Source organism: Tenacibaculum soleae (genome assembly GCF_001693415.1).
Taxonomy (GTDB): domain Bacteria; phylum Bacteroidota; class Bacteroidia; order Flavobacteriales; family Flavobacteriaceae; genus Polaribacter; species Polaribacter soleae.
On sequence record NZ_MAKX01000001.1, the window covers coordinates 634386 to 692056 of the forward strand.

Here is a 57671-nt window from a genome sequence, read left to right on the forward strand (position 1 = left end):
TGTGCAACTTTAAAACGTGCTTCTTGACCTATATAATGATTTTTGAAGAGTGTTTGAACTTGAGAAAAGTAAATTAACCCCTTGTTAAACTTATCCATATAAACAAAAACATCACCAAGTTTAAGTTTTATAGTAGCTTTTATAAACTTTGAATTGGTAAAGTTTAATGCATTTTTTAAAATAGCAGATGCTTCTTTTGGATTGTTCTTTGTAAAAGTTAAGTAATTGGCATATTCCACCTGTGTAAAAAGAGTTTTAGAATTAATTCCATACTCTTTGAAGATGGAATTAAAACGTTCATCTACATCAGGTTGTTTTATATCAATTGCTATTTTTAAGTTGTTGTTTATGGCATTGAACTTATCTCTTGGATAATTTGTTTTCTCAATAATAAGATCAAAACACTTCTTTGCAGTTTCATAGTCTTTATTCTTTAGAGCTATTTTACCTAAATCATTAATTTTACCTAAATTATCAGGGTTTCTTGCAAGTAGTGCCTTGTTTTGGATAAGGGCTTTGTTGTATTGTTTTTGTTTTACAAATAACCAAGCTAATAAGTCGTTCCAAATATCCTTAGGATTACTGATAGATTTTCGTAATAATGCTTTTTTAAATAAAATATTATTTTCATTTTCGGCATCATCATTAATGTATTTACTAGTATAACGTTTTACATTATTAAGATATTTTTCGTTTTTATCAACTAAATTAATGTATGAAGCAAACATTTTAGGGAAATCGCCTTTTTCACCATGAATTTGTGCTAATTGAAAACCATAATTTGCTTTCGGATTATTAGTCATTATTTTATTATAGGCTTCAATTGCAAAATCTAATTTGTTGTAGTTTTTAAAAAGATTGGCAATAACGTTTCCATATTTTCCTTTCTTATTTAATGATTTTAAAGCTATTTGATAATTTTTAGTAGCTTCAATATCGTTTTGTTGGCGCTCATAATTATACCCTTTTATAACATTAAGGTAGGTTAAATCGGGTTTTTCTTTTATTTTTTTTGATAAAAAATTTTCGGCAATTAAAAACTGTTCAGTTTCTTGATAACAAGTAATAAGTCTTACTAAATAGGTGTTATTATAAGGATTTTTATTGTTTAATTGTTTGTAAAGTTGAATTGCTTTTTCATATTCATTATTTCTATAATAATTTTCAGCAAGTATATATTCATTTCGTTGCGCGTTACAAAACAAGCTAAATATGAGTAAATTAAATAGGATAATGATTTTTTTCATCTATCAAAAATAGGGAAGAAAATTGTTAAAATTGTATTAAAAGAGCTCCTTTTTTAGAAAGTCTTGTAACATTTTGGCACGAACTTTGTCTTACTTATAACAAGACCAAACAATTTATACTATGAGAAACTTAAACATACAATATCAGATAGCTAAGAATAATGCAGATCAGTTTATGAAAAACGGTCAAATAACAAAGTATTTTGAAGCATTATTAGAAATGAATAAATATAAAAGGTTAATGGTGGCTGTTGTTGCCAATTAAATAAAATTAATTCATTTTGAAGGGTGAATTACTAAAAATGCCAAGCTTCTTAATTGAAACTTGGCATTTTTTATTTTTAATATCATTCTGAATTTATTTCAGAATCTTATAAACGATTTCTGTTAATGTAAATCTAAAACAAGTTTAGGTTTAGTACTTTAGTCAATCATATCAAAACCACAATAAGGTATTAATACTTCAGGAATTTTAATTCCATCAGCAGTTTGATAATTTTCTAAAATTCCAGCTAAAACTCTCGGTAACGCTAATGAACTTCCGTTTAGTGTATGTACTAATTGACTTTTACCTTCTTTGTTTTTAAAACGTAATTTTAATCTGTTAGCCTGAAAAGTTTCAAAATTTGAAGCCGAACTAATTTCTAACCAACGCTCTTGCGCTGTTGAGTACAATTCAAAATCAAAAGTTAAGGCTGAGGTAAAACCAGTATCGCCACCACACAAGCGTAAAATACGATATGGTAATTTTAACTCGCGTAAAATATCTTTAATATGCTCAACCATTCCGTTTAAAGCTTGGTATGAATTATCAGGATGCTCTACACGAACAATTTCTACTTTATCAAATTGATGTAATCTGTTTAAGCCACGAACATGTGCACCGTAACTACCTGCTTCACGACGAAAACATGGTGTGTAACCCGTATATTTAATAGGTAAATCAGCTTCTTTTACCAAATCATTTCTATGAATATTGGTAATTGGTACTTCACCTGTTGGAATTAAATATAAATCATCAATGGTAGCATGATACATTTGGCCTTCTTTATCTGGTAATTGCCCAGTTGCAATACCTGAAGCTTCGTTTACCAAATGCGGAACTTGCATTTCTTTATAACCAGCATCTGTATTTTTATCTAAAAAATAGTTGATTAATGCACGTTGTAAACGTGCACCTTTACCTTTATAAACAGGAAAACCTGCTCCTGTAATTTTAGTTCCTAACTCAAAATCTATAATATCGTATTTTTTTGCTAGTTCCCAATGCGGTAGAGCATTGTCATCTAAATCAGGAATAATTCCTTCACTAAAAACTTTCTCATTATCTTCTTCGTTTTTTCCTGCTTTTACTGATGCATGTGGAACATTTGGAATTTGATATAATAAGTCTTGTAATTTAGAAGTTGTAAGATTTAAATCTTCCGTTAATTGCTTAGATTCTTCTTTTAACTGTCCTGTTTTTTCTTTTAAAAGGTTTGCTTTTTGAATTTCACCAGATTTAAAAAGACCGCCAATTTCTTTGGATATTTTATTAGATTCAGCCAATATATTATCTAAAGAAACTTGTGTAGCTCTACGAGTTTCATCAAAAGTCAATACATCATTAATAATTGTTTCGGCATCTGCAAAATTACGTTTTGCTAATCCGTCTAAAACAGTTTGTTTGTTTTCTCTAATAAACTGAACCTGTAACATCTTTTTAAATTTTTAAGAATCGCAAAGATATAAGAAGTAGTAGACTTTGGCAATGTATTATTTAGACTATATTTTTTCAAGTCGCATAAAAAAATCTAACATAGTTATATTAAAGTAATCACATATTTTGTGAAGCGTAAATATAGTTACATTAGTTTTTCCTTGTTCAATTCTTGCTAAATGAATGCCTGTATCAATATAAAAATCATTCAAAGTAATATTATATTCATCACGCAATGTTTTTAAACAAAGCGCTATTTTTTTTTGAGTTATTTCATATTTAGATATAGCCATTTTTTTTTCACGCCAAAATTCTAAAAAACATATTAAAACATAATGACAAGTATGTAATTATGAGTTTGTTAAAGTAATTTACTTTTGGTTTTGTAAGTTACACTTAAAGGCCAATTTAATAATTTTATTATATCTGGGGGGAATAAAAAAAATTTTAATTAGGCTTTGGTGTAACTTTTAAAAAGTTAATAGCGGTTTCTTCATCTTTTTTTAATTGGATAACTAAATCATTTACTGAATTGAATTTTTGCTCATCTCTTAAAAAATATAACAATTCAATGGTAAGCGTTTGATTGTATAAGTTGGCATTGAAATTAAAAAAATGAACTTCAATGGTTTGATGATCTCCGTTAACTGTTGGTCGGTTACCAATATTCATCATGCCGAATATAGTACTGTTATCAATTATAGATTGTACAATATAAACTCCTGTTTTAGGAATTAATTTATAGGTTTCTAAAACATTAATATTTGCGGTTGGAAACCCAATTTGTCCACCCAATTGTTTTCCATTAACTACTTTACCTGTTAATGAAAAATTATATCCTAAATAATTATTTGCCGTTTTTAGTTGTCCGTTAGCAAGGGCTTTTCTAATTTTAGTTGAACTTACCGAAACTTCATCAATATCTTGTGCTGGGATTTCTTCGACTGTGAAATCATATAAATGAGAATATTCGGTTAATTGCTCAATATTACCTTCACGGTTTTTACCAAAATGATGATCATAGCCAATAATTAATTTCGATGTGTTTAGTTGATTAACTAAAATATCACGAACAAAATCTAAGGCGGTAAGCCTTGAAAACTCTTTACTAAAAGGGTGAATAATTAAATAATCTAACCCTAGTTTTTCCAGGTATTGTGCGCGTTCATCAATTGTGTTAATCAGTTTTATAGATAAATCTTTCTGTAAAACCATCCGCGGATGCGGAAAAAAAGTTAATAAAACAGCTTTTTTATTTGTTTTCTTAGCTTCGTCAACTAATTCTTTTATGATTTTTTGATGCCCAATATGCACCCCATCAAAAGTACCAATAGTGACTATTGTTTTTTGGGTTGGAGTAAAATCGAAAATAGAGTGAATAACTTTCAAAGTAGTACAAAATTTAAGCAAAAATACAATTTGTAAAAGACCTTATATATAATTTGTTAAAATAAACTTATAAAATAATGAAAATGATAATAAAAATCAATTAAAATAGGATAGTGATAAAATAAAGGATAAATTTTTACAAATAAAAAAAAATCGTATTTTGCGCTACAGTTAACAAATTTTATACATTATGATGAAAAAACTATTTTTGGTTGCATTAGTACTGTTTGGTACGGCAACTATAGTTGCTCAGACGACCATAACAGGTACGGTAAATGACGCATCTCTTGGAGGACCATTACCAGGAGCAAACATTAAGGTTTTAAGAAAATCTGTAGGAACATCTACTGATTTTAATGGAAAGTTTACCATGACGGTAACTGATACTCCGCCTTTCACAATTGAAGTATCATCTTTAGGATACCAGTCAAAAAACGTTGAAATAACTAAAAATAATCAAGTTGTTGAGGTTAGTTTAACTGAAAATGCAACATCTTTAGACGAAGTTGTAATTTCAGCTTCTAGAACTCCAGAACGTATTATGGAATCTCCAGTTACGGTTGAAAGAATGGATGCTAGAGCAATTAGAAATACATCTTCTCCTTCTTTTTACGATGGTTTAGAAAATTTAAAAGGAGTAGATATTAACTCTAACAGTTTAACATTTAAATCGGTAAATACACGTGGTTTTGCAACGTTTGCAAATGAGCGTTTTATGCAGTTAGTAGATGGTATGGATAATTCATCTCCAGCCTTAAACTTTGCATTAGGTAACCTTTTAGGAATGTCTGAATTAGATGTAAAAACAGTAGAGTTATTACCAGGAGCTTCATCTGCATTATACGGAGCAAATGCATTTAACGGAATTATGTTTATGACTAGTAAAAGTCCTTTTGATGATCAAGGAATCAGCTATGTGTTAAAAACAGGAATGACAAGTCAAGAAGCGGCTGGAAACAATATGTTTTACGATACAAGCATTCGTATGGCACATGCTTTTAGTGATAAATTTGCAGCAAAGGCAACATTATCTTACTTAAAAGGTGAAGAATGGCATGCAACTGATTATAGAGATGAAAAAGATTTAACTTCTCTAAATCACTCAACTAACCCTAACTATAATGGTTTAAACACTTATGGTGACGAGGTTTCTCAAGATATGTATTCTGTAGGAGAATTATTAGTTGGAGCTGGGCGTTTACCTGCAGCTGCACTTGCAGCTTTACCAGCAAAAGGAACACAATCTGTCTCAAGAACAGGATATACAGACGTTGATTTAATGACTAATGAAGCTAAGAGTGTAAAATTTGGTGGTTCATTACATTACAGACCTTGGGGGAATGATCGTTTAGAAATTATTTGGAATTCTAAGTATGGTACCGGTAACACTATTTACCAAGGACAAAACAGATATAATATCCAGAATTTTTACATGGAGCAACATAAATTAGAATTTAAAGGTAAAAGTTTCTTTGTTCGTGGTTACATGACAAAGGAAGATGCTGGAGATTCTTATGATACTCGTTTTGCTGCAATTAATATCAACCGAGCATGGAAAGGAGATACACAATGGTTTGGTGAGTATGTAGGTGCTTATGCACAAGCATTTGGAGGGGCTATACCAAGTGTTCCTGCAGGTAACGGTCCTTTAGCACATTCAATCGCCCGTTCTCAAGCTGATGCAGGAAGATTTGAGCCAGGATCAAGTGCTTATAATTCAGCTTTTGAAAAAGTTAAGCAAGATCCAGATTTAGCAACAGGTTCTAAATTTCAAGATGAGACAAAACTATACCACGTAGATGCAAATTTAAATTTACAAGATTATATTGATTGGGCTGAAGTACAAGTAGGTGGTTCATACAGACAATATGTATTAAATTCAGGCGGAACAATTTTTACAGATTATGATGGTCCTATTGATTATGACGAATATGGTGTATATACACAAATTCAGAAAAAATTAATGGAAGATCGTTTAAAAGTTACAGCTTCTGCTCGTTATGATAAAGCACAAAACTTTAAAGGTAATGTATCACCTCGTTTATCATTGGCTTATGCAGCAGGTGAAGATAAAAACCACAACTTTAGAGCCTCAGTACAAACAGGTTTTAGAAACCCAACAACACAAGATCAATATATTGGTTTAGATGCTGGTAATGGTATATTATTAGGTACAGCTCCTGACAATATTGATAGATATACATCTACTCCATATAATTTAAGTACTGGAGGTACAGCTGTATTAACAGGTAGAATGGCATATGAAAACTCATACACTGAGGCTTCAGCTGGAGCATTTGCAGCAGCAGTAGCTAGTGGTACACCATTACCAACAGCAGTAGCTTTATTAGAAAAATCTGATGTAGATTTTGTAAAACCAGAGCACGTTACTGCGTTTGAAGTAGGTTATAGAGGGGTTGTTAAAGGGATTGCAATTGATTTAAACGTATACTACAACAAGTACAAAGATTTTATTGCTGCTGAAAATGTAGCAGCACCATTATATGGTACAGTTGGAGCTCCAGATTTTATGGCAATTGCAGCTTTAGGAGCTGGTGACTATAAAGGTGTGGCTTTAGATAGTAATTCAGATGAAGATGTGAGTTCTTATGGAGCAACAATTGGTTTAAACACAAAAGTATTAGACGGTTTTAATGTAGGTTTAAACTATACATATTCTAAAATTGATTTAGATGAAGCTGCTGATTTTGAAGCAGGGTTTAATACTCCAGAGCATAAAGTTAAGTTTCAGTTTGGTAAAACTAACATAATTGAAAACTTAGGATTTAATGTAAACGTAAGATGGCAAGATGCTTTCTTATGGGAGTCTTCTTTCTACGATGGTATGGTAGATGCTAGAACTGTTGTTGATGCTCAATTAAATTATAGAATTCCTTCATGGAAAACTACATTTAAAGTGGGGGCTGCTAATATTGGTGGTAAAGAATACTTTAGTGCACCAGGTGTTGGAGCAATAGGTTCTCAGTACTTTGTTTCTTGGACAATCAATAACTAAGAATAACTTTATGTAACGTACTTAATAGCGTTACGGATAAATAAACTAAAAAGGCTTCATTTTTAAATGAAGCCTTTTTTTATTCGTTACTGTTATCAATCCATTCTTTTATTTTTTTATCATTGATAATGTATTTTTTGTACTTATTGTCTCTATACCGATAATAAATAAATATAGGCATTAAAATAAAAGCCATAAACAAAACACCCAAACCCATAATTATTTGTGCTTTAGAGTGATTAGTGTTTAATAAGTAAGCGCCAATAGCCATCCAACATAAAAAGATGGCAAATAATATTTTGATTAAAGTTTTCATTTACTGATGATTTTAATTGCTGTAAAAATAAAAATCCTAAACAGATAGTTTAGGATTTTCTTTTTGAAATTGTAAAAAATAAAAAATTACATTTTTTGTAACCAATTTTTTACAGCTACTTCTTGATTTATAATTTTGTTCAATTCGGATATTTTAACGCGTTTTTGTTCCATCGTATCTCTATGACGAATGGTAACGCAATTATCATTTAACGTATCATGATCAACAGTAATACAAAAAGGTGTACCATTGGCATCCTGACGGCGGTAACGACGACCTACAGCATCTTTTTCATCGTAAGAAACGTTAAAGTCCCATTTTAAATCGTCCATTATTTTACGCGCAATTTCTGGTAAACCATCTTTTTTAACTAATGGCAAGATAGCTGCTTTTACTGGTGCTAAAATAGCAGGTAACTTTAAAACGGTTCTGGTTGTCCCGTTCTCTAAAGTTTCCTCTTGTAATGCGTTTGAAAATACCGCTAAAAACATTCTATCTAATCCGATTGAAGTTTCTACTACATATGGCGTATAACTTTGGTTATCTTCATGGTCAAAATATTGTAATTTTTTTCCTGAAAATTCTTCATGTGCTTTTAAATCGAAGTCTGTACGTGAATGAATTCCTTCTAATTCTTTAAATCCAAAAGGAAATTTAAATTCAATATCAGCAGCATTATCTGCATAGTGTGCTAATTTTTCATGATCATGAAAACGATAATTGTCAGCACCCATACCTAGTGATAAATGCCATTTTAAACGTGTTTCTTTCCATTTATTATACCATTCTTCTTGTGTTCCTGGTTTTACAAAAAATTGCATTTCCATCTGTTCAAATTCACGCATTCTAAAAATAAATTGACGCGCAACAATTTCGTTACGAAAAGCTTTACCGGTTTGTGCAATTCCGAAAGGAATTTTCATTCGACCAGTTTTTTGAACGTTTAAAAAGTTTACAAAAATACCTTGTGCTGTTTCTGGACGTAAATATAAATCCATTGCACTTTCGGCGGATGCACCTAATTTAGTACCAAACATTAAGTTGAATTGTTTAACCTCTGTCCAGTTTTTAGAACCTGTTAACGGATCGGCAATTTCTAATTCTTCAATTAATAATTTTACATCATCTAAATCTTCGTTTTCTAGAGATTTCCCTAAGCGAGATAAAATGGTATTTATTTTTTCTTGATAGCCTAAAACACGACCATTGGTAGTAATAAATTCATCTTTATTAAAAGAGTCTCCAAAGCGTTTTGCAGCTTTTTTAACTTCTTTTTCAATTTTTCCTTCAATTTTAAGACAATAGTCCTCTACTAAAACATCGGCTCTATATCTTTTTTTTGAATCTTTGTTATCAATCAATGGATCATTAAAGGCATCTACGTGGCCTGAAGCCTTCCAAGTGGTTGGATGCATTAATATTGAGGCATCGATACCAACAATGTTTTCATGCATTTGCACCATTGCTTTCCACCAATAATCTCTAATGTTTTTCTTTAACTCTACTCCGTTTTGAGCATAATCGTATACGGCACTTAATCCGTCATATATTTCAGAAGATTGAAATACATAACCGTATTCTTTTGCGTGCGATAATACTTTTTTAAATTGATCTTCTTGTTTTGCCATACTGCAAAAATAAAAGAAGGTTTTAAACTAATACCATTCTAAAAGAAAAAAGTGAAGAATTTGTGTAAATTCTTCACTTTTTCTGTTGTTTTAAGTGTTTTATTTAAGATTAAGTGCTGTAGCTCCTGAGTAAACGCCATCTACAAAAGCACTCACAGTATATTTACCTTTATTAATGTCATCTCTGTTAACTAAAACTAATGAAACAAGGCTCAGCCTATCGTTATTATAATTTACTTCAATAGAGTCGGTGTATTGTACTTTTCCTCCGTCTTTTAATTTGGTAACTCCTTTTGGAGCGATTACTTTTTTATTTTGGTCTATAATTTGAATATAAACAGATTTTTCTCCTGAACTGGCAACTAAGTTTTTTAATAAATCGAAGTTAATTTTAAAAGCATCTGTCTTACTAGACCTTGAAGTGGAGGTTAGTTTTCCACTACTACGTTCTTTCATGGCAACAACTTTAACAGAACTAGTTTTAATAACTCCACCAAGTGCTATTTTGGTTTCCATTTTTCTTTGTTTTTCTTCTAGTTCCTTGTTCTTTTCAGTTAAAGAAGTATTGATTGTTTCTTTTTGTTGTAAAATTTCATTGGTAATAATATTCTCTTGAGCTAATACATGATTGGCTGTGTTAAGTGAATCTACTCGAATAAACAAATTTCTGTTTTCACGCTCTAAAGTGGTAATCTTTTTTCGATATTTTATGATTAAATCATAATTGTCTATTCGTAAATTTTTAATAGAATCGCGAAGATTATTCATTTTAACAAGTTCAACTTTTAGGCGTTTAGAAAGACGTTTTTTACGTACAACTACATCTGTATAGTCTTTTATCATTTCGTCTAGTTCTTTTTCTAAATCAGCTCTTTCTTGCTGAAATATTTCCTGTAAGTCGTTGTATTGACTGGTTTTTTGAAATGAATATAGTGTTAGGAAGAGGGTTATTACAAGTAATAAAACTACAAACGCGTTTTTTCTTTTTTGAGGGGTCATAATTTAAGGGGGGTTAGTTAGCTATATCGTTTTTATGTCATTGTTATTTAAGTTCTATAGATGTACTTTTTGCATAAAAGCCATCAACAAAAACATTAATTTTGTAGAGGCCTTTATTAATTTTATTTCTATTTACATTAATAAATGATACTATCGAAAGCTGTTTATTATGATATTTAGCAGCTAATATATCGTTGCAAAGTATTTTATCTTTGTTTTTTAAGGTTACTTCTTTTGCAGGAAAAAGTACGTTTTTATTATTTATTATTTGAATGTAAATAGGTTTAGGCCCTGGGCTAATAATATTATTTTCTAACAGATTAAATTCTATTTTAAAAGCATCTGTTTTGTTAGATCTAGAGGTAGAAGTATGTTTGCCACTCCTTCTTTTTTTCATCGCTACTACCTTTATTGATGAAATTTCAATAATTTCTGCAATTGCAATTTTTTGTTTCAACTCTTTTTTTTGCTGATCTAAGGAATTGTTTTTATGTTTTAATTTAATATTTTGCTTTTCTTTTGTAATTAAAACTTCAGTTACACTATCATTTTTTGTTAATAATTGATTATTTATTAAGTTTAAAGAATCTATATGGTTAAAAAGAGCTTTATTTTGAGTAACTAATTCTGAAATTCGTCTACGATAAAAACGAAACGATCTATAATCACTAGTTCTTAAGCTATTAATGGTGTCTTTAAGTTTTATAATATCATAAAGCTTATTGCTTAGGTTTAAAGAAATATTATTATTGTTTGAAACAGCCGTTTCATAATCCTTTATAACACTATTTAACTCTGTTTCTAACTCTTTTTTTTCTATTTTAAAAGCATCCTTTAAATCAGCATATTCACTAGCATTTTGATACGATAATAGCCCAATGGTAATAATCAACACAAGTAAAAAGGCTATAAAACCAGTATTCTTTATTTTTGTAGTACTCATTGGGGGTTACAAGGAATATTTTGATGTATTTGGCACTAATATACTATTTTTTACACAGTTATAAATAAATGCTGGTGGAAAATTAAGTGGCTCAAAACTTAGTTTAATATTTTTACCAAAAACTTTTTGTAGTTTCTGATAATAAGTTAGGCTGTATTGGTATTGAATAAATAAGCCATTATTATTTAAAGCCTGATGACTTTTAAGTAGAATATTATGTGATATTTTTTTAGGAAGAATAGTTAAGGGTAAACTAGAAATTATATAATCAACATTTGTAAAACCAAGTTTTTTTATTTCGGGAATTATTTTTTCGGCAGAAGCTTTTAAAATAATTAATTGTGGATGCTTTATTTTGTTCAATTCGTTGTAAAATACGGTATTAATTTCAAAACATATTAATACGGTATTTGGTTGTATTTTATTTAAAATAGCATGGGTTATCGCACCATTTCCAGGGCCTAGTTCAACAATAACTTTTGCTTTTTTAAAAGTGATATCTTTAAGCATTTTATTAGCTAAATACTTAGAGCTAGGTACAATTGTACCAGATGTTTTGTAGTTTTTTATAGCTTCTTTAAAAAAATTAAATCTTTTACTCAAAATGTAGTTTTATTATGTTTTTTGTATATTTCTGTGAAAAATTTGCTTGTAAATATGCAATATTTAAAAGACATATTCTATTTATTTTATCCTAATTTATGTGTTAATTGTTGTGTAACATTATTACAAAACGAACAATATTTATGCACATTATGTAATAATCAATTACCTATTATAAATGACAATGAATATGTAAATAATACGTTATTGACGCCTTTTTATGGTAAGGTATCGGTTAAACATGTACGCTCCTTTATATATTATCACAAAAAAGGTATTAGTCAAAAAATTATTCATGAAATAAAATATAAAAGCCAGCCTGAACTAGGAATATTTATTGCCAATTGGTTTGGCGAATGTTTAAAGAAGTCAGGTGTTTTTAGTGAAATAGATTATATTGTTCCAGTGCCATTGCACAAAAAAAAGAGGCAAAAAAGAGGGTACAATCAGCTTACAATGTTCGGACAAAGATTAAGCGAAATTTTAAATATTGAATATAAGCCAGCAGTTTTAGTAAAAACATCAATTACAAAAACACAAACATTTAAGCATCGTTTTGAACGTTTTTTAGATGTAAAAACAACGTTTGAGCTAATTGATGTTGAAATATTTAAAAACAAACATATTTTGTTAATTGATGATGTAATTACCACTGGAGCAACTTTAGTAGCTTGTAGTAAAGAATTATTAAAAGTAAAAAATATTACGATAAGCATTGCTACGATGGCATATACTAAAAAAGGATAATTTTTGTTGCTGTTATTTTAGTACTTTTGATGTTGAAATTAAACAATCAATTTGTGAAAAATAAGGTGTTATTTTTAGTCGTTTTAGTATCAATTGTAATTATAAGTTGTGCTCGTAGAGGTAGGCCAGATGGAGGTCCGAAAGATGAAGACGCGCCAATTATGGTTACAGCCAACCCACCCTATGAATCGATTCATTTTAATAAAAAAGAGATTAAAATTGAATTTGATGAATTCATTGTACTAAAAAATATTTCTAAGCAATTAGTAATTTCACCACCCTTGAAATACCCGCCAATAATAACCCCTCAAGGTACACCAAGTAAATATATTAATATTGAAATTTTAGATACTTTAAGAACCAATACGACCTATACTTTTAATTTTGGAAACGCAGTTCAAGATAATAATGAAAAAAATACATTAGAGAGTTTTAAGTACGTTTTTTCTACCGGAAATTATATTGATTCTTTAAAAATAAAAGGAGCGGTAACAACAGCTTTTACCAAAGAAAAATTAAAAAACATTAGTGTTTTATTATACCGATTAGATAGTAGTTATACTGATTCGGTTATTTACAAACAAAAACCTAATTATGTTACTAATACCTTAGACTCTACTAATTTTGAGTTTACCAATTTAAAAGACGGAAAGTATTTATTGCTAGGGTTAAAAGAGGCTTCAAGTGATTATCTTTTTAATAGTAAAACTGATGAAATAGGTTTTTACACAGATACTATTTCTTTACCAAAAGATACCCTAATAACTAAGCCAATTCGTATTTTTAAAGAAAAACAGCCGTTTAAATTTAAAAGAGGAAAAGAAATTGTAAAAGGTAAAATTCAGTTTGGTTATGAAGGTGAAAAGGGTAATATGAACATTAAGTTGTTGTCTAAAGTTCCTGATACTTTTAAATCGTTTTTTCAATATGAAAAAGACAAAGATACTCTTAATTACTGGCATACTCCTTTAAAAAGGGATTCGTTAAACTTTATGGTAACCAACAAAAACTTTATTGATACTATAAAAGTTCGTTTGCGTAAAAAGAAAATAGACTCGTTAACAATGTCTTCAAGTATTAGTAAAACACTACATTTAAACGATACCTTATTTTTAGAAAGTAATAATCCCATTGTTAGAATTGATACATCTAAATTTTCGATTGTAGATAAAGATACCGTAAATGTTAATTTTGAAGTAAAAAAACAAGCAATTAACAAATTGGCTATTCTATTTGAAAAAACACCAAAAATGACTTATAAATTTGATGTTTTACCAAAAGGAATCATCGATTTATATGAAACACCAAACGATTCGTTAAACTATAATTTTAAAACGCTTACCACTGAAGATTATGGAAGTATAATTTTAGATCTTAATAAAGAAACAAATCATCCTGTTGTAATTCAACTTTTACATAAAGATAAAGTGTTGAAAACAAGATATATTTCATCTTCTGAAAAAATTGAGTTTAATTTATTAGAACCAAAAGAATATACTGTTAGAGCAATTATTGATGAAAATAACAATCGTGTTTGGGATACAGGAAATTTCTTGTTAAGAAAACAACCAGAACAGGTTATATACTTTGATAAAGTTTTTAAGTTAAGAGCCAATTGGATTCAGAATGAAACTTTTGTTATTAAATAAATTAGTAAGATTGATAATGATTTATTTTTTCTATTTTTATAGAAAAAGCTATGTCAAGACTTTTATCTAATTTACCGATTGAAAATTTAACTCATGAAAATGACTATATTGGTATTATAGAAAAGGGGAATTTAATAAAATCTTTTTTCCTTGCAAACAAGCAAGAATTTTCTGAAATAAAGTTTTTTTCAATATATGGAGATTGGGGAAGTGGTAAGAGTACTTTAATGAAGTACGTTGAAAAAGAATTAAGAAGTTCTTTTAATCCCTTTTTCTTTGAGGCTTGGCAGTTTGAAAGTGATGCTAATTTAGCGAGTTCCCTTTTAGAGTTTTTGGCTAAAAAATCAAATACTAAAGTTGATAATTTTCTTAAAAATGGAAGTAAATTATTAGAAGGTTTCGCAAAATCAGTAACTTTTAAAACACCAATAGCTAATTTTAATATGCCAACGATGATTGATCATCTTGATGAGCAAACTTTTTTTGAGTTAAAAGAGCAGTTTAGTCGTGATTTTATTAATTGGGAGACTCAAATTACTAAAGGAGAAAAAGCACCAAAATATAATATTGTTTTTATTGATGATTTAGATAGATGTGAACCCGAAAACGTTTTGAATTTATTATCAGCAATTAAATTATTTTTCACTTTTGGTAAAAAAACAATTTTTTTGTGTGGTATTGACAAAAAAGCAGTTATAGAAGCAGTAAAAACAAAATACGGAGAAGTTGTTAAGGCAAATGAATATTTAGAAAAAGTTTTTGATATTTCTTTTTCAATGCCACAAAGCGTCGATGTTTCAAAGCTTGTTAACCAGTATTTTGATGATTCTGAAATTGTAAAAGAAGATAAATTAGGTGATTTAATAAATAATTTTTTTAAGGACATCCACTTTCAGAATCCAAGAAGAATAAAGAAAATTCTTAATAAGTATTTGATTATAAGAAGATTAAAAGAAAATGATGTTTCAGGGGATTTAATGTTGCCAAATATTATACACAATAATTCGGGGACTCTTTTTGAAACTTATTTAACTTTATACTTGCTGATTCTGAATGAGTTTGAGCCTAAAAATTTTAAATTATTATTTAATTTTAGTACTAAAAGAGTAAAATATAATGAATCTTTGAGGGTGAATTATACAGATTTTAGGAAGTTTACAGAAGCTTCTTCTAATTTTTTTTCTAGTTTAGAAGAAAATGTTGTTGATTTAAAAATTAGTGATTTAAGTAGTCGTAAATATATAGAAGTTGCAGTTGCTTTTGCACCTATTGAAGTTGAAAACCTTAAAATGTTTGCTTTTGGAAGTTATAAAGAATATTTAAATTACTTTAATGTTTTAAATAAAAGTTACGAGTATTATTTCACATTATTGATTTTAAAAAATGAAAACATATTAAACGATAATTCAGAATCAGAATATAATTTATTAGAATATAAAAAAATGATTACTAATTTAATCTAGTAAATTAGTAATTTTTACTCCTCATAACTGGTAGCACTTGGGCAAAATAACAAATCGGTTGGGTTATCAATATCGTATAAATATTGATAGCTTCTGGTTTCTTTTTCGCAAAAAGGTGCTATTAATTTTAACATAGTTTCAAATCCACTTAAGGTAAGAATACAAAAAAATGTTTCGTTATCTTTTGTTAAAATGCCTTCATCAGATTTAAACAAACCGAATATTAAATTACAATTACGGGGTTCAATAAAATCTACTTCAGATAAATCTAACTTCTGTCTTTTTTCAATAATGGTTTCTTTAAGTAAATTTCTAAACTTAATAGCCTCTGCTTTATTAAAATTGTAGAGTCTTACAAGATTTTCATCATGCCCATTTATATTTGCTATATAATCCAGTTCCATTTTTTCTTATTAATGTGCTTCTAACCAGTTTTGCCCAATTCCCATTTCTACATCTAACGGAACAGCCATTTTAAAAGCATTTTCCATTTCCTCTTTAATAATCGGCTTAATTATTTCTAACTCGTCTTTATGAGCGTCAAAAACCAATTCATCATGCACTTGTAATAGCATTTTCGATGTAAAGTTTTCTTTTTCAAATCGATTATAAATGTTAATCATAGCCAACTTTATAATATCGGCAGCACTTCCTTGTATTGGTGCGTTTACAGCATTACGCTCAGCAGCTCCGCGAACGATAGCGTTTCTTGAGTTGATGTTTTTTAAATACCTACGACGGTTTAAAATCGTTTCTACATAACCATTATCACGTGCAAAATCAACTTGGTTAGCCATGTATTTTTTAAGTTTCGGATAGGTTTCGTAATACGTATCAATTAATGCTTTTGCTTCTTTACGAGATAAATCGGTTTGATTGCTTAAACCGAAGGCTGAAACTCCATATACAATTCCGAAATTTACTGTTTTTGCGTTGCTACGTTGCTCGCGAGTAACTTCATTTAACGGAACATTAAAAACTTTTGCAGCCGTTGAAGCGTGAATATCTTCTCCATTTTTAAAGGCTTCAATCATCGTTTCTTCTTCGCTTAAAGCTGCAATAATTCGTAATTCTATTTGCGAATAATCGGCAGCAAGTAATACATGGTTTTCATCTCTCGGAACAAAAGCTTTTCTAACCTCTTGTCCGCGTTTTGTACGAATAGGAATATTCTGTAAGTTCGGGTTATTAGAACTCAATCTACCTGTAGCAGCAACAGCTTGTGCATAAGATGTATGAATACGCCCCGTTTTAGTGTTTACTTCGTTTGGCAAAGCATCAACATAGGTACTTTGTAGTTTTTTATACTGGCGATATTCTTGAATATCGCGAATAATTTGATGGTCTTTTGCTAAAAACGACAATACATCTTCAGCGGTTGAGTATTGTCCTGTTTTTGTTTTCTTTGGTTTGTCAACCAATTGCATATTTTCAAATAATACAATACCTAACTGTTTTGGTGAAGCAATATTAAACTCTTCGCCAGCTTGTTCGTAAATACTTTTTTCTAAGCGGGCAATATCATTTGCTAAATCTACAGAAAGCTCTTTTAAAAACGGCACATTTAAATTGATTCCTTCAATTTCCATTGCGGTTAAAACCGAAACTAAAGGTGTTTCTATATCGTTAAATAATTTGGTAACATTTCCGCTTTCTAACTCTTTTGTAAAATGTTCTTTTAATTGCAACGTAATATCAGCATCTTCAACAGCATATTCAGTTTGTTTTGTAATTTCAACTTGTCGCATAGAAAGTTGATTTTTACCTTTTTTACCAATTAAATCAATAATTGGCATTGGTTGGTAATTTAAATACGTTTCTGCCAAAACATCCATTCCGTGGCGCATATCTGGGTTAATCAAATAATGCGCAATCATGGTATCAAACAACCTTCCTTTTACGGGCATGTTATAATTTGATAAAACTTTGATATCGTATTTTAAATTATGGCCAATTTTTTCAATTTCAGAAGCTTCAAAAAACGGACGAAATTCTTCTAAAATAGTTTTGGTTTCCTCTTGGTTTTCAGGAAAAGAAACATAGTACCCTTTGCCAGTTTCCCATGAAAAAGAAATTCCGATTAATTCAACTTCTAAGGCTTTTAAACCTGTAGTTTCGGTATCAAAACAAATGGATTTTTGTTGTAATAACTTTGCTAATAATAACTTTCTTGATAGCGGTGTATTTATGTGTTGATAAAAATGAGAAGTGTTTTGTAAGTTTTTATAACCAGAAATACTTTCATCTTCAGTTACATTTCCTGCACCAGGTGTAGCAAATAAATCAAATTGTCCAGCGGTATTTTTATCAGCTGCCTTTTTTGATTTAGCTGTTGTTTTTTCCTCTTTTTTAACTTCGGATGCGTTTTCAGAAACGCCAAAAGTTTTTAGAAAATTATCAGTTAAACGACGAAATTCTAAATCAGTAAAAATCTCTTTGGTCGCTTCAATATTTGGTTGGCACATTTCAAAATCTTCTTGATGAAACTCTACCGGAACATCTAACATAATGGTTGCTAGTTCTTTTGATAAAAGTCCAAGTTCGGCATTTGCTTCTACCTTTTCTTTCATTTTACCTTTTAAATCAGCTGTATTTGCCAATAAATTTTCCATAGAACCATATTGGGCTAAGAATTTCTTGGCCGTTTTTTCACCAACACCAGGTAATCCAGGGATATTATCAACAGAATCTCCCATCATCCCTAAAAAATCGATGACTTGTTCGGGTCTTTCTACACCAAATTTTTCTTGTACTTCGGGTATTCCCCAAGTTTCATATCCACCGCCAAAACGTGGGCGATACATAAAAATATTTTCAGAAACTAGTTGGGCAAAATCCTTATCTGGCGTTACCATATAAGTTTGGTAGCCTTCTTTTTCGGCTTTTTTAGCTAAGGTTCCTATAATATCATCTGCCTCAAATCCTTCTTTTACAATAGCAGGAATGTTCATCGCCTTTAATATTTCTTCGATATACGGAACGGCAATTTTTATAGCTTCAGGCGTTTCTTGCCTGTTGGCTTTGTATTCAGGAAAAGCATCCACTCTGGCGACCGATCCGCCACGATCAAAACACACTGCTAAATGATCAGGACGCTCACGTTTTATAACATCTAACAGCGAATTTGTAAAACCTAAAATTGCTGAAACATCCATTCCTTTTGAGTTAATTCGTGGATTTTTTATAAAAGCGTAATATCCTCTGAATATTAATGCGAAAGCGTCGAGTAAAAAAAGTCGTTTTTGATCTGCCATTTTTATATGTTAAACCCATTAAAATAGGTTGATTATCAGTAATTATTTGTCGAAAATTAATCGGTAAAAGAATCGAAGTTATCTTCGATGGTAAAACTACAAAACTTTAACAAGATGTTAAAAATTGATTTTTAATAATCAACCTATCTTTGTGCGACTTTTAAAAACTGTATATGTCTCGTTTATTGGTAACCATCGTTGTTTTTTTATTATTTATTATAGTGTTTGAAAGTTATGCTTTTCAGGCAATAAAAACAATTACTAAAAATAAGTTTTTCCGTTATGGATGGTTGTTCTTAGGCTTCTTAGCGTACGCTAATTTTTTTTATACAATGGTTTTTTATGATAGAAATTCAGGGCAAACGCCACAATTTCAATGGGCAGTAGCAATGCTTTTGGTAGCATTAATACCTAAATTAATTATTTTATTAGTTATGTTTGGCGAAGATGTTGTTAGGTTTATTCAAAAAGGAATTTCTTTTTTATCAACAAATGAAACAAAGCCCTTGGTAGGAAGAAGGTCTTTTGTAGCAAAAATAGCTTTAGGTATTGCTGCAATTCCGTTTGCAAGTATTTTATATGGTATTTTTAAAGGAAAGTATAATTATAAGGTGCTTAAATATCAATTATCATTTAAAGATTTGCCTGATGCTTTTGATGGATTTACGATTACGCAAGTAACCGACATACACTCTGGTAGTTTTACCAATAAAGAGGAAATAAGCTATGGTGTTGATTTGATTAATGAGCAAAAATCTGATTTACTTTTGTTTACAGGCGATATTGTAAATAATTTTGCCCATGAAATGGATGATTGGATTACTGTTTTTAAAAAATTAGATGCTCCGGTTGGTAAATATTCGATATTAGGAAATCATGATTATGGTGATTATTCAAAATGGAAAAGTGAAGAAGATAAAGCTGCAAATTTTAAAGCAATAAAAGAAATTCATCCAAAAATTGGTTTTGAGTTATTGTGTAATGAAAACCGATATATTGAAAAGGATGGTCAAAAAATAGCTTTAGTTGGGGTAGAAAATTGGGGAAAAGGTTTTAACAAAGCTGGTGATCTTAACAAAGCGTCTGAAGGAATTGAAAAAGATGATTTTAAAATTTTAATGAGCCATGATCCAAGTCATTGGGAGTATAAAGTAAAAAAAGATGATTTTAATTACCAGTTAACGTTAAGTGGGCATACGCACGGGTTGCAATTTGGTATTGAAATACCAGGGTGGTTTAAGTGGAGTCCGTCACAATATGTTTATAAGCAATGGGCTGGTTTATATGAAGAGTTTGGTCGTTACATTAATGTAAATAGAGGTTTTGGATATCATGCGTTTCCTGGTAGGGTAGGTATTTGGCCTGAAATTACGGTAATTGAATTGAAAAAAGCTTGATTTTCAGGGTTTTTAACAAATGTTAATATCTAATTGAAAAAAAAATAGTAATTTTGAAAGATTTTATTTATAAAAATATAAAATACCATGACAAAATTTGGTGAAATTATAAGTGTTAACAAGCCTGTTTTAATTGATTTTTACGCAGATTGGAGTGAGTTAGAGCCTAGTTTAGATACACTTCGTGATGTTGCTGCAGCTTTAGGCGATAAAGCAAAAGTAATTAAGATTGATATTAGACAAAACGAAATTTTAGCTGAAGCTTTACGGGTTAAAGGTAACCCTACTTTTATGATTTATAAAGAGGGGCGAATGAAATGGCGACAAACAGGTGAACAAGATGCAAATACTTTAATTGGTTTGGTACAGCAGTACGTTTAAAACCATTTTTAATATAATTACCATAAAACAGGTGTTATTTCACTTGTCTTTTTAAAGTTTAAGTGTTAAAGCTAAACTTACTACGTTAAAAGCGCAGCTACGATATAGTAACTGCGCTTTTTTTATATAATAATATTCTTAAAATATTAAGGTTTAATAGTGTCTAATTCTTGAGGAAATTGCTCCTGTTCCTCTTCGTCAGACATTAGGTGTTTAAATAAACGTGCGTGGTTTAAATAATCCTGAAATGCTTTTTTACCATATTCAGTGTCGTTGTCATAACGTGAAATTTGCTGAATTAGATTTTGATACATATATAAAGTTGTCTCTAAATTGTCAAGAATCAAATCAACATCTTCATCTTTAAAAGTGCTGTAATACTTTAATTTTTGCTGAAAAACAGTAATCAAAGTTTCTACAGTTTCATGAGCTTTGTCAATATCGCCTATGCGATAGTATAGTTCTGGATATCCTAAAGAAATACTATAATGACCAAAATCGTTAATTGGCATTTTGTATAACGATAAATCTAACACATCTTTTGCGTTTACAGAATCTCCTTCTTTTAAAAACTCTTCAGATAAACGCATTAAATTATTACGGATAGATATTGCATTACGTTTGCTTTGTTCATCTAAATAAATTTTACCATTGTTTATGGTTTTCCAATCCCACTTTTTAACGTTATCGTACATTTTTTTAGTGTCGATACGTCCCATATTAAACATTGTTTTTCCTTTGTTAGGTGTTTTTATAGGAACAAATTTATACGACATTCCGTCTAACTGAATATAATCTTTTAACCAAATATATTCTTCATCGGCATTGGCACCACCTGTAAAATAAATAGGGCGTTTCCAATCAAAATTATTTAAAATATCAAGCATTAAAATTCTGTTTTTTGCTAAGGCTTGGGCATCAACAGTAATATCTATATAATCTAGAATTTTATCAGCATCTTTTTGTGCTACTAAGCCTGTTTTTAAAACATTAGCTTTATTTACCGGAATTCGAATTTTATTTGTTGGATAAAATTTTTCTCTTACATCGTTTTCCTCATCAATATAATAGGTGGCATCATTGTCGCTTTCAATCCATCTCATAAAATTTTTGATAGAGATAATAGAGTCTTTAAACCTTGGATGTGGAATGTGGTAGGCAACATCTAAGGTTCCGTACTTGTATTGATCGTGCGTTAATTGCGACGGAATAGGATCTGCTTCATAGGTTTTCTTTTTCATTTGATCGATGTACCAATCGGTTTGAAAAAGACTTGTGTTTACAATCTTAATATCTCTTCGTACACCTTCAACTTGTTGCATATACCATAAAGGGAATGTATCATTATCACCAATGGTAAAAATTATCGCATTTGGGTCGCAACTTTCTAAATAGGTTTGTGCGTTTAACTGAGCAATATAGCGATCGCCTCTGTCATGATCATCCCAGTTTTGAGCTCCCATTAGCACAGGAACTGCTAATAATGAAATAGTAGAAACGGCAATGGCAACAGTTTTTTTATTGGCGTAATTTTTCAAATAATCATATAATGCTAACACTCCGAAACCTATCCAAATAGCAAAAACATAAAACGAACCTACCACGGCATAATCACGCTCACGAGGCTCAAAAGGTTTTGGGTTGGTGTAAAATATAATTGCAAAACCAGTAAAGGCAAAAAATAAAGCAAGTGTATATAAATTATTTTTGTCTTTTTTATATTGATAAAACAACCCAATTAGTCCTAAAATTAAAGGTAAAAAGAAATATTTGTTTCGTCCTTTATTGTTTTTTATGTCGTCAGGTAAGTTTTGTTGCGAACCTAAGCGAGCTTCATCAATAAAATCGATTCCACTTAACCAGTTTCCGTTTTCAATATCTAAATGTCCTTGTGCATCGTTTTGTCTACCAACAAAATTCCACATAAAATAACGTCCGTACATGTATCCAAATTGATAATCAATCATAAATTTCATGTTCTCTATAAATGTAGGGCGTCTTTTACTTCGTGCAGGAATTCCGGCAATTCGTTTGTAATGTTGCTCAGAAGCAGGGTTTACCATTCGAGGGATAAAACCTTTGTGTTTGCTTGAGTAATTAGGTAATACGTTTTTGTATTTGTTTACAATAACATATTTACCGTTTTTCTTTTCATATTTTGGTTTGTCATCTTTGTAAGGCTGATTTGCATCTTGCTCTCTATCGTAAGTAACTGAGTAATACTTATCATAAAACACGTTAGCATCACCATACTGTTCACGATTATAATAAGCTAATAACTCACGCGCACTCGATGGATTGTTTTCGTTAATAATCGTATCGGCATTTGCACGAATTGGTAGCATTAGCCAAGATGAAAAACCAATCATAATAAATAAAACCGACAATACTAAGGTGTTTGCCGTTACCAAGTTTTTTTTGCGTGTATAGTTTAATCCGAAGTAAAATAATCCGATTAAAACTAAGCCAGCAATTATGGTTCCTGAGTTATATGGTAATCCTATTTGATTGATAAAAAATAATTCTGATACACTAAAAAACTTTAATGTAAACGGGAATAAAAATTTAAAAACAAAAGCCAAAACAAATATTGAAATAAGTGTTGCAATGGCAGTTGATTTTAAATTGATGTTTTTATATGTTTTAAAGAAATATAATAAAACAATTGATGGAATTACTAAAAGAGATAAAATGTGCACTCCGAAAGATAATCCTACTACAAAACTAATTACTACCAGCCACTTATTACCTCTTGGGGTGTTAATTTCGCTTTCCCACCTTAAGCCTAACCAAAATAATAGAGCCATTAAAAAAGATGACATTGCATAAACCTCTCCCTCTACGGCGCTAAACCAAAAACTATCAGAAAATGTGTATGCTAAAGCACCAACCAATCCACTACCTAAAACGGCAATCGCTTCGTTTTTACTGAATTTACCATTTTTAAATGCCATTTTTTTGGCTAAATTGGTAATAGTCCAAAACATAAAAAGAATGGTAAAAGCACTGGCTAAGCCCGACATAAAGTTTACCATTTTAGCCCATTGACTAGGGTCGTTACTAAACATTGCAAAGAATGCGCCAAGCATTTGAAATAACGGAGCTCCAGGTGGATGCCCAACTTCTAAATTTACTGCGGTAGAAATGTATTCTCCACAATCCCACGAACTAACGGTAGGTTCTAAAGTTAATGTATATGTAATTAATGCCACGGCAAATGAAAACCATCCTAAAATGATATTCCACTTTTTGTAGTTAAATTCGTTCATAGTTTTTTGTATAATAAAGTACGAAAGTATTAATAACTGTTGATTTTTTACTGAAAACAAAAATATAATTTTGAAGTAGTTAACTAACTCTTTGTGTATATAAAGTTGTGTTAAATGAAAAAAAACACAAAAAATTTGTCAAAATATAATTTTGTTCTATATTTGCACCCGAAATAAGTTATTGGCCTATGGTGTAATTGGTAACACACCGGTTTTTGGTACCGACATTCAAGGTTCGAGTCCTTGTAGGCCAACTTAATCCTTACGAAATCCGTAAGGATTTTTTATAAAAACAGATGAATGTTTTTTAATTTTAAAACATTGTTTTTATATTTGCAATAACTTATTGGCCTATGGTGTAATTGGTAACACACCGGTTTTTGGTACCGACATTCAAGGTTCGAGTCCTTGTAGGCCAACTTAAAAAGCTTCATAATCGTAAAGATTTTGAAGCTTTTTTATTTAATATTACATTTAATTTCTTAAAAAAAGAGGTATATGCTTTTATTATTATGTCTGGCATCAAAACATATCTAGTAGTTGAAGTAGATTTTTTTACTACATGAAAAATATTTATTGTTTAATTACGGTGTATATACTACAATAAGTACATCAAAACTACTACAAACCAATTTAACACTTTTATTGAGTATATATTTGTACCGAAGTTATTAAATACCCATTATTAAATAACTTCATTTAATTAATTCCCCAATTAATTAAATCCCCTTTTTTATTGATTAATCCCCCGTTAGTTAATAATGTATAATTTAAAAACTACCAAGAACATATTTCCCTTATGTGCTGGTAGTTTTTTGTATGGTTAGATTATGTATAATGATAATAAGATAAAGCATATTTTTTAATCAACGATACCTTATGTATCATATTAAACGGACAGTATTCTAGTGTAAACTAGCCATTATTGATAGACTATTATACTACAAATAGTTTTTTTGTAAAAAGGAAGCTGTATTAGATACATCAAAACTACTACAACCCAATTTTACGCTTTTATTAAGTATATATTTGTGCCGAAGTTATTAAATACCCTCATTTAATTAATCCCCCAATTAATTAAACTCCCTATTTATTGATTAGTCCCCCGTTAGTTAATAATATATAATTTAAAGACTACCAAGAACATATTTCCATTATATGTTTATGGTAGTTTTTTGTTTTTTTTATTGAAAATAAAGTAAAAATAAGTACGCTTTTAAAGTTTATTTAATCTTTCTTTTAAGATTTCGATTACTTTTTTACTATTTCCGATAAAGATTTTATCTTCAACAATAAAAACTGGACGTTTTAAAAAGGTATACTCTTCTAAAATAAATTGTCGATAATCGGTTTCACTTAATGTTTGGTTTTTTAAATCGCGCTCTTTGTATAATTTGGCTCTCTTGTTAAATAAACTTTCGTAACTATCGGTTAATTTTCGCATTTCTTCTAATTGAGTAACAGTTACCGGAGTTGATTTTATTTCTTGTTTTTCAAATCCGTCAATATTTACTTCTTTCAATATACGTCGGCAGGTATCACAAGTTTGTAAAAAATATACTTTCTTCATAGTTTAATAATTATCTTTGGTCAATGCTAAAATAAGTAGAATAATGAACAAGCAATTTGAAATTTTAAAAAAATCGAGAGCATTAGTTCTTAAAAAAGTCGATAATTTATCAATAGAGCAATTACATACAATACCTGAAGGTTTTAAAAATAATATTGCATGGAATGTTGCTCATTTGGTAGTTACACAACAATTATTGAATTATAAATTATCAGGATTAAATTGTTTAGCTTCTGATGAGTTAATAGAAACCCATAAAAAAGGAACTTTACCAACAAAAACATTTACAGAGGAAGAGTTTGAAGAAGTAAAAGAACTATTAATAGGCTTGCCAGATACATTACAAGAAGATTATGAGGCTGGTATTTTTACCGAATTTAATGCATATGAAACAAGTCTTGGTTTTACGTTAGATTCTATTGAAACAGCAATTTCTTTTAATAATTTACATGAAGGAATTCATTTAGGAACTATAATGGCATTAACAAAATTGGTGTAATTACTATTTAATAAAACGAAAACTTTATTCCAATTATTGGAATAAAGTTTTTTTTAAAAAAATATACCAATAAGTATATTTTAGATATATTTGTTATATAATTTATTTTTGTGTCTAAATCAGAAAAAACAAAGGCTTTTATAATAGAAACAGTTGCTCCTATTTTTAATAAAAATGGGTATGCTGCTACGAGTTTATCAATAATAACAAAAGAAACTGGTTTAACAAAAGGTGCTGTTTATGGTCATTTTGAAAATAAAGAGAATTTAGCATCAGAAGCTTTTAAGTTTTCGGTAAGGAGAGTTTTAAAAGATTTAAATAAAGAGGTTAATAAAGGAGAAACTCCTTTAGCTATGTTATTAAACGTAGCTTCTTTTTATAAAAAATATTATCATTATAATAAACAATTTGGTGGTTGCCCTATTTTAAATATTGGGATAGATTCTGACAATCAAGATAATAATATATCTAAATTGGTTCAGTCGTACAATTATAAAATTTTAGATCGCTTCGCACACTTAATTGATATGGGTAAGGCTTCTAATGAAATAAAAGATTCAATTGATAGCATGTTGTACGCTAAACGTTTTTTTTACATGATAGAAGGTGCTGTGTATATGTCATACGTAATGAAAGATGATAGCTATCTTATTGATTTATCTGAAACAATCAGTCAAATTATAAAAGAACAATTAAAACGCTAACTATTTTTTTAATCAAAAATATACCAATCGGTATATTTTAATAAATATGAAATGTAATGGATTTACCAAAAATTTTAGAGAGTAAAACAAAAATAAGATTTCAAGATTGTGACCCTTTTAATCATTTAAATAATGCCGCTTATTTTGATTATCTTATCAATGCCAGAGAAGATCAGTTAATTGATAATTATGATTTAGATATTTATAAACACGGAAAAAAAACTGGCAAGAGTTGGGTGGTTGCAACACACCAAGTTGCTTATTTAAAGCCTGCAACTTTAATGGAAACAGTAATAATAGATTCTCAATTAATTAATTACGGTAGTAAAAATTTAATAGTTGAAATACGAATGTGGGATGAATCAAAAACAATACTTAAAGCAGTATTGTGGAGCTCATTTGTGTATTTTAATCTAGTAAAATTATGCTCTGAGAATCATACAGAAGATTTACTTGAATTATTTGAAAGTGTAGTTTTACCCCTTAAAGAAAAAAGCTTTGAAGAAAGAGTTGGGAACTTATGGTTTCAGAAAGTTTAAAGATAAAAAATCCGAAATTAAAAATTTCGGATTTTTATTTTTCATAAGACTGAGATGTAAAAAGTAACAGCGTTACTATTTAGCTTCTGCATATCTCTTTTCAACCTCGTTCCAGTTGATTACTTTAAAGAAAGCATCAATATAATCAGGACGACGGTTTTGGTAGTTTAAATAATAAGCATGTTCCCAAACATCTAATCCTAAAATTGGAGTTCCGCCACAAGTTACACCTGGCATTAATGGGTTATCTTGGTTTGGAGTAGAGCAAACCTCTACTTTACCACCAGGGTGTACACATAACCATGCCCATCCTGATCCGAATTGAGTAGCTGCGGCTTTAGAAAAAGCATCGATAAAAGCTTCTTTAGATCCAAATTCGGCTTCAATAGCATCTTTTAAATCTCCAGATAAATACCCTCTGTCTTCTGGGTTCATAACTGTCCAGAATAAAGAGTGATTGTAAAATCCACCTCCGTTATTACGAACAGCTCCGTTGCTCATATCTAAATTAGCAAGAATATCTTCGATAGATTTTCCTTCTAAATCTGTTCCTGCAACAGCAGCATTTAATTTAGTAGTATATCCGTTGTGGTGTTTACTATGGTGAATTTCCATAGTTCTTGCATCTATATTTGGTTCTAATGCATCATAAGCATATCCTAATTCTGGTAAGTTAAAAGCCATAATTGTATGTTTTTTAATAAGTTAATTATTCGTTTATGTAAGTGTAAATTTAATTCAAAAAAATAAGGCAAACAACTGTTTGCCTTATCGATAATTTATTTTGGTATAAATAAATGTTATGATATTAATAATTTTCGTCTTCAGGATACTTAGCCATAAAAGCTTCAGCTTTTTCAACCATCTTTTCACTACCGCAGAAAAAAGGTACTCTTTGGTGTAGTTCGGTAGGTGTTAAATCTAAAATTCTTTTATAACCATCAGTTGCTTTTCCTCCAGCTTGTTCGGCAATAAAAGCCATTGGGTTGCATTCGTATAATAAACGTAACTTTCCTTTAGGACCAATAGTACTTGTTGGGTACATGTAAATTCCGCCTTTAAACATATTTCTATGAAAGTCAGAAACTAACGAGCCGATATAGCGAGAAGTATAAGGTCTGTTTTCTTTTTCTTCTTGACAATATTTTAAATATTCTTTTACCCCTTGCGGAAAGTGGACGTAGTTCCCTTCGTTTATCGAATAAATATTTCCTTTTTCAGGAAATTTAATATTAGGGTGTGATAAGTAAAAAGTTCCGATTGCTGGGTTTAATGTAAATCCGTTTACTCCATTACCTGTTGTAAATACTAACATGGTTGAGGTACCATAGGCTACATAGCCTGCAGCAACCTGTTCGCTTCCTTTTTGTAAAAAATCTTCTTTAGTAACTGGAGTTCCGTCAGGAGAAATTCTACGATAAATAGAAAAAATAGTTCCTACTGAAATGTTTACATCAATGTTTGATGAACCATCTAAAGGATCCATTAGTAAAATATATTTATTATCGTTGGCCTTATTTTTTCCTTCAACAACCACAAAATCATCCTCTTCTTCACTAGCAATACCACAAACAATTTCTCTATTTATTAAGGTTTGCTTAAATAAATCGTTTGCTAAAACATCTAGTTTTTGTTGTGTTTCTCCTTGTACATTAACATCACCTGAAGCACCTGTAATATCAACTAAACCAGCTTTTCTTATTTCATGATTTACAACTTTAGCCGCTAAACGAATAGAATTTATTAAACGAGATAATTCACCCGACGAGTATTTAAAATCTTTTTGATTACCAATAATAAACTCTCCAAGAGTCATGTGCTTGTTGTTCATATTCGTTTTTGTGTTGTTTGTACAAAGATGCCAACTTTTTTACGTTTCTACAACGATTTCGTAGTTTAAAATTTTGAACAAAAAAATGCGATGTGTTTTAAATTTTAATTTACTTTATAGAAATTTATTAAAAATTATCTTTACACAAAATTTTATATAAATGAGTTTTATAATTAGACCTGGAGATAAAAAAGACGCCCAATCAATATTAAATTTAATAATTGAATTGGCTGTTTTTGAGAAAGAACCAAATGCTGTAAAAATAACAGTTGATGATTTAATAAATGATGGGTTTTCTGATGCACCTAAGTTTAAAACTTTTGTAGCTGAGGAAATTGACGGAACAATTATAGGAATGACCCTTTTTTATGAGCGTTATTCTACCTGGAAAGGTAAGGCAATTCATTTAGAGGATTTAATGGTTACTGAAGCAAAAAGAGGTATTGGTGCTGGAAAAAAATTATATGCTTCGGTAATGAAATATGCACACGAAAACAATTTTAAAAGAGTTGCTTGGGAAGTGTTAGATTGGAATATCAATGCAGTAGATTTTTATAAAAAAACTGGAGCTACAGTTTATGATGAATGGAGAGTTTGTCATATGAATGAAGAAAGCTTAACACAATTTTGTAATGAGAATATTTAAGTTTGGAGGCGCATCGGTAAAAGATGCAGCAAGTGTAAAAAACGTAGCAAAAGTGTTACAACATGAAGGGACGGATAATACATTGGTAGTAATTTCGGCAATGGGAAAAATGACCAATGCTTTTGAAAACATTGTAGACGCTTATTTTTATAAAAAAGATACTTTAAAAGAAGCAATAAGTCTTGTTGAAAATTTTCACAACAAAATGCTTCAAGATTTATTTGATGATACTCACGAGATATATCAAAAAGTAACTAATTTGTTAGGTAAGTTGAGTGGTTTTATGGCTCGAAACAAATCAGAAGAATACAATTATGTATATGATCAAATGGTTGGTTTCGGAGAACTTTTATCAACTACAATTGTTAGTGCATATTTAGCAAAAATAGGAGTAGCAAACCAATGGTTAGATGTAAGAGATTATATTAAAACAGATGTTAGTTATAGAGACGCGAAGATTAATTGGGAGTTAACCGAGCAAATAATTAAAGAGAGCATTGTTACTACTCAATTAAATATTACACAAGGTTTTTTAGGAGGCGCTGGTATAGAAAGTACAACTTTAGGAAGGGAAGGGTCTGATTATACAGCAGGAGTTTTTGCCTATTGTTTAAATGCAGATAGTGTTACTATTTGGAAAGATGTTGATGGTGTTTTAAATGCAGATCCACGTGTGTTTTCTGAAACCGAATTGTTAAACGAAATATCATATACAGAAGCTATAGAGATGGCTTTTTACGGAGCATCAGTAATACATCCTAAAACAATACAGCCTTTAGAGCAAAAAAACATTCCTTTATTTGTTCGTTCTTTTGAAGATTTATCAAACAAAGGAACCTGCGTAGGAAGAGGAAAAAAAATAACACCAGAGGTGCCGTGTTTTATCGTGAAGAAAAATCAAATATTGGTTTCAATTTCGGCAAAAGATTTTTCTTTTATGGTAGAGAGTAATATTAGCGATGTTTTTAAAAAATTAGATGAGCATAAGTTGAAAGTTAATTTAATTCAAAACTCTGCCATTAGTTTTTCGGTATGTATTGATGATAAATACAATAATTTTGATGCTTTTTATGACGCCTTAAAAACAAAGTTTACAATTAAGTCATACAAAGCTGTAACGCTTTATACCATTCGTCATTTTGATACGAAAGCAATCGAAGAAATTCGAAAAAAAGGAAAGTCAATTATTCGTCAAATAAACACTGAAACAGCTCAGTTGGTTATACAATAAATATGTACAATTGGTAATTTTCTGTTATATTTGCATTTGTGCCAAATTTAAATAAATGGGAATAGTTACATCAAAAGAAATTGCTAAAGTTATTGGAGTAGAAAAGTTCGGTGCTTTCGGAACTTTTACTGGTTGGATGTTGATGAAAATCTTACGCATTTCTGCGATTAACAAAATTTATAATAATAATAAAAACAAGTCTGATTTAGATTTTTTAAACGGCGTTTTAGATGATTGTAAAATTGAGTTTGAAATACCAGAAGAAGATTTAAAAAGAATACCAAAAGATGGTCCTTTTATTACTATTTCTAATCATCCGTTAGGAGGTATAGATGGTGTTTTATTATTAAAATTATTAATTGAAAAAAGAGCAGATTATAAAATAATAGCTAATTTTTTACTACATAGAGTTGAGCCTTTAAAACCTTATGTAATGCCTGTAAATCCTTTTGAAACAAGAAAGGATGCTAAATCGAGTGTTGCTGGTATTAAAAGTGCGTTAATGCATTTACGAGAAGGAAAACCATTAGGGATTTTTCCTGCAGGAGAAGTATCTACCTATCGAGATGGTAAGTTAATGGTTGATAAACCATGGGAAGAAGGAGCTGTACGTTTAATTAAAAAAGCAAAAGTACCTGTAATACCTATTTATTTTCATGCTAAAAATAGTCAGTTGTTTTATTTACTGTCTAAAATTAGTGGCACTCTACGTACTGCCAAACTTCCATCAGAAGTCATCTCTCAAAAAAATCGTGTTATAAAAGTAAGAATAGGAAAACCTATTTCGATAAAAGATCAAGAACAATATAAAGATGTTCCTTCTTTTTATGAGTTTATAAGAAAGAAAACATATATGTTGGCAAACCCTTTTGAGAAAACACCTCAAAAGATTTTATCAACTCAAAATTTAAAAATTTCTAAAAAAGCAAAAAAAATTACCCTTCAAAAAAGTCCTGATTTATTTATTAAAGAAGTTAATGACTTAAGAAATAAAGGAAGTAGGTTGTTAGAAAGTAAAAACTATGAAGTGTTTTTTGCAAATGCAAAAGAAATACCTAATATTTTACATGAAATTGGCCGTTTAAGAGAAATTACTTTTAGAGAGGTTGGTGAAGGAACGAATAAAGCGATTGATTTAGATAAATTTGACAAGTATTATCACCATTTATTTTTGTGGGATAATGTTAAAAATGAATTGGTTGGTGCTTATAGAATGGGGCTAGGAAAAGACATCTATAAAAAACATGGAATTAATGGATTTTATATCCATACCCTGTTTCGAATAGAGCCAGAGCTTTATACAATGATGCAAAATACCATTGAATTGGGGAGAGCATTTATAGCTAAAAGTTATCAGCAAAAACCAATGCCTTTATTTTTACTTTGGAAAGGAATTGTACATACTACATTACGCTATCCAGAATACAAATATTTAATGGGTGGAGTAAGTATTAGTAACCAATTTTCAGAATTTTCAAAATCGTTGATGATTGAGTTTATGAAATCTCATTATTATGATCCGTATGTAGCGCAGTATATTCATCCGAAGAAAGAATTTAAAGTAAGCCTTAAAGATGCCGACAAAGATTTTGTATTTGATGCTACCGAGGCAGATATGCAAAAGTTTGATAAAATTATTGACGAAATTGAACCAGGAGCATTGCGTATGCCTGTTTTAATTAAAAAATATGTTAAGCAAAATGCACGCTTGGTTGCTTTTAATGTTGACCCGAAGTTTAACAACGCAATAGATGGATTAATGTATATTAAGGTAGCAGAAATACCTGAGAGTACGGTAAAACCAGTAATGGAAGAGTTTCAGGCAGAATTAGAAAGACGTGCTACTGAAAATATGAATAAATAACAAATAAGCTATTAAATTTTGATTACAAGTAAATTTAACAACTTGTTGTTGTATAAGATTTGCATTATTTTAAATTTAGATTATCAGCTATTTTTTATTAAAAACATTATCATCTTGAAAATTAATTTAGAATTATAAATAAAGAGTAAAATAATAACGTTAATAAACAAAAAAGCATCGTAGGTTACTACGATGCTTTTTTGTTTTATATAGTGTAAATGGCTACTTAAATAACCTAAAAATATCATTTCCGTTGGCAAATAATAGTAAAACTATTAGTATGATAAACCCTGTTAGTTGTGCATATTCTAAAAATTTGTCTCCTGGTTTTTTACCAGTAATCATTTCCCATAAGGTAAATACTACGTGTCCACCATCTAAAGCAGGTATTGGTAATAAATTCATAAAACCTAACATGATTGATAAGAAAGCAGTAATGTTCCAAAAAGTTTGCCAGCTAAATTCTGAAGGGAAAATACTCCCTATAGAAATAAACCCTCCTAAACCTTTGTAAGCACCTGTACTTGGATTAAAAATCTTTTTCATTTGCTTAATGTAGTTTGTTAACGTAGTCCATGCTTTTGTAGTACCAGCAGGAATTGCTTCTCCAAAAGAATACGATTTTTCTGCCAAATTATAATAACCTAACTTTTCTAAATCGGTTAAAGAAACAGCGCCCCAAACAACCCCTAAATTACCATGTTCTGAAACTTTAACAGGAACATTTAAAACATCAGCACCTCTTTTTAAAGAAACCGTAATATCTTGTCCTTTTAGGTTGTGCAAAATAGGTTTCGCCTGATCGTAATATGAAATTTGTTGCCCGTTTATAGCAGTAATAATATCTTTAGCAACAATATTTGCTCCAGCATTTAATGAATCTTTTTGTAAGCCAGCAATTATAAAAGGGTACCTAGCAGTAATAAAAGCACCAGCATTTTTACCACGATCTACTAATTTTGAAATAAAATCGGTAGGAATTACTTTTTCAACAACAGTTCCATTTCTTTCAATAGTATAATTATTACCGTTGATAAACTCTAAAGGCAGTTCTCTAAATTTCTGAATCTTTTGACCGTCTATTGTAAGAATTTTATCTCCTGTTTGTAAACCTAAATCTTTACCTAATTGATCTTGTACCCAAACCCCATCTTTTAAGTTTTCATTCGGTAAAAATTTTTCACCGTAGGTATACATTAAACAAATGTATATAACAATACCTAAAACAAAATTTACAATAACACCACCTAGCATAATTATTAAACGCTGCCACGCTGGTTTAGAACGAAATTCCCATGGTTGTGGTGGTAATGCCATTTGTTCGGTATCCATACTTTCATCAATCATTCCTGATATTTTTACATATCCACCTAACGGAATCCATCCAATACCATAAACAGTATCGCCTATTTTTTTCTTAAATAAAGAAAATTTATAATCAAAAAATAAGTAGAACTTCTCTACCTTGGTTTTAAATAATTTTGCAGGAATAAAATGACCTAATTCGTGTAAAACAATTAAAAGCGATAAGCTTAAAATAAATTGTGATGCTTTTATTAAAATTTCCATAAAGGTGTATATCTAAATTTAAAAATCGAACAAATGTACGTTTTTCAGTAGAGCTGTAAAAGTTTGTGAGGTAGATGCGTATTGGTTTTAACAAACATTTTTAATGTTGGTAGACGTAAACCTTGTTTTTAGCCTTATTTTTGCATGAAAAAGATAAAAATGGATTTAAAATTCTTTAAAAAATCGAAAAGCACCTTACTTTTTATTGTAGTTTTTTGTGCAATAGGTATTCCTGTTTTTTATCATTTAGTAAAAGTAGAAGAAAAATTACCTATTTATAATCCTACAGATATCAACCCTAGATTGGTAGATATTTCGGTAAGAAATAAATCGAGAAATCATAAAATTGGGGCTTTTAAATTGATCAATCAAAACGGAAAAACAATTACAAATGCCGATTATAAAGATAAAATTTATATAGCTGATTTCTTTTTTACACGTTGTCAAACAATTTGTATTGTAATGGCGTATAACATGAACGAATTACAAGAGCATTATAAAGATGATGATGATATTATGTTTTTATCGCATTCAGTAACGCCTGTGATGGATAGTGTGCCTCAATTAAGAAAATATGCTGATGCTAAAGGTGTTATTGATGGTAAATGGAATGTTACTACAGGAGATAAAAAGCACATTTATAATTTAGCTCGTAAACATTATTTTGCTGTTTTAGATGAAGGTGATGGAGGAGATAATGATTGGGTTCATACTGAAAATTTTGTTTTAATTGATAAAAAAGGGCAAATTAGAGGTTCTTATGACGGAACAAAAAAGGAGAATATGCAAAAGATTATTGATGATATTACAATATTGAAAAAAGAATATTTAAAGTAATTTTCGTCGTCGCAATGAAATAAAAAAAAGACCATTAGAAATTAATCTAATGGTCTTTTTTTTATGGTATATAATTTTATGCTTTTATTTTATTTAAAATTAATAAGTCAATATCTTCATTCATCAATTTTAATTCATCAAGAGATTTGTTAAGCTCTTTTAAAATTAGATGTTTGGTGTCTTCGAATGATGATTTCATAGTTAAAAACATCGATTTGTAGTAATGAATACCTTCATTTAAATTTTTTGAAAAACTAACCAAGTATTTTTCTTGCTTTTTATTCATTTCAGATGTTGTTTCATCTATTTTGCTTTTTAAATAATTTAAGTATAAACCTAACTCTTTAACAAATACATTTGGTCTATCTATTCTTTCGATTACATTGTTTTTTCCATAGATGTGTCCTACCATTTCAGACAAAGAAGTTTCTTTTGAGTAGTAAGCCATATTGGGCCCAGGGCAAATAGAAACCCCCTCGCCTTCAACTTTTGTATCCATATCATTTACGACTAAAGCAGCAGTACCTAAGCCAACACAAATACAAGATTTATCAACAATATTAGCATATTCTTTTTTGTATTCAATGTCTGAAAGCGAAGCTTTCTTATCTTCTAATTGTTTAATTTTTAAATGTTGATATTGTCTAGAAGCTGTACATATTGTTTTCTCAGAAAATTCACCATCTAGGGCTAGAAATTTTTTAGGACAAGAACTTCCAGGTCTTCCCTTGGCTATAAAGGCCTTCTTTTGGATATCTTTTGTGTTACCTTTTAAGTTGTTAAAAGGTACACCTAACGGAGAAATATTACTTAAAAATAAATCTTTTTCTTTTGCCTTTTGTAATTGTTTTAACGTGTTGTTGTCAACAGTTGTTGCTTCAGGAACTAATAAGAATGGGCTTCCCCAACCAACAGAATCTAAACCATAATTGTTGATTAAAAACTCTTGTTCTTCAGCAGTTCCAACACCTCCTTGTGCGGTAACTTTTATGGCTAATGTTTTTGTAGGAATGCTTTTACCTTTTGCCTCTAAAGCGTTTACTAAAAGATCGTATACCGAATTTATTAATTCGTTTCTATTTTTTTTAAACTCCTCTAAAATAGGTCCCATTAAAAAACCTTCAGTTGCAAAAGCATGTCCACCACAGTTTAAGCCAGATTCAATTCTGTATTCAGAAACCCAAATACCTTTTTTAGCTAAAAATTTACCTTGAATTAAAGCAGAACGATAATCACTAACTTTAATCACTACTTTTTTCTTAATCACTCCATTTAAATCTGGGAAGAAATCATCAAATTTTTCTAAGTACGTAAATAAACGAGGATTCATACCTGCAGAAAATACCATTGATGAATTTAAGCTACTGTTTGCAAAGCCTCTTAAAGCAGCATGCGCATCGTTAAATTCAATTGGTAACATTTCTTTTTTGTTAGTAGGATTGTAGTTAACCTTATCTAACTTAGTCATGATATTAACATTAATATCGCCTAATGATAAATTATCACTTAACCACTTTTTAATTTCAGAAACATCGGTTATTTTATCAGTCAACTTTATAAAGTCTTGCTTTAAAGTTGAAGAATCTGGTAACATGCTAAAGTATTTTTTAAGCTCATTACTTTTTTCTATTGAAGCATTTTTGATGTTTTCTAGTTTTTTCTCTGCAACATCTTTTATTAGGTTTAAGTAAGAAGTAATTCTTTTAGCTCTAGAATCCTCTTCTTTAGCACCTATCTCTGTGTAGGGTAACTTGAATTTACTCGAATACATTTTGCGCATTTTTTCAAGTAATATATCATCACTTATAAAAATAACGGAGTCAATTCCGTACTGTGCAACTTTTATTGGTGTATCAATAGTAAACCCAATTCCCATTACCGGAATGTGAAATGAATGTCCTTTTTTCATTGTATATCTAAATTAAGAGGTAAAAATAATTAGATATAAATTTCGAAAAGCTAACTTAAATCATGTTTTAATCTAAAATAATATTTTCTGTTAAGTTGATTTAGGTGCTAAGGTGTTGGTTTTAAGAAGTAAAAAACACGTAGTAATTTACTTTCTTTCCCCTTCCTCATCAAAGTTTTTACTGATTTCTTGTTCTGTTTTAATAACAGAAACAGCTAAAGATAATAGCATAATTGCCATTGGTTGCCAACTTAAGTTTTTAGCAATATATGCTAGAAATAAAGTTGCAACAAACGAAATAGATGAATATTTTAAAAACTGTTTGGTGAAAAAGTTGTTCGCAAATTTCCAAATAGTTTCATTCTTTATTGTTTTGTTTGTACGGTAACCATAAATGAAATTTATTTTTTTTGGAGGGAAAAAATAAAAGATAAGACTAAATAAAAAAAGAAATCCGTTTACAGAAAGTACGTAATAGTATGGGTTCATTGTTTAGTTTTTAATTGAAGAAATAATACCTTTTAAAAGCGTGTTCATATCTGCGTTTTTGGTAAGTCCGGTACGAACTACCACTAAATTTTCATTTGGCAATATAAATACATTTTGCCCTTTATAGCCATTAAATGAATACATGTTTTTAGGTACATCAGGATATCTATTTCCTGCATTTAACCATATTTGAGCGCCGTACCAACCATCAGAACCTGGAGTTGGTGTTGTGGCATATTTTACCCAATCTTTATCAAAAAGATGCTCACCGTTCCACTCACCATTATGTAAGTACAGTAATCCTAATTTAGCCCAATCTCTTGCGGTAGCCCATCCGTATGATGAACCTACATAATTTCCATCCATATCAGTTTCAATAAGCATAGAGTTCATTCCTATTTTATCGATTAAGGCACTGTACCAGAAATCTAAATATTCTTGATGTGTATTAAATTGTTTACGTATAAGGCCCGAAATTAAATTGGTGGTTCCAGAAGAGTAGTTCCAAGTTTCGTTTGATTTTCCTATTAAAGGTTTGTTAACTTGAGTCTGTGTCATGTTTCTTTCAAGAAAAAGCATTTTGGTAACATCTGAAATGGTGTTGTAATCTTCTAACCATTCTAAGCCCGAATTCATTTGTAATAAATTATGAAGCGTAATGTTTTTTCGCTCATCATCTTTCCATTCATCAAATAAATTATCAGTTGTTACGTGCATTTTACCTTTGCATTGTAAAATACCAACAATGGTACTTGCAATACTTTTAGTCATAGACCAACCTAGTTGCTTTGAGTTTTTATCAAATCCTTCGCTATATTTTTCGGCAATAATTTGATCTTTATATATCACTAAAACCGATCTAGTTTTATTAACATCGTTAAAAATAGTGTTAATCGTTTCGTTTAGTTTTTTGTAATCAATATTTGCAAAAATAGTATCTTTTTGTTCTGCATTCCCGTATGGGAAAGGGGTAGTATTATCTGGTTTTGTACGTTTAGGAACCAAAGGTTTTTTATGAAAATCAAAATCATCATTAACTAAAACAGCTCCTAAACCTTCTCTGTAAACAGCTTTTCTTTTTAATAAACCGAATACTGAACCTGTTGCCGATTTTTCTTCCTCATTAATTTTGTCAGAAGTTAAGTTTATAGGCGAAAAATTATTGTCTTTTTTATCGGTAAAAGTTAAAGTTCTATCTGCAAGAAAAACTGATGAAGCTGTGTTTTTGGCAGAATAACCAGCGAGAATATTTAATTTCGAGTAGTTAAAGTAAAAAACAACAGCAAATAATATAATAATGAATAGGAGAATTCTTTTAAAAATTTTCATAAGAACAGTTTTAAGCAAATGTAAGAATTTAATTGATTGCTGTTTGTATTTAAAAAGCAAGCATTACCTTTGTTTAAAATTTGGTTTTTATGTTTGATATAGAAAAAATTAGAGCTGATTTTCCTATTCTTAATAGAAAAGTACACGGAAAAAATTTAGTGTATTTTGATAATGGAGCAACTTCGCAAACACCGCAAGTGGTGATTGACACAATTGTTGATTATTATGCTAATTATAACGCTAATATTCATAGAGGTGTACACACATTAAGTCAAGAAGCAACTGATAAGTATGAAGAAGCAAGGCTTAAAGTTCAAAAACACTTTAATGCCCAACATTCGTATGAGATTATTTTAACAGCAGGAACCACACACAGTATTAATATTGTTGCGTCAGGATTTGCAGCGATTTTAAAAGCAGGTGATGAGGTTATTGTTTCTTCTTTAGAGCATCATTCAAATATTGTTCCTTGGCAAATGCTTTGCGAAAAAACAGGAGCTATTTTAAAAGTAATTCCGATGGATGAAGATGGAGGCTTACGAATGGATGTGTATCATGAATTATTAAATGCAAAAACAAAACTAGTTTTTTGTAACCACGTATCAAACGCTTTAGGAACCATAAACCCGATAAAAGAAATTATTCACGCAGCACATAAATTTGGAGCTTATGTTTTAATTGATGGAGCACAAGCTGTACCACATTTAAAACCTGATGTTCAAGAATTAGACGCTGATTTTTATGTAGCTTCAGCGCACAAAATGTGTGGACCTACAGGTGTTGGTTTGTTATATGGAAAAGAAGAGTTGTTAAAATTATTACCACCGTATCAAGGTGGAGGTGAAATGATTGAAACCGTAACTTTTGAAAAAACAACCTATGCAGGGTTGCCTCATAAATTTGAAGCAGGAACCCCAAATATTTGTGGCGGAATTGCTTTTGGAGCAGCAATAGATTATATGAATACTATCGGTTTTGAAAGTATAGCAAAACAAGAAAACGAATTATTAGCATACGGAACACAGGAGTTAGAAAAAATAGAGGGATTAAGAATTTACGGAACAACCAATAAAGCATCTGTAATTTCTTTTAATATAGACGGAATTCATCCATACGATATTGGTTCTATCTTAGATAAACTAGGAGTAGCAGTTCGTACTGGTCATCATTGTGCACAACCTATTATGAATTTTTACTGTATTCCGGGTACTGTAAGAGCATCTTTTGCTTTTTATAATACCAAAGAAGAAATAGATGTTTTGGCAGCCGCTGTAAAAAAAGCAAAAATGATGTTGAGTTAAAAATAAAAAAGCATACAAACAAATGCCTTCTATTTTGTCAAATAGAAGGTTTTTTGCTTATTAAATGAAGCTTTTCTTAAGAAACTTTTTTACTTTTATCAAATGAATAACTTAAAAAATAGCACTTTTAAACTATTGTTAGTCGCAATGCTACTTTCGTTAAAAAGTTATGGTCAAATTAGTGAAAATAAAAAGATGAAATTAAACAAAATTGTTATTGCGCACCGTGGAGCATCAGGCTATTTACCAGAACATTCTATGGAGGCTAAAGCGATGGCTTATGCTATGAATCCTAATTTTATTGAGCAAGATTTGGTATTAAGTAAAGATAATGTGCCTATTGTTATTCATGATATTTATTTAGACGATGTTACCAATGTTGCTGAGGTATTTTCAGATAGGAAAAGAGTCGATAATCGTTATTATGTAATTGATTTTACATTTGAAGAGTTACAAAAGTTACAGGTAACTGAACGATTTGATACTAAAACAAGAGAACAGTTTTATCCCAAAAGATTTCCGAAAGGAAATGGGAATTTTAAATTACATTCTTTTCAACAAGAAATTGAATTGATACAAGGATTAAATTATAGTACCAAAAAAAATATAGGAATTTATCCAGAAATTAAAAATCCGGAGTTTCATCATAAAAACGGAAAAGATATTGCTAAAATCACCTTAGATATTCTTTCAAATTATGGTTATAAAACAAAAAGCGACAACTGTATTTTTCAATGTTTTGATGCAAAAGAGTTAGAAAGAGTTAGAGTTGAATTGCAATCAGATTTGTTTTTAGTGCAATTGATGGAGTTTCCTGAAGAAACGAAAGAACTAAAGCACTTTGCAACCTATGCAGATGGAATTGGGCCTTGGTACAAGCAAATTTTAAATGAAAAAATAAATGGTAAGTTTACATTTACAACGTTAGTTAGTGATGCTCATAAATTAGGATTAAAAGTGCATCCGTATACTTTTAGAGCAGATCAATTAGATGAATTTTCTTCATTTAATGAAATGATGGAAGTGTTATTTTTTGAAGCAAATATTGATGGAGGTTTTACAGATTTTCCTGATAAAATGGTGCAGTTTTTAGCTAAGAAGTAACCTCAATTAATTTTGTTCGGTAAGCTGATAGTAGTTTTGATTTAGAAATAAAGCCTAAATATTTACCATTTTTTATAACAGGTAAATTCCAGGCGGCACTTTCCTTAAATTTTTGCATTACTTTTTCAACAGAATCATCGTGTTGTATAATTGATGGAGCACTCCTCATAAAGGTTTCAACAGTTACTTTATCGTACATGTCACTATCAAACATAATAGGTCTAATATCATCTAATAAAACAATTCCTAAAAACTGTTTGTTTTTTTCAATTACCGGAAAAATATTTCTATTAGAATTAGAAACAGCTTTTTTTAGCATATCACCTAAAAACATTTCGGGGTGTACCGCTTTAAAGTTTGTTTCTATTAGTTTGTTAATGGTCATCATCATTAACACGTTTTTATCTTTATCATGCGTAATGAGCTCACCTCTTTTTGCTAATTCTACTGTGTAAATTGAGTTTGATATAAAGTATTTTGTAACAGCAAACGAAATTGCAGCTACTAACATTAACGGAACAAATAAATCATAACCGCCAGTAATTTCAGCAATTAAGAAAATAGCAGTTAAAGGAGCATGTAATACTCCTGCCATTAATCCCGTCATTCCTATTAAAGTAAAGTTAGATTCTGATACGCTACCGCCTAATTGATTAATTATTTTCGCTGATACGTTTCCTAAAGCGCTTCCCATAACTAAGGTGGGAATAAAGATTCCTCCAACGCCACCAGCAGCAAAGGTAGTTGTCATGGCAATAGCTTTAAATACTGTGATTAGTAATAGAAACATAATAACAATCCAAACATTTTCGAAATCTACATTGTAAGGAATGTCTTTTAAAGCAGCTAAGGTGTTTCCTTCTAATAAATTATTAATTAATCCGTAACCCTCACCATATAAGGGTGGAATTAAAAATAACATTAATCCAATTGCGACTCCACCAAAAATTAATTTATGAACCGATTTTTTAATACGTTTAAAAAAATTAGTAATTCGAAAATATATTTTTGAAAAATAGACAGATACTAAACCCGTAAAAAAACCTAATAAAACATAATAAAAAATATCCTTTATTTTAAAAGCATCTACTAATTCAAAACCTAGTAGCGCATCTTTTTCAAAAAAGAAATAAGAAGTAATTACAGCTGCAACAGAAGCTAGTAATAAAGGAACTAATGAAGCAAAGGCTAAATCTAGACTAAATATTTCTATAGCGAAAATAATAGCAGCAACGGGTGCTTTAAACATTGATGACATAGCTCCAGCAGTTGCACAACCAATTAAAAGCATTCTTGTTTTTCGGTTCATGTGAAATAGTTGCGATACTCTTGAGCCTAAAGCAGCTCCTGTACTTATTGCAGGGCCAAGTAAACCAACAGAACCTCCAAAACCAACTGTAATTGGTGCGGTAATTATTGAAGCATAAATTTTATATTTTTCTATAATTCCACTTCGTTTAGAGATAGCATGGAGTGTGGTAGAAATACCATGGCCAATTTCTTTTTTTAGAAATTTCTTTTTAATATAATAGACTAAAATTAATCCAATAATTGGGAAGATAAAATAGAGGTAATAATGAATGTCTTTAATAAATTTTCCTTCTAAAATAGTTTGAAAAAAGGAAGTCATGTTCTTTAAAAAGAGTGTTCCAATACCTGCTAAAAAACCAATTAAAACACTTAAAACGTATACAAACTGACGTTCAGAAATATGTTTATATCTCCAAATTAGTATTTTTTTAAATATGTTTTTAGGTTTAGGCATTCTTTAAATATAAGAAAAACACCTATTTCTAAATAGAGAAAAGGTGTTTAATGTTTGGTAATTGGTTAATTATTTCTCTTGATTACTAATATCTTTAACTAAACTTATAGCAAAATAAATAACTATAAAACTACCAAGAACAATACAAATCCACATAAATAATGTAGTTTCCCAAAAAGGTTTTTCTTCTTCCTTCTCTTTTTTCTTTTCAATCTTAGTAAAGTTTAAAATAGTAGCTTCTTCAACAGCAACTGTTTTATTTGATATAAAATTACCTAAATCGTAAGAAGGTTTAGAAAGTGTATTGTTAATTAGTACTTCATAATCTTGTTTTTGCTTTAAGCTGGTAATAAGATATATTGGCTTTTGTAATAGTTGTATATTTTCTATTGTTAAAGAAGGATTATCTTGATTATCAATTTCTATGATGAATTCTTTTTCATTTAAATTATCAAAAACAAAGGTGTTGTTGCTTTTTGAGTTTAACTGAAATTGAGAAATAACATGATTGTAAGTTTTTACACGCTTCTTTACTTTTCGAGTTTTCTTTACAATTAACTTTGCATTACGTAGAAAAAAAGCATCTGTAATTTTAAAAGAAATACTATTAATACGATGCTTGTTTGTAGCTGTAAACTTAAGTTGTGTAACTTTCTTTTCTTTTATACTAACGATTTCTTGCTTATAGTTTGATATTTTACTGAGGTTTTGAGTATAAAATTTACTCTCATAAATACCAGCATTTAAAATGTTGATAGGTAATGATTCTTTATCATTAAAATCAATACGTAAAAAAGTGTAAGTGTTTAGAGGAAAATGAATTGTTTTTTCTAAAAACACCTTTCCTGTTGCCGTTTTTTGAGGCTTATTTATATATGACAAACTTTTGTTAGAAACCAAGCCAAACCATTCCTTTCCGTCATCACTACCATAAACAGTATACCTTTTTGTGATTTTTGTATTTGCTATTTGTAGTGTAATATAATCTTGTATTTTTCTCGTTTTATTTTCGAGAAGAATAGAAGTGATAGAGTCTTTTAATACTTTTTTAGAAGCAATTTTAATTGGTTTAAAAGTAGAAAACTTCTTGTCGTTATTATAAATTAAAACATAAGGAACTTCATTTTTTTGAACATCCTTAATTCTTAAAAAGTTAAAGTTTTCGTTACATGATGAACGTACTTCTTGCGGAACTATTATTTTATGCAATCCATCTTCTTCAATTACGCTAAGTGTACCTTTATAGTTTTGACTAAAACTAGTTAAAACTATAAAGAAGGCTATTAAAAAGTTATATTTATTCATCATTATTTTCTTTTTCGGATACTTCATCAACTACTAATTTTTTAATTTTTTGATACACAAAGGAAATAACTAAAATTAAGACCCCAAGTAATATAAAGGCAACAATTTTTCCTGTTTCTGAAACATTTTTAATATCGTAAACAAACAATTTTACAATGGTTAAACCAAGTAACGAAAGTGCTATTACTCGTAATACCTTCCACTGTCTTTTTATTCCAATAATTAAAAAAATAAAAGAAAATATTCCCCAAAGTATCGGGTAACCTATTTTAATAATTTGTGCTTTGGTTTCTTTTATTTCGTTTTTTATGAATTTTTTCTTTGTGTAGAAATTGTTTTCTGTTTCTGGGAATTTTTCAGCCAATTCTGTTACATCAACAGTGTTTGAAATATATAAACCATGAATCATTATTTCATTACTTAATGTGTACACAATTGCAAAAACAAATAACCACGGTAGCCACTTGCTTTTTGTTGGGCTTATATTAAATACTGCTTTTGTTTTTTTAAATAATTGATACCCAAAATACACTAAACACCCTAAAATAATATAGTGGAAATAAAAAGCATATTTAGTGCTTGTGTTTCTAGCAAAATTTTCAATCATTTCATTCGCAGGATATTTGTAAAATGAAAGAATGTATAACAGTATAGAAATACTAGCGATTGATAATGTTAGTTTTAAAATACTTTTCTTTTTAAAGAATAATGCTAGGTAGAGTATAAAAGCAGCAAAAATAAAGTGATAGGTTACCGAAAAAGAGCGTATAGAAAATTTATTCTCTAAGAATTGCCCTGCTTGATAATTAGTTTCTAAAATTCCTGTAAAATACGTTATAATAATTGCAATTATTAAAAGAGCTGCTTTGTAAAACGTAAGGTTTAGTTTAAACGATTTTGTAGCAATACTCTTTTCTTTATTTAATAGCCAATAGGTTAAGAAAAGAGAGATACTTACTACAAAGCCTGCAATAAATAATGGGTTAAAAATTACAGTCAGTTCTTTCGAATAGCTGTATTTTTCCCAATCTAGTAGTAAACTAATAAGCGTTAATACTTGTACAATGATGGCACCAACTTTAAAAGAATTTATCTTTGATTTTTGTGATAGCCAGAATAATAATACAACTTCTGCTGCCCAAAATAATGTTATATGATTTCCTTCAAATTGGATAGGAATGGTAAGGGTAACAAAGGTAAGAGCCAAACCAATTAAAAGGTAGATCGCATTTTTATCTAAACCGAATTTTTTATATAAAATTGTAGCATATCCTAAGTTATAAATCGCTAATAATAAAGTAAATAATCCGGTAAGGTTTGAATTTAAATCTTCAAGAATAATGATTCCGATTCCGAAAAAAATAAAGGTGTTTGCAATTAAAATAAGGTATTCTATTACCGAGAAAACACCTTTGTTTTTAAGATTGTTTAAAACGACGATAATGCTAAAAATAAAATAAAATAGCGTTGCAAATACTAAGGCTCCTGTATGTGAAAATGAAGGCTCACCTATTTTTATGGCACACCAACTTGTAAATAAAAGGGTTGTAAAAATAAAGGCTAAAATGGTGGATACTTTCCACTTTTTAAAATACGAAATTCCTAAAATACCAATATTTAAAATAGCAATGTAAGTAAATAAAACAATGTAACTTCCTTCGCCAGTACTTAGCATAAAAGGCGCTGCAAAACCACCAATTAACGATAAAACGGCTAATTCTTGACGATTGTAAGAAACCGATACCAAAGTGCTAAAAGCCGTAATTAGTGACATAATTACAAAGGCAATAGTTTGACTAAAAAGCTGGTATTCGTGAAATGCAATGTAAATAGTAAAATAAAAGATACTAATAGCACCCGCAACTAAAACTGAGCTAAAAGAAGCATAGTTTTTCTTTAATTTATGAGCAATGGCCATCACAAGTGAACCACATAAAATACCAATACCCACTCTTGCAGGTTCGTTTATCCAATCTTTATCAATCGCATATTTAACAAAGAAACTAATACCTAATACTAAAATTAAAATTCCGAGTTTATTAATTAAGTTTTCACCTATAAACTTTTCTAAATCAGGATTTTTCTCTTTAAACTTTTTGATCCAAGATTTTTTTGGCGCTGTTTTAACTTTTTGTTTTACAACTTGTTTTTGAGTTTTCGTTAGCGCTGGTTTTTGTGGAATACCAACAGCTGGTTGTATTGTTTTTTGGATGTTTTTTTCGGGAACAATAGAAGTATGTTTTACTTCCTTAGTCGGTTCTTGTTTTACAGGTTCTTTGGCTACAACAACAGTTTCTTTTGTTTCGGAAGCTGTTCTTTTTGAGAGTACTTCATTTTGTAAAAAACGAAGTCTTTTTTTTAAATCTTCAATAGTTAAGTTCTGCTCTTTAAACTTGTTGTTTATATTTCTGTTAAGAAAATAGAAACACAAAATGAGTGTTATAAATAAAAAACCTTCCATAGAATTTCTTTTTGAATTTTTATATCAAATGTAAACTTTTAAAATGATACTGATAATTGTGTCTTCTTTAAAAGAAAAAAACCTCAATCTAACATAGATTGAGGTTTTTTTTATCATGAAAAGCTAAAATAGATTTAGCTTGATGTTTTAGTTTTAAAACAAGTATTTTAGTTGTCTTCTTGCAGGTCTAACTGAATACTTAAGTCTTTTAATTGCTGATTATCGATAGTTGCCGGAGCATCAATCATTACATCACGGCCTGAATTGTTTTTAGGGAACGCAATAAAATCACGAATGGTTTCTTGCCCACCTAAAATAGCAACCAATCTATCTAAACCAAACGCTAAACCTCCATGTGGTGGTGCTCCGTATTCAAAAGCGTCCATTAAGAAACCAAATTGTTCTTTAGCTTCTTCTTCAGTAAAGCCTAAATGTTTAAACATAATGGCTTGTGTTTCTTTATCGTGAATACGAATAGAACCTCCACCAATTTCGTTACCGTTTAATACTAAATCATATGCATTTGCTTTTACAGCCCCTGGATTGGTATCTAACAACTCTAATTGCCCTGGTTTTGGTGATGTAAACGGGTGGTGCATTGCGTGGTAATGACCTGTTTCTTCGTCTAATTCTAACAACGGAAAGTCAATTACCCAAAGAGGAGCAAATACCTTAGGATCTCTTAAACCTAAACGCTCTGCCATTTCCATACGTAAAGCAGATAGCTGTCCACGTACTTTAGTGGTATTTCCTGATAAAATACAGATTAAATCACCAGCTTTAGCGCCAGTTTTTTCAGCCCATTTTGCTAAATCTTCTTGGTCATAAAATTTATCTACAGACGATTTAAAAGTACCATCTTCATTACATTTTACATATACCATTCCTAAAGCTCCAACTTGCGGACGGCGTACCCAATCAATTAACTTATCTATTTCTTTTCTTGTATATGATGCAGCACCAGGAACCGCGATTCCTACTACTAATTCTGCATCGTTAAATACCTTAAATTCTTTTTGTTGTGCAACGTCGTTTAACTCGCCAAACTCCATTCCGAAACGGATATCTGGTTTGTCATTTCCATATAAACGCATGGCGTCATCAAACAACATTCTAGGAAACTTATCTACTTCAACACCATTGATTTCTTTTAGTAAATGACGTGTTAATCCTTCAAAAATATTTAAAATATCTTCTTGCTCAACAAATGCCATTTCACAGTCAATTTGTGTGAATTCTGGTTGACGATCGGCACGTAAATCTTCATCTCTAAAACACTTTACAATCTGAAAGTATTTATCCATTCCACCAACCATTAATAGTTGTTTGAATGTTTGAGGCGATTGTGGTAATGCGTAAAACTGACCTGCATTCATACGCGAAGGCACTAAAAAGTCTCTTGCGCCTTCAGGAGTTGACTTGATTAAATATGGTGTTTCAACATCAATAAACCCTTTGTCAGATAAATACTTACGTACTTCCATTGATACTTTAGAACGGAAGATTAAGCTATCTTTTACAGGATTACGACGAATATCTAAATAACGATATTTCATTCTGATATCTTCACCACCATCCGTTTCATCTTCAATGGTAAAAGGTGGTAATTTAGCTTCGTTTAATATTTCTAAACTGGTAACTAATAATTCTACTTCACCGGTAGGAATGTTTTTGTTTTTAGATTCGCGTTCAATAACGGTACCTGTAACCTGAACAACAAACTCACGTCCTAACGTTTTGGCTTTTTCCATTAAATCTTTAGAGGTACGTTCTTCGTCAAAAATTAGCTGTGTAATTCCGTAACGATCGCGTAAATCTACCCAAATCATAAAACCTTTATCACGTGATTTTTGAACCCAACCAGAAAGGGTTACTTCAGTATTAATGTGCGAAGCTCTTAATTCGCCACAAGTATGCGTTCTGTACATTTATTGAAATTTAGATTTGCAAATTTAACGATAATTGTTAGTATGTAAAAAATTACTATTATTTAGTTTTTTAAGTTTTTCTATTGTTTTTTTGTGATAGATTACTGGGTATAAAAGATCGCATTGAGTCCGTCAATCTGAATTTGTTTTAGATCCTTATACTGATTTTTGCGAAGTGTTGCGATGCTGAAAAAATTCAGCATGACGATAGAAGTATGGTTTGTAACTAATACTACATAAACAGACTTGGTTTTGATTGCAGCATTTGAATTACTTTGTATAAAAGTGATTGGTTTTGTAATTATTATAATAAAAAGATACGAAAATGACTATTAAAGAATTTGTAACCAAGTTAAAAGAAAACCCTAAACAGCTTATTTTTTCAGAAACGATGAGTGTTATTGAAAATAACTATGTTTTTACGCCAACAGCTTTTAAAAATGGTGATTTGCAAAATAGTGATGCTGAAAATTTGGGCTCGTGTAAAGTGTTTTCTTTTGCTGTAAAACAACAGCTAACGAAGGAAGAAACCTTGGCTTGTTTTGGGCAATATTATTTTATTGATGTTTTAGAAAACCCGAATGGAACCGATCATCAAAATATTAGAAATTTTATGAATACTGGCTTTGAAGGATTGGTTTTTGAAGATGAAACGTTGGTGGAGAAAGTATAGTCTCATAACATGATTTTCTTTTTTTGTTTAAAACAATAACAAACCTGTCAACCTGAATTTATTTCAGATTTTCACCTTGATTCGTAAAAGTGATGCGATGCTGAAATAAATTCAGCATGACGTTTTTTAGTTGTTGATTTAGTTGATAGTAATTGAAATAAGAATAAATTACCAAATTCAATAAATAAGCCTAGCCCCGATTGTAGCGTTTGTTTGAGCTCTTTTTTACTGTCAGTTTGAGTGAATTTTGAAGTATGAAAAATTTGTATCGAAAACGGCAGTGAAAAAAGCGAGTGCGGAAAGCGGGAAATAGCTTCAAAAAGATAAAAAACACCTATCATAAATTACAATAGGTGTTTTGTTTTATGTTGAAAAAAGTATACTTAGTTAAAAGCGCCTGATTTTAATTTTTGGAAATATAAACTAGCTGCTTTTTTAACTTTTGGCGCTAGAATTAGGGTAGAAAGTACGGTTGGTATTGCCATTAAAGCATAGGCACTATCCATTAAATTGATAACAAAATCTAACTTAATAATAGAAGCAATTACAATTACTAAAATGTAAAAGTGGTTGTAATATTTTCCTGTTTTGGCGCTGGTTAAAAAGCTTAAACAGCTATAACCGTAAAAAGAATAGGTAAATAGTGTTGAAAAAGCGAATATTAACACGCAAATAGTTAAAATTATACTTCCGGTATGGTAAGGTAAAACAGCATCAAAGGCTGCTAAGGTCATTGAAATACCATTACCGTCAAAATTTTGCCAAACGCCAGAGGCTAAAATTGCTAAGGCGGTTAGTGTACAAACTAATAAGGTGTCAATTGCAGGGCCTAGCATGGCTACTAAACCTTCTCTAATTGGTTCTTTGGTTTTTGCGGTTCCGTGCATCATCGGTGCGGTTCCTAAACCTGCTTCGTTAGAAAAAGCAGCACGTTTTACTCCGGTAATTATTAGAGCTCCTAAGGCGCCACCTAAAACTGATTTTCCAGAAAAAGCATCGGTAAATATTAGTGAAAATATGCCAGGAACTTTATCAAATTTTAAAAGTAAAATAGCGATTACAGTAAGTAAATAAACAACAACCATTATGGGAACTAATTTACCGGCTACTTTTCCTATTCGTTGAATTCCGCCAAAAATTACCATTGACACTATTATGGCAATTGTTAATCCGATTAGTAATTTAGCGGTAAATTCATTGGATTGATTTACTTTAAAAACATCAATAATTGTTTGGGTTAATTGATTTGCTTGAAAGGCAGGTAATGTTCCTGCTAAACCAGCTGTTGCAAAAAATATGGCTAAAGGTTTCCATTTTTTACCTAACCCCTCGGTAATTACATACATTGGTCCTCCTTTTGCATTTCCATCTTCATCTTTACCGCGATACATGATGGCTAAACTACAGGTAAAAAATTTGGTTGCCATCCCTACAAAGGCGCTTACCCACATCCAAAAAATAGCTCCAGGACCACCGGTAGCAATAGCAATGGCAACACCACTAATATTTCCCATTCCTACTGTTGCGGCTATGGCAGATGACAAAGCTTCGTAATGCGATAAATCTCCAGGAGAATCGTGTTTGTCGTATCTACCTCTTAAAATGGCAATGGCATGTCCCATATATCTAAAAGGAACCAAACCTGAATAAACAAATAAACATAATCCGCCACCGATTAGTAATATTAATAAGGGTATTCCCCAAATCCATGATGAAAAATCAGCAACTAAACTTTGAATATCTGTAAACATAAAATATTTTTATTTTAGCGAAAATAGTTAAAGCTTCCTCAAAAAAAGAACGATAGCGGTTAATTAACAACTATCGTTCTTTTTGTATGATTTTTAAAAATAGCTTTTTAATGCCATTTTTATGTTTTAAAATTTATTTACAAACAACTCCTTTTCTATTTAAAACATCAATATCTCTAAAAAAGTCTTTTTGTATTGTGCCTTCTTGAAAGATAAAAGTTTTGTCGTGTAATTGATTGTTCTCAAAAAAAGTAACTTGAAAACGATTGTCTAAAGCAAATAATTCGGGTTGCATTATTTCGAATTTGGAAGCTGAATTTGCTGGAAGAATATCTATTTTTCTGCGAAACAATGAGGTTGTTTTAGTGTCTGAAAATCCTTGAGAAACAATAACTACCATTTCTAAATCAACTTCTTTTTTATTGATGATGTATACACACCATTCATCGGTGTTGTCGTTTTGATTTTTTTCTAAAGTGATGGCAATTTCTACATTTTCAACTTTAGGTACGTGAATGTCTTTTCTCATTCTAATTAGTTTAAAAGGAAAGACGAAAGTTTTGAGCTTTCGTCTTTATATAATTTTATTAAATTACCGATTTAAATTGCTCTAAAAAACGTTTGTCGTTTTCGTAAAACATTCTAATATCAGGAATTTGATATAATAACATGGCAATACGCTCTATTCCCATTCCAAAGGCATATCCAGAATATTTTGTTGGATCAATATTGGCGTTTTTTAATACATTAGGATCTACCATACCACAGCCCATAATTTCTAACCAACCTGTCCCTTTGGTAATTCTGTAATCTGTTTCGGTTTCTAATCCCCAGTAAATATCAACTTCGGCACTTGGCTCTGTAAATGGAAAATAAGAAGGACGTAAACGAATCTTAGATTTACCAAACATCTCTTTAGTAAAATATAAAAGCGTTTGTTTTAAATCTGCAAATGATACATCGGTATCAATATATAAACCTTCTACTTGATGAAAAATACAGTGTGCACGTGCAGAAATATCTTCATTTCTAAAAACACGTCCTGGCGAAATTGTACGAATTGGAGGTTCGTTATTTTCCATATAACGAACTTGTACCGATGAGGTATGTGTTCTTAATAAAGTATCAGGATTCTTATCAATAAAAAAAGTATCCTGCATATCACGTGCTGGGTGATATTCTGGTAAGTTTAATGCAGTAAAGTTATGCCAATCATCTTCAATTTCTGGCCCTTCAGAAACAGTAAATCCGATTCGGTTAAAAACCTCAATGATTTGGTTTTTAACTAAAGATATTGGATGACGAGAGCCTAATTTAATTGGTTCAGAAGGACGTGTTAAATCGCCATAAATACCGTTTTCTTCAACAGCACTTTCTAAAACATCATTTAATTCGATTACTTTTGTTTCGGCAGATTTTTTTAAGTTGTTTAAAGCTTGTCCAAAATCTTTACGCATTGCTGCGTCTACATTTTTAAACTCGGCAAATAAATCTTTTAATAATCCTTTACTACCTAAGTATTTTATTCTGAAAGCTTCCACTTCTTCTTTTGAAGTTGCTTGAAAAGCTTTTACATCACCAATCAATTCTTTTACTTTATCTAACATCTTATTTTTCGGAATAATTAGGATGCAAATTTATGATTTTTAAATGAAAAATATGTTGGTTTTATAAAGAGTTATCGACTATAAGGCTTAAATAAGCGAAAACGTTTTAGAAATTTAAAAAAATAGTGAAATAATTGTTTTTTTTAAATTTAACAAATTGTAAATTAATTATATTTGCGGTACAAAATTGTTTAAATCATAATACAACATAATTAAAATTATGGAATCTAAAATAAATGCATTTATGGATTACGTGAAAGAACGTAATTCTAATGAACCAGAATTTTTACAAGCTGTACACGAAGTGGCAGAAACTGTAATTCCATTTATTGAAAATAACCCAAAATATCAAGGTAAAAAATTACTTGAAAGAATGGTTGAACCAGAAAGAACTTTAATGTTTAGAGTTCCTTGGGTTGATGATAACGGCGAAACACAAGTAAATAGAGGTTATAGAGTTGAGTTTAACTCGGCTATTGGACCTTATAAAGGTGGTTTACGTTTTCATCCTTCTGTAAACTTATCAATTTTAAAATTTTTAGGATTCGAACAAGTGTTTAAAAACTCTTTAACAACTTTACCAATGGGTGGAGGAAAAGGAGGTTCTGATTTTAATCCAAAAGGAAAATCTGATCGTGAAGTGATGGCTTTCTGTCAAGCTTTTATGTCTGAGTTATTCCGTCATATTGGTGCAAATACTGATGTTCCTGCAGGTGATATTGGTGTTGGAGGAAGAGAAATCGGATTTATGTTCGGTCAGTATAAAAAATTACGTAACGAGTTTGTTGGTGTTTTAACAGGAAAAGGTGCCTCTTGGGGTGGTTCTTTAATACGACCAGAAGCAACAGGTTATGGTGATGTGTATTTTGCACAAAACATGTTAAAAACTAAAGGAGACTCTTTGGAAGGGAAAATTGTTGCGGTTTCAGGATCTGGAAACGTAGCGCAATATGCAACTGAAAAAGTAACCGAATTAGGCGGTAAAGTTGTTACCATGTCTGATTCATCAGGATATATTTATGATGCAGACGGAATTGATGCTGAGAAATTAGCATACGTTATGGAGATTAAAAATGTTCGTAGAGGACGAATCCATGAATATGTAGAGAAATATCCAAACGCACAATTCTTTAAAGGCGAGCGTCCTTGGGGAACAAAATGTGATGTAGCTTTACCATGTGCAACTCAAAATGAGTTAAATGGAGAGGAAGCTAAAACATTATTAGCTAACGGATGTATTTGTGTTGCTGAGGGTGCAAACATGCCATCTACACCAGAGGCTGTTGAAGCATTTTTAGAAGCGAAAATTTTATTTGCTCCAGGAAAAGCATCAAATGCTGGTGGAGTAGCTACTTCTGGTTTAGAAATGAGCCAAAACTCATTACGTTATAACTGGACTAGAGAAGAAGTTGATGCAAAATTAAACCAAATTATGAACGATATTCATGCATCTTGTGTTGAATACGGAACTGATGAAAATGGTTTTGTTGATTATGTAAAAGGAGCAAATGTTGCTGGTTTTGTAAAAGTTGCTGACGCAATGTTAGATCAAGGAGTTGTATAAAACTTAAATAAGTTAAATAAAAAAAACTCATAGGCTACTAACCTATGAGTTTTTTTATTTATAAAACTAATTTTATTTAGATCCGTTTTTTATTACTAATGGCATTTTGTAAAATGTATTTTTACCATTGAAATTTTTATTTATTGTTTTGTAGTTTAATTTGTTTTTTATGTAGTAACGAATCTTCGGAGTATTACAATCAACGTTTAAAATAACAATTTCACCATTTTTGTTTATCAGAAAATCTACAGTAGTTTTAACTTTTTCATCAACCAAAAAATTAGGATTCCCTAAAAGTTGTACTATTTTAGTTCTTATTTCTTGTTTTACAGGATTTTCATTTGTTGAAAATACAGAAGTGCTTACAAAGGCAACAAATACTAATACGAATAACTTTTTCATTTTTTTAAATTTAGAGTTTATATAAAGATTTTAGATTTATTTTTTTACATTGTAAATATACTGTATGACAGTTGTTTATGTTCGTATTTTAGTGTTATGATAATCTTTTCTTTTGGTAAAAAATAATAATTATTATTGTTGGTTTACAAAGAGTTAACATTAATCAAAAAGAAATAAATCATATTTTATTTTGAATAATTTTGAATAATTTTTAATTATTTTGTTATTTTTTTAATCTTTTATTTTTTTGAAATTGTTTTTTTTAACTAATCATTAATTTTTATAGTTAGTTTTATGTTATAGCTTTTGATATTTCGTATTTTCGAGTGATTAATTTTATTGCAATAATTGATGAATAGAAGAAAAAATACAATTAGTATTGCTTTTTATAATGTTGAAAATCTGTTTGATACGAAAAATAATTCCAAAACTGCTGATGATGATTTTACTCCCTTAAGTAAACGTAAATGGGATTACAAGAAATATAAACATAAAATTAAAAAAGTAACATCAGTTATTAGCCAGATAGGAATGAATCAATCTGCTTTTCCTCCTGTTTTAATTGGATTAGCAGAGGTTGAAAATGCAAAAGTAGTTAAGGATTTAACAAAGCATAAGAACTTATCAAAATATGATTATAAATATGTGCATTATGATTCGCCAGATGAAAGAGGAATTGATGTAGCATTGCTTTATAATGAAGCTTTCTTTAATGTAATAACTTCTGATACATATTCGTTACATTTAAAAGATAAAGAAGGTGCTATTGATTATACACGTGATTTATTGGTAGTAAAAGGTAATTTTAATGGAGAATTAATATATGTTTTGGTTAATCATTGGCCTTCAAGAAGAGATGGAGATGTAGAAACTAAAGAAAAACGTATCAAAGCAGCCATACATGTACACGAAGTTTTAGATGTTATAAAAAAGAAAGATAGTAATGCTAAATTTATTATTATGGGCGATTTTAATGATGATCCCACGAGTGAAAGTATTACTGATTATCTAGTAAGTGATGATTTATATAACCCAATGAAAGTGTTATTCAAAAAAGGAGAAGGAAGTTTAACTTTCTATAAAGAATGGCATTTGTTTGATCAAATAATTTTTTCAAAAGATTTTTTTGATGTCAAAAAGAGTTGTCATAGTTTTATAAAAGCCGGTATTTTTAAGAAAGATTGGATGCGTTTTTACAAAGGAAAATTTAAAAACAGTCCGTTTAGAACCTACATTGGTCCATGGTATCAAGGAGGTTTTTCAGATCATTTTCCTGTATATCTTACTTTTAAAAAAGAATAAAATAAAAAAGCCAAGAAATATTTCTTGGCTTTTTTTATAGATTACTAGTTTGTTTATTCAACAGTAACAGATTTTGCTAAATTTCTCGGTTGATCTACATTTTTATCTAACATTACCGCAATATGATACGATAACAATTGAAAAGGGATTGTAGTTAATAGCGGTGTAAAAGCTTCTTCAGTATCAGGAATCTCGATTACATGATCTGCAATTTCTTTTACAGTAGTATCTCCTTCTGTAACGATAGCAATAATTTTACCGCTCCTAGATTTTATTTCTTGAATATTACTAACCACTTTTTCATAATGACCTTTACTAGTTGCTATGACAAAAATGGGCATATTTTCATCAATTAAAGCAATAGGGCCATGTTTCATTTCGGCTGCAGGATATCCTTCAGCATGTATGTATGAAATTTCTTTTAGTTTTAAAGCACCTTCTAAAGCAACAGGAAAGTTAAATCCTCTACCTAAATACAAACAATTTTTTGCGTCTTTATAAACATTTGCAATATCTTTAATTTGTGCATCCGTTTTAAGTAATTGTTCTACTTGAGCAGGAATTTGTTGCATTGTTTGTAAGTACTTATTTACTGCAGATGTAGCTAATGTTCCTTTAGCTTGTGCCAGCTTTAAAGCAATTAATGTAAGTACAGTTATTTGCGTTGTAAATGCTTTTGTAGATGCAACCCCAATTTCAGGTCCCGCATGAGTGTAAGCACCTGCGTGCGTTTCTCTAGCGATAGATGATCCTACAACGTTACAAATACCAAAAACAAAGGCACCTTTCGATTTTGCTAATTTAATAGCAGCTAAGGTGTCAGCAGTTTCACCAGATTGAGAAATAGCAATTACGACATCGTTTTCGTTAATAATCGGATTTCTGTATCTAAACTCAGAAGCATACTCTACTTCTACAGGAATACGTGCCATATCTTCAAAAAGATATTCTCCTATTAAGCCAGAGTGCCATGAGGTACCACAGGCAACAATTATTATTCTGTTAGCACTTGTAAATTTAGAAATATTGTCATCAACACCAGCCATTTTAATAATACCTTGGTCAGGTAGCATTCGTCCTCTGTAAGTGTCTATAATAGCTTTTGGTTGCTCGTAAATTTCTTTTAACATGAAATGTTCATAACCACCTTTTTCAATTTGCTCTAGGCTCAGTTGAAGTTCTTGGATATTAGCATCAATTTCTTTATCGTTATCAATTTTATGAACTTTAATGCCTTTGTTTTTTTTGATGATAGCTAATTCACCATCCTCTAAATAAATAGCATCTTTTGTGTATTCAATAAAAGGAGAGGCATCTGAAGCTACAAAAAATTCTTCATTATTTTTACCTACACCTATGGCAATAGGGCTTCCTAAACGTGCAACAATTAATTCGTTTGGTTTTGTTTTGTCAAAAACGGCAATAGCATAAGCACCAATAACATTTGTTAATGCTAATTGAACAGCTTTACCTAATTTACATCCTTCAGTT

Annotated in this window: 47 protein-coding genes and 2 tRNA genes (2 of these 49 cut by a window edge); 21 read left to right on the plus strand and 28 right to left on the minus strand. The window is 30.1% G+C overall.

Going from position 1 to position 57671, the window contains the following annotated elements; all coding sequences use genetic code 11:
* Positions 1-1247: the 5' portion of a tetratricopeptide repeat protein gene (locus BA195_RS02860; RefSeq protein WP_068702243.1), read on the minus strand. Its footprint begins 532 nt before the window's first position; 1247 of the gene's 1779 nt are visible here — the first part of the coding sequence; it begins with the start codon at positions 1245-1247; its stop codon lies off the left edge, out of view.
* 121 nt (positions 1248-1368) lie between these two features.
* On the opposite strand from BA195_RS02860, the gene BA195_RS14325 reads away from it, so the two are divergent.
* Positions 1369-1512 carry a hypothetical protein gene (locus tag BA195_RS14325; RefSeq protein ID WP_176714945.1) on the plus strand — a complete coding sequence of 48 codons (144 nt, stop codon included), beginning with the start codon at positions 1369-1371 and terminating at the stop codon, positions 1510-1512.
* 158 nt (positions 1513-1670) lie between these two features.
* Here the strand turns inward: BA195_RS14325 and serS are convergent, their stop codons facing one another.
* From serS to BA195_RS02875, 3 genes are all read right to left on the minus strand, one after another.
* Complete coding sequence (gene serS, locus BA195_RS02865) at positions 1671-2945, minus strand: serine--tRNA ligase (RefSeq protein ID WP_068702245.1); 1275 nt, start codon at positions 2943-2945, stop codon at positions 1671-1673.
* Positions 2946-3011: 66 nt separating this feature from the next.
* Positions 3012-3239, minus strand: a complete 228-nt coding sequence (locus BA195_RS02870) for a helix-turn-helix domain-containing protein (protein ID WP_068702247.1) — start codon at positions 3237-3239, stop codon at positions 3012-3014.
* A 154-nt stretch (positions 3240-3393) separates the two neighbouring features.
* Complete coding sequence (locus BA195_RS02875) at positions 3394-4335, minus strand: bifunctional riboflavin kinase/FAD synthetase (RefSeq protein WP_068702249.1); 942 nt, start codon at positions 4333-4335, stop codon at positions 3394-3396.
* 190 nt (positions 4336-4525) lie between these two features.
* Here BA195_RS02875 and BA195_RS02880 point away from each other — a divergent pair, with 190 nt between their 5' ends.
* Entirely contained in the window at positions 4526-7351 is a 2826-nt protein-coding gene (locus BA195_RS02880) for a TonB-dependent receptor (protein ID WP_068702251.1), read from the plus strand.
* A gap of 79 nt (positions 7352-7430) precedes the next feature.
* Here BA195_RS02880 and BA195_RS02885 read toward each other — a convergent pair whose 3' ends face one another.
* The 5 genes from BA195_RS02885 to BA195_RS02905 form a co-directional block, all read right to left on the minus strand.
* Positions 7431-7667, minus strand: a complete 237-nt coding sequence (locus tag BA195_RS02885) for a hypothetical protein (protein WP_068702253.1) — start codon at positions 7665-7667, stop codon at positions 7431-7433.
* A gap of 86 nt (positions 7668-7753) precedes the next feature.
* The gene (locus BA195_RS02890) at positions 7754-9295 is read right to left on the minus strand and encodes a glycine--tRNA ligase (RefSeq protein ID WP_068702255.1); all 1542 of its coding nucleotides are present in this window, start codon (positions 9293-9295) and stop codon (positions 7754-7756) included.
* 99 nt (positions 9296-9394) lie between these two features.
* Positions 9395-10294 (minus strand): hypothetical protein, encoded by a 900-nt coding sequence (locus BA195_RS02895; protein WP_068702257.1) that lies wholly within the window; start codon positions 10292-10294, stop codon positions 9395-9397.
* Positions 10295-10337: 43 nt separating this feature from the next.
* Positions 10338-11237, minus strand: coding sequence for a hypothetical protein (locus BA195_RS02900; RefSeq protein ID WP_068702259.1), 900 nt, complete (start codon positions 11235-11237; stop codon positions 10338-10340).
* A 6-nt stretch (positions 11238-11243) separates the two neighbouring features.
* The gene (locus tag BA195_RS02905) at positions 11244-11840 is read right to left on the minus strand and encodes a class I SAM-dependent methyltransferase (RefSeq protein WP_068702261.1); all 597 of its coding nucleotides are present in this window, start codon (positions 11838-11840) and stop codon (positions 11244-11246) included.
* A gap of 54 nt (positions 11841-11894) precedes the next feature.
* On the opposite strand from BA195_RS02905, the gene BA195_RS02910 reads away from it, so the two are divergent.
* The 3 genes from BA195_RS02910 to BA195_RS02920 are packed head-to-tail and all read left to right on the plus strand — an operon-like array spanning position 11895 to position 15699.
* A complete protein-coding gene (locus BA195_RS02910; protein WP_068702263.1) occupies positions 11895-12587 on the plus strand; it encodes a ComF family protein in 693 nt (230 codons plus the stop codon).
* A 53-nt stretch (positions 12588-12640) separates the two neighbouring features.
* Positions 12641-14236 (plus strand): Ig-like domain-containing domain, encoded by a 1596-nt coding sequence (locus tag BA195_RS02915; RefSeq protein ID WP_245662310.1) that lies wholly within the window; start codon positions 12641-12643, stop codon positions 14234-14236.
* A 50-nt stretch (positions 14237-14286) separates the two neighbouring features.
* Entirely contained in the window at positions 14287-15699 is a 1413-nt protein-coding gene (locus BA195_RS02920; RefSeq protein WP_068702268.1) for a KAP family P-loop NTPase fold protein, read from the plus strand.
* Positions 15700-15713: 14 nt separating this feature from the next.
* Here the strand turns inward: BA195_RS02920 and BA195_RS02925 are convergent, their stop codons facing one another.
* Positions 15714-16103 carry a hypothetical protein gene (locus BA195_RS02925; RefSeq protein WP_068702270.1) on the minus strand — a complete coding sequence of 130 codons (390 nt, stop codon included), beginning with the start codon at positions 16101-16103 and terminating at the stop codon, positions 15714-15716.
* A gap of 9 nt (positions 16104-16112) precedes the next feature.
* Positions 16113-18953, minus strand: coding sequence for a DNA polymerase I (gene polA / locus BA195_RS02930; protein WP_068702272.1), 2841 nt, complete (start codon positions 18951-18953; stop codon positions 16113-16115).
* 173 nt (positions 18954-19126) lie between these two features.
* On the opposite strand from polA, the gene BA195_RS02935 reads away from it, so the two are divergent.
* Both BA195_RS02935 and BA195_RS02940 read left to right on the plus strand, forming a co-directional pair.
* Positions 19127-20350 (plus strand): metallophosphoesterase, encoded by a 1224-nt coding sequence (locus BA195_RS02935; protein WP_068702275.1) that lies wholly within the window; start codon positions 19127-19129, stop codon positions 20348-20350.
* An 87-nt stretch (positions 20351-20437) separates the two neighbouring features.
* Positions 20438-20731, plus strand: coding sequence for a thioredoxin family protein (locus BA195_RS02940; protein ID WP_068702276.1), 294 nt, complete (start codon positions 20438-20440; stop codon positions 20729-20731).
* 146 nt (positions 20732-20877) lie between these two features.
* Here BA195_RS02940 and BA195_RS02945 read toward each other — a convergent pair whose 3' ends face one another.
* Positions 20878-24000 (minus strand): glycosyltransferase family 117 protein, encoded by a 3123-nt coding sequence (locus BA195_RS02945; RefSeq protein WP_068702277.1) that lies wholly within the window; start codon positions 23998-24000, stop codon positions 20878-20880.
* A gap of 182 nt (positions 24001-24182) precedes the next feature.
* On the opposite strand from BA195_RS02945, the gene BA195_RS02950 reads away from it, so the two are divergent.
* Both BA195_RS02950 and BA195_RS02955 read left to right on the plus strand, forming a co-directional pair.
* Positions 24183-24254 (plus strand) — tRNA-Gln (locus BA195_RS02950).
* A 93-nt stretch (positions 24255-24347) separates the two neighbouring features.
* A tRNA-Gln gene (locus tag BA195_RS02955) sits at positions 24348-24419 on the plus strand.
* Between the two features lie 797 nt (positions 24420-25216).
* On the opposite strand, the gene BA195_RS02960 is transcribed toward BA195_RS02955, so the two are convergent.
* Complete coding sequence (locus BA195_RS02960; protein WP_068702279.1) at positions 25217-25570, minus strand: arsenate reductase family protein; 354 nt, start codon at positions 25568-25570, stop codon at positions 25217-25219.
* 43 nt (positions 25571-25613) lie between these two features.
* On the opposite strand from BA195_RS02960, the gene BA195_RS02965 reads away from it, so the two are divergent.
* From BA195_RS02965 to BA195_RS02975, 3 genes are all read left to right on the plus strand, one after another.
* Positions 25614-26069 carry a DinB family protein gene (locus BA195_RS02965; RefSeq protein ID WP_068702282.1) on the plus strand — a complete coding sequence of 152 codons (456 nt, stop codon included), beginning with the start codon at positions 25614-25616 and terminating at the stop codon, positions 26067-26069.
* Positions 26070-26179: 110 nt separating this feature from the next.
* Positions 26180-26773 (plus strand): TetR/AcrR family transcriptional regulator, encoded by a 594-nt coding sequence (locus BA195_RS02970; RefSeq protein ID WP_068702284.1) that lies wholly within the window; start codon positions 26180-26182, stop codon positions 26771-26773.
* 56 nt (positions 26774-26829) lie between these two features.
* Positions 26830-27312, plus strand: a complete 483-nt coding sequence (locus BA195_RS02975; protein WP_068702286.1) for an acyl-CoA thioesterase — start codon at positions 26830-26832, stop codon at positions 27310-27312.
* A gap of 75 nt (positions 27313-27387) precedes the next feature.
* On the opposite strand, the gene BA195_RS02980 is transcribed toward BA195_RS02975, so the two are convergent.
* Positions 27388-27996, minus strand: a complete 609-nt coding sequence (locus BA195_RS02980; RefSeq protein WP_068702288.1) for a superoxide dismutase — start codon at positions 27994-27996, stop codon at positions 27388-27390.
* A gap of 124 nt (positions 27997-28120) precedes the next feature.
* Positions 28121-29143 carry a class 1 fructose-bisphosphatase gene (gene fbp, locus BA195_RS02985; RefSeq protein WP_068702290.1) on the minus strand — a complete coding sequence of 341 codons (1023 nt, stop codon included), beginning with the start codon at positions 29141-29143 and terminating at the stop codon, positions 28121-28123.
* 160 nt (positions 29144-29303) lie between these two features.
* On the opposite strand from fbp, the gene BA195_RS02990 reads away from it, so the two are divergent.
* Genes BA195_RS02990 through BA195_RS03000 form a run of 3 tightly spaced genes read left to right on the plus strand, consistent with a single transcriptional unit; the run spans position 29304 to position 32884 of the window.
* Positions 29304-29789, plus strand: coding sequence for a GNAT family N-acetyltransferase (locus BA195_RS02990; RefSeq protein WP_068702292.1), 486 nt, complete (start codon positions 29304-29306; stop codon positions 29787-29789).
* The gene (locus BA195_RS02995) at positions 29776-31020 is read left to right on the plus strand and encodes an aspartate kinase (protein WP_068702294.1); all 1245 of its coding nucleotides are present in this window, start codon (positions 29776-29778) and stop codon (positions 31018-31020) included. Before BA195_RS02990 ends, BA195_RS02995 begins: the two co-directional genes overlap by 14 nt.
* Positions 31021-31075: 55 nt before the next feature.
* Positions 31076-32884, plus strand: a complete 1809-nt coding sequence (locus tag BA195_RS03000) for a GNAT family N-acyltransferase (protein WP_068702296.1) — start codon at positions 31076-31078, stop codon at positions 32882-32884.
* 222 nt (positions 32885-33106) lie between these two features.
* On the opposite strand, the gene rseP is transcribed toward BA195_RS03000, so the two are convergent.
* The gene (gene rseP / locus BA195_RS03005) at positions 33107-34453 is read right to left on the minus strand and encodes an RIP metalloprotease RseP (RefSeq protein WP_068702298.1); all 1347 of its coding nucleotides are present in this window, start codon (positions 34451-34453) and stop codon (positions 33107-33109) included.
* Between the two features lie 159 nt (positions 34454-34612).
* On the opposite strand from rseP, the gene BA195_RS03010 reads away from it, so the two are divergent.
* Positions 34613-35290, plus strand: coding sequence for an SCO family protein (locus tag BA195_RS03010; RefSeq protein ID WP_068702299.1), 678 nt, complete (start codon positions 34613-34615; stop codon positions 35288-35290).
* Between the two features lie 76 nt (positions 35291-35366).
* On the opposite strand, the gene BA195_RS03015 is transcribed toward BA195_RS03010, so the two are convergent.
* The 3 genes from BA195_RS03015 to BA195_RS03025 form a co-directional block, all read right to left on the minus strand.
* Entirely contained in the window at positions 35367-37199 is a 1833-nt protein-coding gene (locus tag BA195_RS03015) for a hypothetical protein (RefSeq protein ID WP_068702301.1), read from the minus strand.
* A gap of 147 nt (positions 37200-37346) precedes the next feature.
* Complete coding sequence (locus BA195_RS03020) at positions 37347-37688, minus strand: SdpI family protein (protein ID WP_068702303.1); 342 nt, start codon at positions 37686-37688, stop codon at positions 37347-37349.
* 3 nt (positions 37689-37691) lie between these two features.
* Complete coding sequence (locus BA195_RS03025; protein WP_068702305.1) at positions 37692-39017, minus strand: serine hydrolase domain-containing protein; 1326 nt, start codon at positions 39015-39017, stop codon at positions 37692-37694.
* 89 nt (positions 39018-39106) lie between these two features.
* On the opposite strand from BA195_RS03025, the gene BA195_RS03030 reads away from it, so the two are divergent.
* Positions 39107-40318: an aminotransferase class V-fold PLP-dependent enzyme gene (locus BA195_RS03030; RefSeq protein WP_068702308.1), complete on the plus strand. Its 1212-nt coding sequence runs from the start codon at positions 39107-39109 to the stop codon at positions 40316-40318.
* Between the two features lie 102 nt (positions 40319-40420).
* Positions 40421-41422 carry a glycerophosphodiester phosphodiesterase gene (glpQ, locus tag BA195_RS03035; RefSeq protein ID WP_068702310.1) on the plus strand — a complete coding sequence of 334 codons (1002 nt, stop codon included), beginning with the start codon at positions 40421-40423 and terminating at the stop codon, positions 41420-41422.
* Here the strand turns inward: glpQ and BA195_RS03040 are convergent.
* From BA195_RS03040 to aspS, 4 genes are all read right to left on the minus strand, one after another.
* The gene (locus BA195_RS03040) at positions 41412-43187 is read right to left on the minus strand and encodes a chloride channel protein (RefSeq protein WP_068702312.1); all 1776 of its coding nucleotides are present in this window, start codon (positions 43185-43187) and stop codon (positions 41412-41414) included. The two genes, glpQ and BA195_RS03040, sit on opposite strands and share 11 nt — an antisense overlap.
* A 69-nt stretch (positions 43188-43256) precedes the next feature.
* A complete protein-coding gene (locus tag BA195_RS03045; protein WP_176714946.1) occupies positions 43257-44495 on the minus strand; it encodes a hypothetical protein in 1239 nt (412 codons plus the stop codon).
* Positions 44485-46953, minus strand: a complete 2469-nt coding sequence (locus BA195_RS03050) for a DUF2339 domain-containing protein (protein ID WP_068702316.1) — start codon at positions 46951-46953, stop codon at positions 44485-44487. Before BA195_RS03050 ends, BA195_RS03045 begins: the two co-directional genes overlap by 11 nt.
* Positions 46954-47120: 167 nt before the next feature.
* A complete protein-coding gene (gene aspS / locus BA195_RS03055) occupies positions 47121-48881 on the minus strand; it encodes an aspartate--tRNA ligase (RefSeq protein ID WP_068702318.1) in 1761 nt (586 codons plus the stop codon).
* Between the two features lie 325 nt (positions 48882-49206).
* Between aspS and BA195_RS03060 the strand changes: the two genes are divergently transcribed.
* On the plus strand, positions 49207-49554 hold the full coding sequence (locus BA195_RS03060) for a HopJ type III effector protein (protein ID WP_068702320.1): 348 nt from the start codon (positions 49207-49209) through the stop codon (positions 49552-49554).
* A gap of 383 nt (positions 49555-49937) precedes the next feature.
* Here BA195_RS03060 and BA195_RS03070 read toward each other — a convergent pair whose 3' ends face one another.
* The 3 genes from BA195_RS03070 to pheS form a co-directional block, all read right to left on the minus strand.
* On the minus strand, positions 49938-51305 hold the full coding sequence (locus BA195_RS03070) for an alanine/glycine:cation symporter family protein (RefSeq protein WP_068702323.1): 1368 nt from the start codon (positions 51303-51305) through the stop codon (positions 49938-49940).
* Between the two features lie 133 nt (positions 51306-51438).
* Entirely contained in the window at positions 51439-51834 is a 396-nt protein-coding gene (locus BA195_RS03075) for a hypothetical protein (protein ID WP_068702325.1), read from the minus strand.
* A gap of 58 nt (positions 51835-51892) precedes the next feature.
* Positions 51893-52912, minus strand: coding sequence for a phenylalanine--tRNA ligase subunit alpha (gene pheS / locus BA195_RS03080; RefSeq protein WP_068702327.1), 1020 nt, complete (start codon positions 52910-52912; stop codon positions 51893-51895).
* A 220-nt stretch (positions 52913-53132) separates the two neighbouring features.
* Between pheS and gdhA the strand changes: the two genes are divergently transcribed.
* On the plus strand, positions 53133-54476 hold the full coding sequence (gene gdhA / locus BA195_RS03085; protein WP_068702329.1) for an NADP-specific glutamate dehydrogenase: 1344 nt from the start codon (positions 53133-53135) through the stop codon (positions 54474-54476).
* Between the two features lie 72 nt (positions 54477-54548).
* Here the strand turns inward: gdhA and BA195_RS03090 are convergent, their stop codons facing one another.
* Entirely contained in the window at positions 54549-54878 is a 330-nt protein-coding gene (locus BA195_RS03090) for a hypothetical protein (RefSeq protein ID WP_068702331.1), read from the minus strand.
* Between the two features lie 351 nt (positions 54879-55229).
* On the opposite strand from BA195_RS03090, the gene BA195_RS03095 reads away from it, so the two are divergent.
* Positions 55230-56180 (plus strand): endonuclease/exonuclease/phosphatase family protein, encoded by a 951-nt coding sequence (locus tag BA195_RS03095; protein ID WP_068702333.1) that lies wholly within the window; start codon positions 55230-55232, stop codon positions 56178-56180.
* 53 nt (positions 56181-56233) lie between these two features.
* Here the strand turns inward: BA195_RS03095 and glmS are convergent, their stop codons facing one another.
* On the minus strand, positions 56234-57671 hold the 3' portion of the coding sequence (gene glmS / locus BA195_RS03100) for a glutamine--fructose-6-phosphate transaminase (isomerizing) (protein WP_068702335.1). The gene runs 419 nt beyond the window's last position; the window shows 1438 of its 1857 coding nt (coding positions 420-1857); its start codon lies off the right edge, out of view; its stop codon occupies positions 56234-56236.

What these genes read in the sequence shown, in the direction of transcription:
- BA195_RS14325 (WP_176714945.1), top strand. Translation starts at nt 1,369, where the DNA reads ATGAGAAACTTAAACATACAATATCAGATAGCTAAGAATAATGCAGAT.
- serS (WP_068702245.1), bottom strand. Translation starts at nt 2,945, where the DNA reads ATGTTACAGGTTCAGTTTATTAGAGAAAACAAACAAACTGTTTTAGAC.
- BA195_RS02870 (WP_068702247.1), bottom strand. Translation starts at nt 3,239, where the DNA reads ATGGCTATATCTAAATATGAAATAACTCAAAAAAAAATAGCGCTTTGT.
- BA195_RS02880 (WP_068702251.1), top strand. Translation starts at nt 4,526, where the DNA reads ATGATGAAAAAACTATTTTTGGTTGCATTAGTACTGTTTGGTACGGCA.
- BA195_RS02885 (WP_068702253.1), bottom strand. Translation starts at nt 7,667, where the DNA reads ATGAAAACTTTAATCAAAATATTATTTGCCATCTTTTTATGTTGGATG.
- BA195_RS02890 (WP_068702255.1), bottom strand. Translation starts at nt 9,295, where the DNA reads ATGGCAAAACAAGAAGATCAATTTAAAAAAGTATTATCGCACGCAAAA.
- BA195_RS02895 (WP_068702257.1), bottom strand. Translation starts at nt 10,294, where the DNA reads ATGACCCCTCAAAAAAGAAAAAACGCGTTTGTAGTTTTATTACTTGTA.
- BA195_RS02900 (WP_068702259.1), bottom strand. Translation starts at nt 11,237, where the DNA reads ATGAGTACTACAAAAATAAAGAATACTGGTTTTATAGCCTTTTTACTT.
- BA195_RS02910 (WP_068702263.1), top strand. Translation starts at nt 11,895, where the DNA reads ATGCAATATTTAAAAGACATATTCTATTTATTTTATCCTAATTTATGT.
- BA195_RS02920 (WP_068702268.1), top strand. Translation starts at nt 14,287, where the DNA reads ATGTCAAGACTTTTATCTAATTTACCGATTGAAAATTTAACTCATGAA.
- BA195_RS02925 (WP_068702270.1), bottom strand. Translation starts at nt 16,103, where the DNA reads ATGGAACTGGATTATATAGCAAATATAAATGGGCATGATGAAAATCTT.
- polA (WP_068702272.1), bottom strand. Translation starts at nt 18,953, where the DNA reads ATGGCAGATCAAAAACGACTTTTTTTACTCGACGCTTTCGCATTAATA.
- BA195_RS02935 (WP_068702275.1), top strand. Translation starts at nt 19,127, where the DNA reads ATGTCTCGTTTATTGGTAACCATCGTTGTTTTTTTATTATTTATTATA.
- BA195_RS02940 (WP_068702276.1), top strand. Translation starts at nt 20,438, where the DNA reads ATGACAAAATTTGGTGAAATTATAAGTGTTAACAAGCCTGTTTTAATT.
- BA195_RS02945 (WP_068702277.1), bottom strand. Translation starts at nt 24,000, where the DNA reads ATGAACGAATTTAACTACAAAAAGTGGAATATCATTTTAGGATGGTTT.
- BA195_RS02960 (WP_068702279.1), bottom strand. Translation starts at nt 25,570, where the DNA reads ATGAAGAAAGTATATTTTTTACAAACTTGTGATACCTGCCGACGTATA.
- BA195_RS02965 (WP_068702282.1), top strand. Translation starts at nt 25,614, where the DNA reads ATGAACAAGCAATTTGAAATTTTAAAAAAATCGAGAGCATTAGTTCTT.
- BA195_RS02975 (WP_068702286.1), top strand. Translation starts at nt 26,830, where the DNA reads ATGGATTTACCAAAAATTTTAGAGAGTAAAACAAAAATAAGATTTCAA.
- BA195_RS02980 (WP_068702288.1), bottom strand. Translation starts at nt 27,996, where the DNA reads ATGGCTTTTAACTTACCAGAATTAGGATATGCTTATGATGCATTAGAA.
- fbp (WP_068702290.1), bottom strand. Translation starts at nt 29,143, where the DNA reads ATGAACAACAAGCACATGACTCTTGGAGAGTTTATTATTGGTAATCAA.
- BA195_RS02990 (WP_068702292.1), top strand. Translation starts at nt 29,304, where the DNA reads ATGAGTTTTATAATTAGACCTGGAGATAAAAAAGACGCCCAATCAATA.
- BA195_RS02995 (WP_068702294.1), top strand. Translation starts at nt 29,776, where the DNA reads ATGAGAATATTTAAGTTTGGAGGCGCATCGGTAAAAGATGCAGCAAGT.
- BA195_RS03000 (WP_068702296.1), top strand. Translation starts at nt 31,076, where the DNA reads ATGGGAATAGTTACATCAAAAGAAATTGCTAAAGTTATTGGAGTAGAA.
- rseP (WP_068702298.1), bottom strand. Translation starts at nt 34,453, where the DNA reads ATGGAAATTTTAATAAAAGCATCACAATTTATTTTAAGCTTATCGCTT.
- BA195_RS03010 (WP_068702299.1), top strand. Translation starts at nt 34,613, where the DNA reads ATGGATTTAAAATTCTTTAAAAAATCGAAAAGCACCTTACTTTTTATT.
- BA195_RS03015 (WP_068702301.1), bottom strand. Translation starts at nt 37,199, where the DNA reads ATGAAAAAAGGACATTCATTTCACATTCCGGTAATGGGAATTGGGTTT.
- BA195_RS03020 (WP_068702303.1), bottom strand. Translation starts at nt 37,688, where the DNA reads ATGAACCCATACTATTACGTACTTTCTGTAAACGGATTTCTTTTTTTA.
- BA195_RS03025 (WP_068702305.1), bottom strand. Translation starts at nt 39,017, where the DNA reads ATGAAAATTTTTAAAAGAATTCTCCTATTCATTATTATATTATTTGCT.
- BA195_RS03030 (WP_068702308.1), top strand. Translation starts at nt 39,107, where the DNA reads ATGTTTGATATAGAAAAAATTAGAGCTGATTTTCCTATTCTTAATAGA.
- glpQ (WP_068702310.1), top strand. Translation starts at nt 40,421, where the DNA reads ATGAATAACTTAAAAAATAGCACTTTTAAACTATTGTTAGTCGCAATG.
- BA195_RS03040 (WP_068702312.1), bottom strand. Translation starts at nt 43,187, where the DNA reads ATGCCTAAACCTAAAAACATATTTAAAAAAATACTAATTTGGAGATAT.
- BA195_RS03045 (WP_176714946.1), bottom strand. Translation starts at nt 44,495, where the DNA reads ATGATGAATAAATATAACTTTTTAATAGCCTTCTTTATAGTTTTAACT.
- BA195_RS03050 (WP_068702316.1), bottom strand. Translation starts at nt 46,953, where the DNA reads ATGGAAGGTTTTTTATTTATAACACTCATTTTGTGTTTCTATTTTCTT.
- aspS (WP_068702318.1), bottom strand. Translation starts at nt 48,881, where the DNA reads ATGTACAGAACGCATACTTGTGGCGAATTAAGAGCTTCGCACATTAAT.
- BA195_RS03060 (WP_068702320.1), top strand. Translation starts at nt 49,207, where the DNA reads ATGACTATTAAAGAATTTGTAACCAAGTTAAAAGAAAACCCTAAACAG.
- BA195_RS03070 (WP_068702323.1), bottom strand. Translation starts at nt 51,305, where the DNA reads ATGTTTACAGATATTCAAAGTTTAGTTGCTGATTTTTCATCATGGATT.
- BA195_RS03075 (WP_068702325.1), bottom strand. Translation starts at nt 51,834, where the DNA reads ATGAGAAAAGACATTCACGTACCTAAAGTTGAAAATGTAGAAATTGCC.
- pheS (WP_068702327.1), bottom strand. Translation starts at nt 52,912, where the DNA reads ATGTTAGATAAAGTAAAAGAATTGATTGGTGATGTAAAAGCTTTTCAA.
- gdhA (WP_068702329.1), top strand. Translation starts at nt 53,133, where the DNA reads ATGGAATCTAAAATAAATGCATTTATGGATTACGTGAAAGAACGTAAT.
- BA195_RS03090 (WP_068702331.1), bottom strand. Translation starts at nt 54,878, where the DNA reads ATGAAAAAGTTATTCGTATTAGTATTTGTTGCCTTTGTAAGCACTTCT.
- BA195_RS03095 (WP_068702333.1), top strand. Translation starts at nt 55,230, where the DNA reads ATGAATAGAAGAAAAAATACAATTAGTATTGCTTTTTATAATGTTGAA.